The organism is Syntrophomonas erecta subsp. sporosyntropha (genome assembly GCF_055395365.1).
In genome coordinates this window covers 1152924-1210594 of sequence record NZ_AP042459.1, presented here as the reverse complement: position 1 = coordinate 1210594, position 57671 = coordinate 1152924, and the positions used below count along the sequence as shown (strand labels likewise).

Genomic DNA, 57671 nt, shown 5'->3' with positions numbered 1-57671 from the left:
TCGACCCTGCTCTAGCGGGTTGCAGGCTACAGGGCACCGCTAATTCCCCGTCTAGCACGGCAAATCAATAAACTTAAGCAAAACCCTAAGCTTTACGCACGTATATGCTAGTATATTGTACCTTCTTTCCCGGCCAAATGCAAGAGAAAGACTCCTGCCTCTCTTTCCCATAACCAGCATATAAAACCGCTACCACGATATTTTTAAACTATTATTTATCCGGCCCTCTCTTATTACCCGACCACGCTTTATACGCTGCCCACTTTTGACGGTAAACATTATACGCCTCTATCCATTCGGGATGACTGCGAAAAAAATCTACCAGCAGCATAATTTGTTCCATGGTGGACTGGCTCACATTATGCTCTATTTTTTCAGTCTCTTCCAGTAAGCCTTCTTCAACCCCAATCAGGTATAGAAAATCCTGTATGGTTTCATGCCGCTTTAGTAAATAGGCTCCTAATTGGTATCCTTCTTCGGTCAGTTCTATCCGTCCATATTTTTCATATTTCAAATAAGGTGTTTCGGCTAGTTTTTGTACCATACTCGTTACTGAAGGAGGTTGTACGTTAAGAGCATTAGCCAGGTCTCCTACCCGAGTATATCCTTTTTCTTGGGAAAGGCGATAAGCCATTTCCAGATAATCTTCCATACTGGAAGTCAAATGATTGCCTTCTTTGCCAAGAAGTTCATATCCCCTTACTGTATAAAAAACTTCTTCCTTGCTCATATGCCACCTCCCCGTTTTATACCATGTTTATGCTAAAACTAGCGGAGGTATTATTTCATACTCTGGTTAATACTCGATTGTTATCCATATCCATTAGCATATGACCAGGTTTTTTAGCTGTTCCAGTACTTTTTGGTTTTCTCAGATACCATAACCCTCACCCGTGAAACCCTATTTTAACCTTCCTGGGTGGTTTCCCCAGCAGCAGCCAGGGTTCCCTTCTGATAAAGTACCGGCATTCTTTTTCTCATTAATGTTTTAAGACATATTTCAGACCTTTTGGCAGCATAAGTTATTATAAAAAAATAATAAATCCCGCACCGACCGCAATATGGGCTTTATCATAGGGATTTTAACCAAATATGGTTACTATTGGGATATAAGCCCTCTTTATTAACTACTATTCTTTTTCCCTGAAGACAATACCTTTTTCAGTTATCGCCTCCAAAATGGCCAGGGACTGTAGATCTACTCCTGACTGGCGTAGTAGTCTGCCTCCAGGCTGAAAACCTTTTTCGATTACTATACCTACACCTATCAGCTTTGCTCCAGCTTGATGAATTATATCAATCAGACCCATAACAGCTTTACCATTGGCAAGAAAATCATCAATAATAAGTACCCTATCATAGCTATCAAGATATTTTTTCGATACCTTCATTTGATAGGTGCTATTGCGGGTAAACGAGTATACTTCACTAACAAAGGTATCTTCATCTAAATTACGGGAGGCAGATTTTTTAGCGAATACTACCGGAACATCGAAATATTGAGCCGATATACAAGCTACTGCAATACCAGATGCCTCCACAGTCAATATTTTGGTAATCTGTTTCCCTTTAAATCGCTGGGTAAATTCCCGTCCTATTTCATTTAAAAATTTTACATCTACCTGATGGTTAAGAAAATGATCGACCTTAACTATGTCGCTTCCTACCACGGTTGCTTCATTACATATACGTTCTTTCAAATTCTTCATGGGATATCTCCTTCGGTAAGTACTGGATTAGTTTCGTAGAAAAGATTAGTTCCACTGCCAAAAGCCCAGGCTTCTAAACTCAATGACTTTTGGCAGTAGAACCAAGATTAAATCAATTATAATACAGCTGTCCAAGGGTTTGTAGGGCAAAAGTCGTTTATTCGAGAAAATTTGCCCAGATCAAGCTACCGACCTAGCACCCCCGACATGCAAGACTTAAATAGTTTATTCCCGTTGTATGAAATCGCCTTTTTACTATAAAATTAATACTATTTTATATCCTTAAATTAGTTTACCTATGTACTTTTATGGAAGGGTTTTTTGGTCAGTCATGCATAATTGGGCATACCTGTTGGTTATCGCTGGCCAGTATCTAGGGTATTATTGGTTTGTTTATTAGAAACCTTCCGGCCCAGGGCCTTTCCTCGGTGCAAATTACTATTCTGCGAGTTACCATAGGGGATGCCATGCCGTTACTTTTTTCCACTGGCATTCTGCTGATGCCTAAAATCACCATTGCCCAGTATTCTTTTATAAGGCCAACCATTTGCTTTTTGATAAATAATGGTATTTTGGAGGACTTTCATTTATTATCACAGAACTAATAGATAAAACTGAAATTGTCGAAACTTTCCGAGAATTTAAAGCTTGAAAGGAGAAATGCATTATGACAGGGAAAAAGAGATCAAGCCGCATCAGCTATAGTGTAAATTTTTTTATCCTGATCGTGGCAATCTTACTCCTTCCCTTAACAGTTATTGGATGCAGTAACAATGACCAGGTAAAAAAGGAACCGGTTAAAACCGAAGAACCTAAACGTTTCCCTATTATAACCGCTCAAAAAGTTGGCTTTATTGACGAAAAAGGTGATTTGATCATTAAACCACAATTTGATGATACTTTAGGTCTTTTTTCTGAAGGGTTATGTCCAGTAAAATCCGGGGACAAATGGGGCTTTATTGATCCTTCGAGAGAGTATGTTATTAACCCACAATTTGAACAGGTCGGTGATTTTAGCCAGGGTTTAGCCTTGATACGGTCCAAGGAAAAATACGGGTATATTGGTAAGAGTGGGAAAACTATTATATCTCCTCAGTTTGAACAAGCCTCTTCCTTTTCCCAGGATTTGGCCGCCGTAAAAGTAGGCGATAAGTATGGCTATATAGACAAAACCGGTAAAATTGTTATAAACCCCCAATTTGATAATGCCAGAGATTTTGCGGAAGGGATGGCCCCAGTTATGCTCGGTGATCGCTATGGTTTTATTAATACTGAGGGCCAATATGTTATTAATCCGCAATACTACGATGCAGACAGTTTTTCCGAAGGGCTAGCCATGGTCCAGAAAGGCTTTGATTCGGATATCGGATATATTGAAAAAACCGGTCAAGAGGTAATTACTCCTCAATTTGAATTAGCCAGCTATTTTTCAGAGGGTTTAGCCTGTATTGAGATCTCCGGGAACTGGGGATACATAAATAAGACGGGTAAAATCGTCATTAACCCTTCATTTGAAGATGCTTTCCCCTTTTCCGAAGAACTGGCCCGGGTTAAAAGTGGTGATAAATGGGGCTACATCGATAAAACCGGAAAATATGTGGTTAATCCTCAATATGATGAAGCTGAGGATTTCATAAATGGCCTGGCTTTAACAGCTACTTATAATACCGCTAATGAAACGGTAACTATGACTTATATTGATTCTTCCGGTAAAACGGTATGGTCCTTGGATCTCAAAGAATCTGATTTCTATGATGTTCCTGAAGAAGATGAATTATCACAATTAGAAAATACCCCAGAAGATGATTTGCTATCATCTCCCGCTTCCAGCATGCCAACCAATGAACCAGATTACCAGGAGGATTTCTACGAGGAGTGGGATCCTAACTGGGGAGCAAAAGCAGATGATTATTATGGGGAAGAAAAGTTCTACTAATCTAAATTTGCTATTGGCCACCCGGGTAGCCTATAACAATCTTAATTGTTCCTGAAAAGTTAAAAGGAATTTTGCTTTTAACGGTCCCCTGAATATCTTTATCTATCCCCTTTTAATAAATATCATCAGCTGCCTGATGAATGTTATACCCGCGTTTTTGCCCTTTAGATTTATAAACCATGTAGGTAAAATTTACTTTTGGTTTCCCTGCAGTATTTTAAAAGAAATCATAAATGGACAGCAAAATAGAAGTAGATATAATTTAAGGAGTTTGGCCTTGGCCAAACTCCTTATTTAAAGGTTAATATTTACATATTACGCGAGAAATCATGAATAAACGCCTGGGCCAGCTCTTCATCCCAGTTAGCTGAAGCCTGGCCGGCAGCTATTGGTTTAAGGCGACCAATGAAAAAGCGGAGCATTTTCGGTTCATTTTCCCATGCCAGACCGCCAATCATTTCGCGATGTTTATAAAGCCATGCTACCCGATCTACCACATATTCAATATGCGACATGGTAAATGCCCGGCGCGGCACCGCCAGACGTACCAGTTCCAATTCGGAGATTAGTTCTGTACCATCTACATCACGATCCATAGATACTGTACCACGTTCCATACCCCGAACACCGGAGCAAATGAAAATGGCTGCTGCCAGTGCCCCGGCTGGATATTGCTGGTGATCCAGGTGGGGCAGGAAACGCAGCGCATCAATATGAGCACCTACTCCGCCAGCCGGTTTAACCACCGGGATACCCTTATCTATTAGCCGGGATACAAAATACTCAATCAGTTCCACTGCACATCCAGCGCAGTTCTCTTCGGTCATCTCCCGAAGCCCCACTGCCATTGACTCAATTTCCCGGGTCGAAATACCGCCATAAGTCAAAAAACCCTCATAAACCGGTACTAATGGAGCCAACTGGTCATAGATCTTTTTTTCCCGCATGGTAATTAATCCCGCCCGTGATGTGGTACTTTTTCGTCCCGACATATAGATAATATCAGCTATCGAGCCAATTTCCTTAATTATTTCCGCTACACTACACTTTTCATAACCAGCTTCCCGGTGTTTTATCATATAAGCATTATCAGTAATAAGACTCGTATCAACTAGAAGAGGAATTTTATGTTTATCAGCAATAGCACGGACTTCTTTTAAGTTAGCCATAGAAAAAGGCTGACCACCTAGTAGATTAGCAGTAGATTCCATACGTATAAAGGGAATCTTATCAGCCCCATGCCGGGCAATTACTTGATTAAGTTTATCAATATCCATATTACCCTTAAAAAGGCACCCGCTGTCAGGATTATAGCCTTCATCGGTGCAAATTTCTTCCACGGTGGCCCCAGCCAAAACCAAATGAGCTTTGGTAGTCGTAAAATGCTGGTTCATGGGAATCACATCCCCGGGTTTCACCAGACCCTTGGCAATAAGATGTTCAGCCGCCCGCCCTTGATGGGCTGGTAATACATAGTTGTACCCAAAAACATCCTGTACTGCATCTACCATCTTAAAAAAGCTTTCTGAACCAGCATAGGCATCATCCGATTCCATTGAAGCTGCCAGCTGTGCGTCACTTTGGGCATTAGTCCCGGAGTCAGTGAGCATATCCAAAAACATATCCCGGGTCCGGAGCATAAAAGTATTAAAGCCCCCTTCCCGAATGGCTGCCAGCCGTTGTTCTATCAACGGAAAAGGCAACCTCTGCACAACCTTGACCTTGTGCATATCCAGCGGTAAATTCCTACCATCCGATAATTTAATCATTTAATTAACCCTCCATCCTACTTTACTACCCATTTATATTGACTTTTTTTAAAAGCCTCCAGGTTAAATTTATTTCCTACCTCACTACTGTACTACTCCTACTATACAAGTATACACGATTTCGCTTATGGATTTTATAGAAAAATGACCCAATGGGCTTTCTAATTATTTCAGAAATTAAAAAAGAGTCTAGTTTTCATCTGCTAAACCCTTAAAAATTCTTATTAATGGCGGAGAGGGCGGGATTCGAACCCGCGAACGCTTTTGACACGTTACTCGATTTCCAATCGAGCGCCTTCAGCCAAACTCAGCCACCTCTCCATCATAATCTATGCAATTTTTGATTTAATTAAATGGCGGAGAGAGTGAGATTCGAACTCACGAGGCGGGGTTTAGCCGCCTACTCGATTTCGAGTCGAGCGCCTTCGACCAACTCGGCCATCTCTCCTCAAATCTTTAAAAAATGTACTCAAAACTTGAGCACATTCTTCTTCCAGAACTCCCGCTTCAATCTCCACCTGATGATTAAATCCGGGGAATCTCACTATATCAAGAATTGATCCTGCTGCCCCGGCTTTTGGATCTTTAGCTCCATATACCAAGCGTCCTAAACGGACGTTTACCATGGCCCCTGCACACATAGCACATGGTTCCAAGGTACAGTATAAAGTACAATCGCTTAATCTCCATCGATCCAAATACAGGGCGGCTCTGCTCAAGGCTAACATTTCTGCATGAGCGGTAGCGTCATTACGTTTTTCTTTTTCATTAGACGCCCAACTGATAATTTCATCATTCTGAACTACTACTGCCCCAATAGGTATTTCGTTATCAAAGGCAGCTTTTTGAGCCAGGGCTAGAGCTATACGCATATATATTTCATCCCTCACCGGGACTCACCGCCATAATGGTGCGCCCGAAGGGACTCGAACCCCTGGCACACGGTTTAGGAAACCGTTGCTCTATCCTACTGAGCTACGGGCGCCCAGAAAATATATCTATCTAAAAAGATCCTTATTAACAAATGGCGCGCCCGGCAGGATTCGAACCTGCGACCTCCAGATTCGTAGTCTGTTACTCTATCCAGCTGAGCTACGGGCGCATAAATAATTTATTCAGTTGCAGCTATGCATCCATTTAATGGCGGAGAGAGAGGGATTCGAACCCTCGAGACAGCTATTAACCGTCTACTCGCTTAGCAGGCGAGCGCCTTCAGCCAACTCGGCCATCTCTCCACTTTATAAATCTGGCGGAGGAGGTGGGATTCGAACCCACGGAACCCGCAAAGGTTCAACGGTTTTCAAGACCGCCTCCTTCAACCGCTCGGACACCCCTCCACTGGGAGGATGCATGGTTGATCGTTGATCAATGCAAAAAAAAGTATAGCATAGCCCATCAGTGTTGTCAATAAACTCCCGGCCCTTATCTTATTACTATTTTTCTATAACTTCTTTACCGCCCATGTACGGCCGTAAAACCTCCGGGATTAATACTGACCCATCTTCCTGCTGGTAATTTTCTAGTATAGCTGCCACGGTTCTTCCTACTGCTACCCCGGAACCATTTAAAGTGTGTACATACTGGAGCTTTTCTTTAGGGGCCGGCCGATAACGAATATTAGCCCGTCTAGCCTGGAAATCTCCACAGTTAGAACAGGAGGAAATTTCTTTATAATCATTATAACTAGGCATCCATACCTCTATATCATAAGTTTTAGCAGCAGAAAATCCCATATCTCCAGTGCTAAGACATACTACCCGGTAAGGCAATCCCAGCAACTGGAGTACTTTTTCCGCATTAGCGGTAAGCTTTTCCAGTTCCTCATAGGAATTCTCCGGTGCTACGATTTTAACTAATTCCACCTTATTAAACTGGTGCTGGCGAATAATACCCCGGGTATCCCGGCCATGAGAACCAGCTTCTGCTCGGAAGCAGGGTGTATACGCAGTTATATATATAGGCAGATCAGAGGCCTCCAGTATTTCTTCCCGGTAAAGATTAGTCAAGGGTACTTCTGCGGTAGGGATCATATACATTTCCCGGCCTTCGATTTTAAACATATCCTCAGCAAATTTGGGTAACTGACCGGTTCCCAGCATGCAATCACCCGTCACCATAAAAGGAGGTAAAATCTCCCGGTAACCATGCTGACTAGTATGCAAATCCAGGTAAAAATTAATTACTGCCCGCTCCAACCTGGCTCCCAGACCTTTGTAAACAGTAAACCGGGCCCCGGATAGCTTAGCTGCCCTTTCAAAATCCAGTAAATCAAGATTAGGCCCTATATCCCAGTGGGCTAACGGTTCAAAATCAAACTGTCGAGGTTCACCCCAGCGGCGTACCTCGACATTACTACCCTCATCGGGTCCTACCGGAACCGATTCATGTGGTAAATTCGGTATTCGCAAGAGAATCTGTTCGATCTGTACTTCTACATCCCGTAGTTCATCGTCCAGAGTCTTAATATCCTGCCCCACCTGACGCACCTTTTCCATCAGTTCAGCTGCATCCTGTCCCTGTTTTTTCAGCCGGCCGATTTCCTGGGAAGAACTATTGCGAAAACTTTTAAGCTCCTCAACCCGGGCAATTATACTGCGTCTTTTTTCATCCAACTCCATGAAATTGTCCAGGGGACCTTCCAGATACCGCTTTTTTAGTTCCTCTTGAACTAGTTTCGGGTTAGCCCTAATCATTCGTGCATCTAGCATAAGCAGACCTCCATAAAACTTAAAGTGCTTAATCTTTTTAGTATCCTAATCAGCGGGCAATAACTGGTTTGGGCAGGTTAATCTACCCAAACCAGAGTTAATTCAAAATCTTAAGCCGGCTTATTTTAATAACCCAACCTTAAAAGTGCAGTAACCGAGGGGGATTCAAAATACCATCAATTGAACTTAAGCGTTTTAAAACCTCTTCTTCAACCTTATTGTCAACATTAACTAACATTACAGCCTTTTCCCCTCTATTCTGCCGGGCCACTTTCATGGAAGCAATATTTACCCCCTCATCACCCAACATGGTAGCAAAAGGACCAATAACTCTAGGCTTGTCAATATTCTCAGCCATAACCACATAACCTTCCAGGTTAGTTTCCGTTTCATAACCGTTTATCTCCACTAATAATGGATTACGGGCCCTGGACAAGGTTCCTGCTATATGCAAGTCATGCTCATGATTATAAATGCTAACTGCTATCACATTTTTATACCGCTTATTACTTTGAGCATGTTTACTCTCATAAACTTTAATGCCCCGGTCTTTAGCCATAAGACGAGCATTAACATAATTAACCTTTTCCGACATTACCGGTTGGAGCAGTCCTTTTAAAAAGGCTACGGTAAGCATTTCCGTTTCATTGCGGGTAATAGGACCACTATAGCTTATCTCTACCCGGGTAATAGGTGATTTTTCCAACTGATAATAGAAATTACCCATTTTTTCAGCTAGAGTAATATAAGGACGCAGATAATTAAGCTCTTCACTGAGCATAGTGGGTAAGTTAACTACATTAGGTACAATATCCCCTTTTAAGGCTTTAATAACCTGTTCGGCTATATTTTCACCCACCCTCTTCTGCGCTTCAAAAGTATCGGCGCCCAGGTGAGGAGTACATACGACATTATTGAACTGGAAAAGGGGATTGTTAATAGCCGGTTCTTTTTCATAAACATCCATTCCTGCACTAGCTATCTTCCCGGCCTTAAGTCCATTCAACAGGGCTTTTTCCTCAATTATGCCACCCCGGGCACAGTTCACTACCCTTACTCCATCCTTAGCAATTTTAAACATTTCTTCGTTAATCATATGCATGGTTTCTTCTGTTCGGGGAGTATGAACGGTTATAAAATCTGCTTCGCGTACTAATTCTTCCAAGGTATTCTTTTTCTCAGCACCGAAGCGTTCAAACCTCTCGTTTGCTATATAAGGATCATAAGCAATAACCTTCATATTAAAGGCCTTTAGGCGAGTAGCTACCATAGAACCAATTCTCCCCAGACCTACTATGCCGACGGTCTTTTCATATAGTTCCACTCCCCGGAAAGGCTTGCGATCCCATACTCCACCCTTTAAAACATTATTAGCCCAAGCGGTATTCCGCGAGGAAGCCAGGAGTAAAGCTATGGTCTGCTCAGCAGCAGATATAGTATTACTATCCGGAGTATTGGCAACAATAACCCCATAACGGGTGCACACATCTACATTAATATTATCAATACCATTACCAGCTCTACCTACTACTTTCAGACGGGTAGCCCGGCTAATTAGCTCTTCGTCAACTTTGGTAACACTGCGTACGATCAAGGCATCGTACTGGTCAATGATGCTGAGTAACTCTTCCCGGGATATTCCATCCCGGAAATCTACCTCCAGCTCACTACGCAGAAGTTCTAAACCTTCTTCAGCAATTCTTTCTGTTACAATTACTTTTTTCCTGTTCTCCACTCTTCATTCTCCTTTCTCAGCTATGCTAATCTCGATTTGATATAATTTCCTGAGCCTTTTTAATCCCTGCTCCCAGCTCTAGATGGTAACCCATTTTTACCAGGGTAATTTCTAAAGCTGCTAGAACGGCTACCAGGTCCAGTTCTCTTACATATCCTAGATGACCAATCCGGAAGATAATATTATCCAGTTTCTGCTGACCACCTGCCAGGACAATATTAAAATGCTCCAGCATATATTTACGAATCTTATTAGCACCAATTTCTTCAGGGGCTTTAACGGCTGTAAGGGCCATTGATGCCTGGTTATCTGGGGCGAGTAGCTGAAGACCCATCTCTTTAACTGCTTCCCGGACCATATCCCGGTAACCTTTATGGCGGGCCAGAATATTATCCAGACCTTCTTCCAGCATCATCCTTAAAGATTCGTCCAACCCGTAATACAAAGATATAGCTGGTGTATACGGATTTTGCCCTTTTTCTAAATATTTTAATCCCTGGGTAACATCCCAATAATAGCGGGGATTAGTATTTTCGTGATGAACTTTTAAGGCTTTCTCGTTAAAAGCTACCAAACTTAACCCCGGTGGTATCATGAAAGCCTTTTGAGATCCACTTACCACCACATCCAGATTCCAATCATCCATGTGTAAATCCACCGCTCCTAATCCACTAACGGCGTCTACCATAAAAAGAGCGGGATGATCTGCCATCTGTTCCCGAATAGTCTTTAAATCATTAAATACTCCGGTGGAAGTTTCATTATGGGTAACCAGCACAGCTTTTATTTCCCGATTTTTATCTTGCTCAATTCTCTTTTTTATCACTTCCGGGTCAGCCGGCTGCCCCCAGGGAAAATCAATTTTTTCTATCTGGGCTCCAAATTGTGCTGCAATCTTAGCAAAACGATCTCCAAAAACCCCTATGGATATAGCCAGTACTTTATCCCCGGGGGAAATAAAATTAACTACTGCTGCCTCCAGGGCTCCAGTACCGGAAGAAGGATATATTAAAACATGCTGCTTAGTACGATAGATTTTTTTAACACCGTCAGTGACATCCATGAGGAGTTTTTTAAATTCCGGACCCCGGTGGTTAACCATGGGCTTACTCATTGCCCGTACTACTCTCTCTGGTACCGGTGTTGGACCGGGAAGAAGCAAATACTGGTCTCCTCTCATCAAAGTACCTCCTTGAAATAATAATAATAAAACCCCTCATCCCCTGATAGGGACGAGAGGTTTTATTCCCGCGTTGCCACCCTGATTGGCGCATTACACACCCGCTTCATAGCTGTAACGGCGCCACCGGATCTGCTTATTTCGCAGCCTGCTACCGGGGTGGATTCAATACTATACTACCTGGTTTGCACCAACCACCAGTTCTCTGAATAGTACTTAAGTATTTACTGATCCCCTTCATCGCATTTTAATTCTTTTCAAGATTACCACAAATTATATTATATGACTTACCTATTTGCAAGGGTATTTTCTTTATGTTTTACCCCTTTTTCAATATGGATAGTTTATAACATATCAATAAATAAACGATGTATTTTTAGATCTTTGGTTAACTCCGGGTGAAAAGCCGTGGCCAGGAAATTATCCTGCTTAACCATGACAATTTTATCTTGGTACCGGGATAAAACCTGGGCTTTGCCCCATACCCGGGAAGCGTAAGGGGCCCTTATAAAAACTCCTCTAGTATTACCTATCCCCTCAACCTTAAGATCAGCTTCAAAACTATCAACCTGCCGCCCAAAAGCATTACGCTCCACCAGCATATCCATAAAACCTAAGCGAAGCTGGTCGGAAGATTCGATTTCCTTAGCCATTAAAATCATTCCTGCACAAGTTCCCCAAATCGGCATACCTTGAACTGCTTTCTCTTTTATAGCTTCATCTAAACCGAAAGTATTCATTAACTTGCCGATAGTAGTACTTTCCCCGCCGGGAATGATAAGACCATCAATTCGATCCAAGTCCTGAATAAATTTTACCTCTACCGGGTCAACTCCGCATTTCTTTAATGATTGTTCATGTTCTATAAAAGCACCTTGCATGGCTAAAACACCAATGGTTTTACCAGCCACGTTCTTGCATCCTTTCCTCAGGTTTAATGGTGCTAATATCTATACCTACCATAGCTTCACCCAAATCCCTGGATACTTCGGCTAAAACCTGTGCATCATTAAAATGGGTAGTAGCAGCCACTATTGCCCGGGCTCTTTTAACCGGATCCCCGGATTTAAATATCCCTGAACCGACAAAAATGCCATCACAACCCAGCTGCATCATCAGAGCTGCATCAGCAGGAGTAGCTATACCCCCAGCCGCAAAATTTACTACTGGTAGCCTTTTATTTTTGGCTACTTCCACAACTAACTCATAAGGAGCCTGTAATTCTTTAGCCGCTGCCATTAACTCTTCCTCAGGAAGGTTACTTACCCAGCGTATTTCATCATTGACCTGCCGGATATGGCGGACTGCTTCAACTACATTACCAGTACCTGGTTCACCCTTGGTACGGATCATGGCTGCCCCTTCACCAATCCTTCTTAAGGCTTCGCCCAGATTACGTGCTCCACAAACAAAAGGCACTTTAAAAGCCAGTTTATTCACATGGTATTTGTCATCAGCTGGAGTAAGTACTTCACTCTCATCGATATAATCTACTCCTAAAACCTCTAATATCTGGGCTTCAACAAAGTGACCTATCCGGCATTTAGCCATAACTGGTATAGTCACGGCCTCCATAATACGCTTTACAACGGTAGGATCAGCCATACGGGCTATTCCACCGGAGGCCCTAATATCGGCCGGTACCCTTTCCAGCGCCATAACCGCACAGGCTCCCGCTTCTTCAGCTATCTTAGCTTGCTCAGGGGTGGTAACGTCCATTATAACGCCGCCTTTTAACATCTGAGCAAGTCCTGCTTTAACACTAAATGTTCCTGTTTGTTCCATGCAGAACCCTCCTTGTATAAACCGGGTATTAAGCTTTAAGTTAAAATTCTATTACATTTACCTGGCTTTGTATAGAGCTTTATTCTTCTTTTTCAATTTTAAATCTGGCCAGACTAACAATCCGGTCATTATCGGGCAAGCGCATCAAAAGTACCCCCCGCGAATAACGTTTTTGTACAGATATATCCTCAACTTGAAGGCGGATAATTTGACCTTCACCAGTTAGAATAACCAATTCTTGTCCCTCAGATACAATATTAAAAGCTACTACATAACCATTTCTTTTATTAATATCAATGGTTTTTAAGCCTTTTCCACCACGATGCTGGGTTTTAAATTCACTAAGTGGGACTCGCTTCCCAAATCCATTTTCTGTAACAACTAATACATCAGCACCTTCCCGGTATTTATCGACTCCTACCACATAATTATCGGGATCCAGACTAATACCTTTGACTCCAGTAGCTGTACGCCCCATAGCTCGTACCTGGTTTTCATCAAACATAATAGACAGACCCTTAGCAGTAGAGAGCATAATTTTATCGCCTTTTTCTACCCGTATCACCCCTACCAGTTCGTCTTCAGGTAAAATATTTAAGGCAATAAGACCATTCCTTCTTATATTTCTAAAGGCAGATAAGCTTACTTTTTTAACAATTCCCTGGCGAGTGGCCATAACCAGGTGGCGTTTATGTTCAAAGCGACGGGCTGCTACCATAGTGGTCACCTTTTCATCTGGTCGTAACTCCAGGAAATTAATGAGGGGCAACCCTTTGGCCTGGCGGGATGCCTCCGGTAATTGGTAGGCCCGGTTGGAAAATACCCGCCCCTGATTGGTGAAAAATAAAACATTAGCTAGTACACTAGTTACAATTACGTTTATAGAGAAATCCTCCTGGCGTATACTGGTTGCGCTAATTCCTTTTCCACCACGTTTCTGGGATTTATATGTGTCTAAAGGTTGTCTTTTTATATAGCCTCGGTTAGAAAGGGTTATTACTACCTCATGATCTTCAATGAAATCTTCCACATTGTATTCACCCGTATCATGACTAATTTCAGTACGGCGTGGATCAGCATATTTCTTTTTGACCTCGTTTAAATCATTCTTGATCATAGCCAGTATTCTTTCCGGTTTAGCCAGAATATCCTCGTAATCGGCAATTTTAGCCAGTAGAGCGTGATATTCTTCCTCCAGTTTACTTCTTTCTAAACCGGTTAATTGGGCCAACCGCATATCCAAAATAGCATTAGCCTGAATCTCGGTAAGTCCAAAGCGTTCTATAAGTGCCTGACGGGCATTTTCCCGGTCCCGGCTATTACGAATCAGTTCCACTATTTCATCGAGATTATCCAGGGCTATTTTCAGACCTTCCACAATATGCAAGCGATCTTTGGCTACTTGTAAGTCATAGCGGGTACGCCGGGTTAATACTTCCTGACGGTGTTCAATATAATGCAGTAAAACCTGTTTAAGGCTTAATACCTGTGGTTCACCATTAACCAGAGCCAGCATTATTACACCAAAAGTATCTTCCATCTGGGTACGTTTTATCAGGTGGTTAGCAATAACATTAGGATTAGCATCGCGACGCACATCGATAACGATGCGTATCCCGCGCCGATCTGATTCATCTCTTAAGTCAGATATACCATCAATTTTTTTATCTCTGACTAATTCTGCTATTTTTTCTACCAGGCGGGATTTGTTGACCTGGTAAGGTATTTCCGTAATTACAATGGCATTTCTGCCGCCTTTACGTTCCTCAATCGTATAACGGGCCCGCATTTTAATACTTCCCCGACCGGTTTCATAGGCTTTTCTGATGCCCTTAGTACCCATTATCAAACCCGCAGTAGGAAAATCTGGACCAGGTAAAACTTCCATTAACTCATCCAGGGTAACCTCGGGATTATCGATAACCAGATTCAAGGCATCAACTACTTCACCTAGATTGTGAGGCGGGATATTAGTAGCCATACCAACTGCTATACCAGCCGACCCATTAATAAGCAGATTAGGTATACGAGCCGGTAATACTACCGGTTCTTCCCGGCTATCGTCATAATTGGCCCGCCAGTCTACGGTTTTCTTTTCAATATCAGCCAGCATTTCAGAAGCAATTTTTGCCATACGGCTCTCCGTATAACGCATAGCTGCTGCTGAATCGCCATCAATAGACCCAAAGTTACCATGACCATCAACTAGCGGATAGCGCATAGAAAAATCCTGGGCCATCTTGACCATAGTTTCGTATATGGCTGAGTCTCCGTGGGGATGATATTTACCCATGACTTCACCTACAATATTGGCCGACTTTTTATGCGGTTTATCATGAGTCATACCCATATCATAAAGAGCATAAAGAATCCTGCGGTGCACTGGTTTTAACCCATCCCGAACATCGGGAATAGCCCGGGAAACAATTACACTCATGGAGTACTCAAGAAATGATTTTTTAACTTCTTTTTCTATGTCTATTTGTACAATGTTTTCGAATAGATTTTGTTCTGACAAAAAATATCACGCTCCACTATATATCCAGGTTAGTTGCATACCTGGCATTAGCCTGGATAAACTCTCTCCTTGGCTCGACATTATCACCCATCAAATCAGAAAATATTTCATCTGCTCGGATGGCATCTTCGACTGTGACCTGTAATATACGGCGCTTTTCAGGATTCATAGTTGTTTCCCATAATTGCTCGGGATCCATTTCCCCCAAACCTTTATAGCGTTGGATAGTCCACTTTTTCCCAGACTCTTTAATAAATTCATTCATAACTTCTTCATTATGAAAATAGTGAATTAAATTGCCCCGCTTTAAACCATATAAAGGCGGTTGGGCGATATAAACATAACCTTCTTCAATGAGTGGCCGCATATAGCGATAAAAAAAGGTCAGCAACAGCACCCGAATATGTGATCCATCTACATCAGCATCAGTCATTATAAACAATTTGTGATAACGAGCTTTTTTAATATCAAAATCCTCATCAATCCCAGTTCCCATAGCTGTTATTAAGGCGCGAATTTCTTCATTGGAAAGCACCCTATCCAGACGGGCTTTTTCCACATTAAGGATTTTACCTCGCAAAGGAAGAATCGCCTGAAAATTGCGGTCCCTGCCCTGTTTAGCAGAGCCACCTGCTGAGTCTCCCTCTACTATAAATAACTCACTTTCACTGGGATTTTTATTACTGCAGTCCGCTAGCTTACCTGGTAATGCAGTAGATTCCAATGCCGATTTTCTGCGGGTCAGTTCCCGGGCTTTTTTAGCTGCCTCTCGGGCACGCCGGGCTGATACCGCTTTATCTAATATTTTTTTGGCTATAGGAGGATTCTCATTTAAATAATCCTCTATATTATCATAAATAGCGCTCTCTACGATACCACGAATATAAGTATTACCTAGTTTAGTTTTGGTTTGTCCTTCAAACTGAGGATCTTTTACTAGTACCGATACAATAGCAGCTACACCTTCGCGGATGTCCTCCCCTGACAGATTAGTATCATTTTCCTTTAAAATACCATTCTTTTTGGCATAATCGTTTATTACCCTAGTCAGGCCATTTTTAAACCCTACCTCATGAGTTCCACCTTCCTGGGTACGAATATTATTAGCAAAAGAGTATATATTTTCACTGTAGCCATTATTATACTGCAGGGCTATTTTAACTACGACATCATCTTTTTTATATTCAAATGCTAATGGTTCCTCATTAATAACTTCTTTGTTTTTATTAACATAGTTCACGAAAGATTTAAGTCCTTCTGTGTAGTGAAACTCTATTTTAAAAGGTTCTTCTTCACGTTCATCAACAAAAACTATCCGTAAACCCTCATTGAGAAACGATAGTTCTCTTAGTCTTTGGATAATAATGTCCCGTTCAAAAACAGTCTCCTCAAAAATACCCGCATCCGGTACAAAATTTATACTGGTACCGGTATGATCAGAATCACCAATAACCGATAATTGATTAACCGGTGAACCATACTCATAATCCTGTCGGTATATTTTACCATCTCTACGAATAGTCACCTGCATATGACTAGAAAGAGCATTAACTACCGACAAGCCTACACCATGCAGTCCTCCTGATATGTTATACCCACTACCGCCAAATTTGCCTCCCGAATGCAGGGTAGTTAATATAACCTCAATAGCTGGTATACCAGCTACCGGATGAATATCTACCGGTATACCCCTGCCATTATCACAAACAGTAACACTGTTATCCCGGTTCATAATGACTTTAATACAATTACAAAAACCGGCTACTGCCTCATCAATACTGTTATCTACAATTTCAAAAACCAGGTGATGTAATCCTCTAGGTCCAGTTGAGCCAATGTACATACCCGGTCTTTTACGAACTGCCTCCAGACCTTCTAAAACTTGAATATCGGAGGCATTATAGCCATTTTCGATTCCTCGCACCTATTTACCCCTCCTTTTTATAATTGAGTGATCTCTTATGCAGGGTGGTTGAGGAAATGGGAGATAAATAAACATAATCGTCACAAATAACCAACGCTTTTTGTTTATCTTTTTCGCTTATATTAATAATTTTTTTATCATTTTTAGCGATTTCTATTATATCTTTTATATCTTCGGAAACCGGAGGTTCGATATTGAGAATGGCGATTATATCATTAGAAGATATGATGTAATTGTTGCCTAAGTGAATATACATGAATTTACTCCTTTCCTGTAATTATACCATTTTCTACCACGTACACTACTGCATCAGCATGGTTTTTCCATGGTTGAGTAGAGGTAAGAAACGTCTGAAATGAAACTTCTTGCATATATTTAAAAAGAAAATTTTTCTTTTCTTCGTCTAATTCGGCTAGCACTTCATCTAATAATAATACCGGATAAAATCTGTTTATCTCATAAATGGTGTTTATTTCAGCCAATTTTAAGGTAACCACAACATTTCTTTGTTGGCCTTGAGAAGAATAAAGACGTGCCAAACGATTATTCTGATAAATATGCAGATCATCTAAATGAGGACCAACCAGACTTCTTCTGCGTATCTCTTCATTGCTTTTTTTTAATTCCATCTGCTTTTTTAAGGCCTGATGAATAACATCCAGATTAATTTTACCATTATCGATAGGAAATGAAAGTGCATATCTGAGCTTAAGCTCGCTTGGCGAACCAGATAGACCAGCATGAATACCGTTAATCATCCCGTCTAGCATAGTAACCAGATTAATACGGGCCATTATAACCCGGGCCGCATATTCCACAAAAATATCATTGATTACTTTAAGGGTATGGGGATCTTTATTTTCTTTTTTTAATAAATAATTTCGTTTTTTTAATATTTTAAAATAGTTATTTAAATAATAATCATAATCAACACTAATCTGTTTGAGAATAAAATCTAAAAAATTGCGCCGTCTAGAAGGGGACCCTTTAATCAAATACAGATCGTCTGGAGTAAACATAACCACTCGCAGGCGATCTGTATGACTACGGTTGGTTTTGCGCCCGTTGATCTTATAATTTTTTCCGCCTTTTTCTTGATAAGTTACTAAAGTATCAATCTGTCGTTCCTGATAAATATGACGGGATTTTAGCTGATAATTATCAGCTTCATAATTAACCAGAGGATTATCTCCCGGGGAACGGAATGAGCTACCAGTAGCAATTACATAAATAGCTTCCAATAGATTAGTTTTTCCCTGGGCATTATCCCCGATAATAACATTAAGAGCCGGGGATGGTTTTATTTCCAGGGCTTTTATGTTTCTAAAATTATAAACCTGGAGTAATTGTAGTTTCAATGGGCAATCAGCCGCTCCTTAGTAAAAGTTTATTTAATTACTAGTACGTAAAGGTACCAGTATATATAAGTAATTGTCTTTTTCTGGATTTTTTATAAGGGCTGGCCCCAGAGACCCGGATAATTTTATTTCAATAGAATCACATTCCCCGGAAAATATTTTAACTATATCTAAAAAATAATTGGTATTAAAGGCTATTTTTATATTATTATCCCCATTTACATTAATATTTTCCAGGAATTCCTCCATTTCACCCATAAGTTCTGAATAAGTATTTATTATCCCTTCATTATCGCTAATAGTGAACTGAACATGAGGAATTTTTAATTTGTCATCAGTGGGCATTATCCTGGCTCTTTCCAGAGTAGTGGCCAGCACTCCAGGATCAATAGTCAAAGTGGTATTAAAACTGGTTGGTATTACTTGTTCATAGTTGGGATACTGTCCTTCTAGTAGCCGGGATAGTAATATAAAATTCTCTTGTTGGAAGATAACTTGATTTTCGTTAAACCCGATGTTAATCATTTCATCACTATCTTCCAGTATACGCAGTAGTTCATTAACAGTACGGGTAGGAATAATAAAACGGAACGGTTCTAAATTTTCATCTTCCAGATTATACATGTAGTAGGCTAAGCGATGAGTATCTGATGCTACTACTTTCAAAATCGGTCCAGGCAATATATCAAAAAGAACACCGGTAAAAACTGGCCGGAAGTGAGTTATAGCGGCAGCAAAAGCAGTTTTTCGTAGTGCCTCTTTTAAAATAGACTGTGGTATAGCCAGGCGATGGTTAATAATTTCAAAGGGTAAATCTGGATATTCGTGGTTGCTATAAATGTTTAAAAAACTGCAAGATCGGCCATAGTTAACATTAAGACGAGAGGTTTCCTGGTTAAGTTGTAATATAACTGGTCCATCAGGTAAAAGTTTAATGAGATCAGCGAAATAGTGGGCATTTATTAATACACTGCCTTCCTGTTCTATGGTTATTTGATCGGTAGAAGCTTTTATGCCTATCTCCATGTCAGTGGCAATCATAGTTAAACCATTATCATTATCAACTTTCAGGAGTAAACCAGAAAGTGCTGGTATAGTATTTTTGTTGGAAGCTGCCCGGTAAACTAACATGGTAAGAGCGGACAACTCTTTTTTTTCAATACTAAATTTCACTGCTGTACCTCCATTCAACGAGCTTGGTGCGACGGCGGTTTTTGTTATTCTTTATTATTTATAAGTTATTAGTAGTAACCGTAGTAGTAGCCTTGAATATGTGGATAAGCTATTGTATTTCAGAAAACATGAGAAAGAGAGACCGTGGATAGTGTTGTTGATAAATTGTTTTCTGAAGTATTAAAAGTAACACCAATTGTGTATAAATTTTTAGTTGCTGCTGGCTGAATATTTTCTTTAACCTTTATAAATAAGCAGTAAGAATCCACCTCCCCAGCACCTCTAAAAGACTGGTTAGTTATTTTTATAATTGGGATTTATCTTCTTACACAAGGTTTCAATAGCCGTAGCCAGTTCAGTGTCAGTTTTAAGTTGCTTTTCTAGTTTTTCGTTAGCATGTATAACGGTAGTATGATCTCTTCCTCCAAATTGATCACCTATTTGGGGGTAAGAGGCATCAGTAAGTTGGCGACATAAGAACATAGCTATTTGACGTGGGTAAACTACTTGTTTGTTTCTTTTTTTTGATAATAATTCACTCATTTCCAGATTGTAAAACTGGCACACTTCTTTTTGTATCATTTCGATAGTAATCTTCCGGGGACGGGGAGGAGGAAGAATATCTTTTAAGGCTTCACTGGCGGTATTCATATTTAAAGGTTTACTTGTTATAGTAGCATAGGCTACCACTCTAACTAGTGCCCCCTCCAGCTCACGGATATTAGAGTCTATATAATTAGCTATATAATCCAAAATATCATAAGGTATATTTAAATTCTCCAGGTCAGCTTTTTTTCGTAAAATAGCAATTCGAGTTTCCAGATCGGGAGGTTGAATATCAGTAATAAGACCCCATTCAAATCGAGAGCGCAAGCGATCCTCTAGAGTAGGAATATTGCGTGGAGGTCGATCACTAGATATAACTAGTTGTTTATTCGCTTCATAAAGGGTATTAAATGTATGAAAAAACTCTTCCTGGGTGCGCTCTTTACCGGCTAAAAACTGAATATCATCTATTAAAAGAACATCAATATTGCGATACTTGTTTCTAAAACCGGAAGTATTATCATCTTTTATCGAGCTAATTAATTCGTTGGTAAACTGCTCAGAAGACACATACATGACAGAATTATTATTTCCTTTAGAAATAATTTGATGACCAATCGCCTGCATAAGATGGGTTTTACCTAGTCCTACCCCACCATATATAAATAAGGGATTATAAGCACGGGATGGAGATTCGGCTACGGCATAGCTGGCCGCATGGGCAAATCGGTTGCTGTTTCCTACTACAAATGTTTCAAAGGTATATTTTGAATTTAATTGGGGTAAACTACCTTCCTTTTCTTTTACCGGTTCAGTAGTTAAAACCAGGGATATATCCTGGTTAGTAAGGCTACGCAGTTTAGTTTGCATATTCTCTAAATACCTGGATTCAATCCATTCTCTAGTTAAAGAGTTTGGAACGGTAACAAATATTTTATTGTTACGAAAAGTACTATATTTAGCCATAGAAAACCAAATATCGAAACTGGTAGCTCCTATTTCTTTACGCAAAAGTTGTAAAACGTCACTCCATATGTTGGCATAATCATATTCATAGGACATTAGGAATCCTCCTGTTGATTTGTGGAAAGATTTTCTGTTGATAAGACTGCATTTGTGGAAAACCCGGTGAGTTTATATATTATAAGAAGTAAAGGCTAAAAACAAGAGTCGTCGACCTTAAACTTGTCCACATATAAATTAATCATAGCAGATAAAATCTGTTAATAGAAGTATTTACAATCCGGTCATTCTTGACATGGACCCGGATTGCTCCATATAATAATATGGTGTCGTATTTAATAAGGAGGCTTATAAAGAAAATGAAAAGAACCTTTCAACCTAAGAACAGACAGAGAAAAAAGGTCCATGGGTTTCGGGAAAGGATGTCTACTAGTGGAGGTAGAAAAGTTATAGCAAACCGCAGAAAAAAAGGCAGAAAAACCATTTCCGCATAAGGTCGTGGCAAACGACCTTTTATTTTACGTATTTCAAAGTAGGAAGGTTTTCTATGCTAAGCAGAGAATTTAGAATAAGCAGGAGTGAAGAATATAATAATATCTATAAAAAAGGGAAAAAAATAACTGGCAAGTATATAATAATGTATATTGCATCCAATAATAAAAATATTAATTGTTTTGGCATAGTAGCCAGTAAAAAAGTAGGCAATGCCGTAGTACGTAACCGTGCTAAGCGGCTAATAAGAGCGTGTGTCCAAAATAACATGGAAAATTTTAGGATAGGTAATGATATAATTGTAATTGCCCGTTATAATATAAATCAAGCATCTCAAGAGATGCTTGATAAAGATTTAAAGATTGGAATGAGGAAGGCTGGATTAATGTGAAAAAATTATTTATCTGGCTTATAAAACTTTACCAGAAGGTTACGGTTTTAAAACCGAGATCATGTCGTTTTTACCCTTCCTGTTCTAACTATTCTATTCAAGCTATGGAAAAATATGGGACTTTAAAAGGGGGATGGTTAACAATTAAAAGAATTTGTAAATGTCATCCTTTTCATGAGGGAGGATATGATCCGGTACCCTAATTATAAAAGGGTATATAGAGAAAATCTCTTTAATTAACAAGGAGGTGAATTCCTGCTATCGTTGCTCCCGATAGGCAGGGTTTAATTTGTGGCATTCATTCGTGCAATGGTTTGCTGATGTAATTCAGTTTATGTATGGTCTAACAGGAAGCATTGGTCTGCCGAATTATGGACTGGCGATTATAATCATGACTATAGTGATTAAATTAGTCCTTTTTCCGCTGACGCAAAAGCAAATGAAGTCCATGCGTGCAATGCAGGAAATACAACCGAAGATTAAGTACATACAAGATAAATATAAGGATGACTCTCAGACCATGCAGACTAAAGTAATGGAACTTTATAAGGAGCATGGTGTAAATCCGTTTGGGGGCTGCCTTCCACTGCTGATTCAAATGCCAATTTTTATTGCTTTTTACCAGTCCCTTTTTAATTTCAATTTTAAAGTAGCAGAACATGCCAGCTTCCTATGGATACCCAATATAGGTTCACCGGATCCCTATTATATTCTGGCCATATTAGCTGCAGCTACTACTTTTTTACAGCAAAAAGTATCTATGGTCAACACCAAAGACCAAACCCAGAAAACGATGTTATATTTTATGCCTGTATTTATGGCATGGATTGCAGCCACTATGCCGGCTGGGCTTCCTTTATATTGGGTAGTATTTAATATTCTGGGTATTGCACAACAGCTATACGTGAATGCCACAGGTAAGCGAGTAGCTTTAGAAACTGGGACAGGTGTAAGGGTAGAAACACAGGTTGAAAGTACAGTAATAGAGAAAGAAAAAGAGAGTAAAACCGATTTAAAAACCAAGGCTAAGACAGCAGGGAGGGAAAAAGGAGGAAAGAGTAGTAATGGAAGTAAAGACACTCGAAAAAAAGGGAAAAAGCGTAGATGAAGCTATAAAAGCTGCCCTTGACGAACTAGGGTGTGAGATTGATGATGTTATGATTGAAGTTATTGAGGAGCCCACCAAAGGATTATTAGGATTTGTAGGCAAAAAGCCGGCAGTAGTTAGAGTTACCATGAGAGAGAAACCAGAAGAGGAAGCTCGCCAGATAGTAGAAGATATATTAAATAGAATAAAAATAGATTATAAAATTAATCGGGTGGAGTATGAGAATGGGCGAATCCGCATTAATATAATCGGTAAAGATATGGGGCTTCTTATTGGACGCAAAGGTGAGACCTTAAACTCGCTGCAATTTATAGTAGGTCTTATAATGAATCGTAAACGGGATGAAAAAGTAAGAATAATTTTAGATGTGGAGGATTATCGTAAAAAAAGAGAACAATCCCTAGAAGCATTAGCTTTACGGTTATCAGATAAGGTGAAAAAAACCAGAAAAAACGTGGTGATGCGTCCCATGAGCTCCCAGGAAAGACGAATCGTGCATACTGCTTTACAGGGTGATCCTCAGGTTACTACTTATTCCATGGGAGATGAACCTAACCGGAAGGTAGTTATTTCATTAAAAAAGTAAAATTAACTGATGTATTATAAGGCCCCATAAGGGGGCCTTTTTTAATGATAACTTATGTGTAGATTAGCTTTAATTTTGATAAGATATGTATAGCAAAACTAAGCTGTAAGTATGGTCAGGAGTTGATCTAAAATGATAAATGATGATATAGCTGCTATTTCTACCCCACCTGGAGTAGGCGGAATAGCGATTGTAAGATTATCCGGACCGGGAGTAATAGATAAAGTGCACCAAATATTTAAGCCTTTTCGTAATCAGGTTAATCTGTGCCAGAGGCCGAGTTTTAGCCTAACGTTGGGATGGATAATGGATGAAACCGGAGAGGCTATTGATGAAGTGCTGGTAGGATTAATGCGTTCACCACGCAGCTATACGGGTGAAAATGTAGTAGAGATTAATTGTCATGGGGGTTTATTACCTGCCCGGGGAGTTTTAGAAAGGGTAATGGAAATGGAAGTTCGCCTGGCTGAACCTGGTGAATTTACCCGCCGAGCTTTTTTGAATGGTCGGATGGATGTAATGCAGGCAGAAGCGATTATTGATATTATAAGGGCCAAAAGTGATAAAAGTATGCGCCTGGCCATGAAGAGTCTCAGTGGAAGCAATAGCAGATTGATACTCCAATTAGAACATAATATTATCCATGTGAATGCACTGCTGGAAGCAAGTATAGATTTTCCCGATGAGGTAGGGGATCCTGATTATAGTGAAATAAGAAACCTTTTAAAAGGTATAGTAAAAGATATTGATAACCTTATCAGGGCTAGTGATAGAGCTGAAATATACCGGACTGGTATAAGTATAGCTATAACTGGTAAACCAAATGTAGGTAAATCCAGTTTGCTTAATGCCTTGTTGCGAAAGGAAAAGGCTATAGTGACAAATATCCCGGGTACTACCAGGGATTTAATTGAAGATTATATCCATATAAAAGGTATTCCGGTTAAGATTATTGATACAGCTGGAATCAGAATTACCGAGGATCTGATTGAAAAAATAGGAGTAGAACGGTCCCGGGAAGTAGTTAGGGAAGCAGACTTGGTTATGTTTTTACTTGATAATGAGTCCGGTATTACAGATGAGGATATGGATATTTACCAGTATATTCATAAGTCCAAAGCTATTGTTCTAGTTAATAAAGATGATCTGGCTGAAAAAAATATTACTGAAGAGCAAATAAAGGCTGTATTTCAATGTGTACCAATAATAAGAATTTCGGTTAAAGAAGATATCGGCTTGGATGAACTGGAAGATACTATAGAAAATATGGTAGTTTCAGGGGAAGTAGGCAGCGATGATTTAGAGATTATGCTTAATATGAGACATAAAAAAGCCTTAAAAACCGCCCGCAAACATACCAAAGATGCACTAGCAGTTCTTGAGGAGGTACCTCTGGATTGTCTGGGGGTAGATATACAAGGGGCCCTGGAGGCCCTGGGACAAATAACAGGTAAAAATTTAAAAGCAGAGGTTCTGGAACGTATTTTCCATGATTTTTGTATTGGAAAATAGGGAATTTCAGTTGGGAGGCAAGCCATGATTTATAAGGCAGGAAGGTATGATGTAGTAGTAATTGGTGCAGGACATGCCGGATGTGAAGCAGCCCTGGCATCGGCCCGCATGGGCTGTAAAACTTTGTTGGCCACGTTGAGTATGGATGGAGTGGCTATGATGCCCTGTAATCCCTCCATAGGTGGACCGGCTAAGGCGCAATTAGTTCGGGAAATTGACGCTTTAGGCGGTGAGATGGGGGTAAATATAGATAAAGCTAATATACAGGTGAGGTTGATAAATACCGGGAAAGGCCCGGCCGTTCAGGCCTTGCGGGCTCAGGCAGATAAGTATGAATATCATAAAGAAATGTTAAGAACTCTAATCAATCAACCTAATTTAGATATAATGATGGCTGAAGTGGAGAAAATTGAAACCCGGGGGGGAAAGGTAGAAGCAGTAGTGAGCAGGACCGGGGCACGTTTTTATTGCCAGGCGGTGGTTATTACTTCTGGTACCTATTTAAAAGGACGCATTATTATCGGAGAATTAGCTTTCGATGGCGGCCCGGGCAACCAGTTTCCTGCAATTAAGTTATCAGAGTGCCTTATGAATTTAGGTTTCAAAATGGGTCGGTTTAAAACCGGAACCCCGCCCCGTATCAGTAAAAAAACAGTTGATTTTTCCAAAATGGTTGAACAACCTGGTGATGAAAGATCTTTACGTTTTTCCTATATCACTTCTGGGATAGATAGACCACAACTATCTTGCTGGTTAACCCATAGTACACTTGAAACCCATCAAATTGTCAGGAATAATCTGGACCGGGCTCCTATGTTTACTGGGGTAATCAAAGGTAAAGGACCGCGGTATTGTCCTTCTTTTGAGGATAAAGTAGTCCGTTTTGCTAGTAAAGATGCTCACCAGTTATTTGTAGAACCTGAAGGGCGAGCTACAGACGAAATGTATATTCAGGGTATGAATACCAGTCTTCCTGAAGATGTACAGGTACAGGTCTTAAAAAGTATACCAGGACTGGAAAACGCACGTATTATACGTACCGGGTACGCTATTGAATATGATTATATAGATCCGGCACAGATTAAATTAAACCTGGAAACTAAATTGGTAGAAGGCCTATTTACTGCCGGTCAAATCAACGGGACATCAGGTTATGAGGAAGCTGCTGCACAAGGTCTTATAGCAGGAATTAATGCGGCCCTTAAGATTCAAGGTAAAGACCCCTTTATTTTAAAGCGTAGTGAGGCTTATATCGGGGTTATGATCGATGACCTAGTTACTAAGGAGATTGATGAACCTTATCGGTTATTAACCTCCCGGGCTGAATACCGCCTATTATTACGCCAGGATAATGCCGATATCCGCCTAACAGAAAAAGGAAGAAAAATTGGACTGGTAGATGATAATAGGTGGCAGATCTATCAAGAAAAAATCGCCTTAATGGAAAAAGAGAAGGCTTATTTAAATGAGCATAGTTTTACCCCAGGTGATCAGGAAATTAAGGATTTTCTAAACCATATAGGCAGCTCTCCTTTACGGGATAGAATAAGTTTATGGGATTTACTACGCCGACCAGAAATAACCATATATGATTTTGTAAATAATGGCTGGTTGCGGGAATTAGATCTGGATATACTTGAACAGCTTCAGATTCAGGCTAAATATGAGGGATATATTCATAAACAGGTGGATCAAGTAAAGCGTTTTGAAAAACTAGAAAATCGATTAATTCCTGAAGATATCGATTATGATGAAGTTTATAGTCTTTCTAATGAATCATTGCAAAAATTAAAAATAATTCGACCAGCTTCAATCGGACAAGCAACACGTATTTCCGGGGTTAGCCCAGCAGATATAAATGTGTTAATGATTTATTTAGAAAAAAAAAGAAGGAAATAAGAGGCCGACATGGAATATAATGTAAACGTGACCAACTTTAAAAACCTCCTTTTAGAGGAAAATAAAAAGCAAAATCTAGTAAGCCGGCGTTCTATTTATGCTGAATTGGATAAGCATATTGAAGATAGCCGCCAATTATTGGAGCATATGCCTATAGGTAGACAGAAAGTTATTGATATTGGTAGTGGAGCAGGTTTTCCAGGTATGATTTTAGCCCTGGATTGTCCCCAGGCTGAATTTACACTGGTTGAGTCGGATCTTAAAAAAAGCCGGTTTCTTAAAAGGGTAGTAGCTGAACTTAATCTAACTAATGTGGAGGTGATCAGAAATCGTGTGGAGGAGCTGGGAAGGGAGTTAGATTACCGGGAGCAATTCGATATTTGCACCTGCCGGGCAGTTGCTTCTATGAATGTTATTTTGGAATATGGATTTCCGCTGCTAAAAGTGGGCGGTAAGATGGTGCAGTGGAAGGGGATTAATTATCAACAGGAGATCGGAGAAGCACAGAATGCCCTACGACTTTTGAGAGCAGAGGTTAGTGGTGTGGTACGGTATACACTTATGGAAGATAGGGATCGTGCTCTAGTAGTTGTTAAAAAATTAACAACTACACCGGAGGAGTACCCCCGTCGGACCGGTATTCCCACTAAACGTCCCTTATAATAAGGAGGTGGGGCCTAAAAGTGAGAAAAAAACTGGAGAAGATATTAGGAGTAAGCAGTCAAGGAAAAGTAGTTAATATACCTTTAGATCGCATACAGAGCAGTCCGTACCAGCCCCGTCGTAATTTTGATGCACGCGGGCTGGAGGAATTAGCCCAATCAATAGAAGCCTATGGAGTTATCCAACCCATCATTGTTCGCCAAATAGATGGGGATCTTTACCAATTAGTAGCGGGAGAAAGGCGGCTTAGGGCTTGTAGTATTCTGGGAAGGGATGAAATCCCCGCCATCATTCAAGACATGAATGATGAGAAAGCGGCGGCAATATCATTAATTGAAAATTTACAACGACGTGAATTAAACTATTTTGAAGAAGCCAATGCCTACAGTGTACTTATAAATTCATTTGGAATGACCCAGGAGGAAGTGGCTAAAAAAATCGGGCGTAGCCAATCGGCTATCGCTAATAAAATGCGGTTACTAAAATTACCGGAAACAGTGCGCTGTCTTATAACACCTAGTACTATCAGCGAAAGACATGCCCGTGCCCTGCTTAAACTCAATTCTGCCGAAATGCAAATGGAAGTATTACGCCAAGTTTATGAAAAAGAGCTTACTGTAAAGGAAACCGAAAAACTGGTGGAAGAGTTAAGTAGGCATAATATACCACGTGAGGAAAAAAGAAAAGAAAATGGACAACAAAATGTATCCATGATTATAAGGGATGCCCGGATATTTATTAATACCATTAAGGAAACTGTTAAGCGGGCCCGGCAAACTGGAGTAGAAATATCCGTAGTTGAAAATGATAGTGAAGATACTTATAAAATGGTTATACATATAAACAAACAAAAACGAACTTTAGATAGGATTGCACAAGGATAGCAGTTGTCCTCAGGGTCAATTTTTTCAAATGAGGTTGATAAGGTTGGAAAAGTATCTCATAGCACTTTTAGTGGGATGGGATACTTTTTTAATGAATAGCTTCCTTTTTCCATCAGGTTTATAAACCTGATGCCATTGAAACAAGGCTAATACCTTTACCAGTGGTAAAGAAAGCCGAATAGGTATCACGGATGTAGTTGGGTCTTAAGAAGGCCTTTAAAACCGGATTTTTTAGTCAAGTCCAGTTAGTTTACTGGTAAACTAGTGTGTAGAATAAATCTTAGCACTGGTTTTTTGCTGGCGGATAGGTATCGGATTAATCAGGAAGTAGTTACTTTAACTAAGATTAGTAGAAAATGCCTATTTCCTGTTGATTTCTTAACTTTGCTTTTAAAAACAAGGTTAAATGTGTTGATATTAAGTATGTTTAAGGGCTTAAAATCATTTATCATTTATAAGTGAGATTAAATAAAAACGGCGAGGGGAAGGAATTGAAAATTTTTCGCAACCAGGGTCTAAACCGGGATGGTAAAAAGGTAACTAATGAAATGGGTAAAGTTATTGCCATAGCCAACCAAAAAGGGGGAGTGGGAAAAACCACTACGGCAATTAATTTGAGTGCTTGTATAGCTAACGAGGGCTACCAAGTACTGGTAATTGATTGCGATCCCCAAGGTAATGCCACCAGTGGTCTGGGAGTTAATCGAAAAAGATTAAAGACTTGTGTATATAATATGCTCATCGATGGGGTAGAGGCAGAGAAAGTTTTAACTACCACCCGGGTAGACCGGCTTAATCTTATTCCTGCTACCATCCAATTAGCTGGAGCGGAAGTTGAGCTAGCCGTGCGGGATCAGCGTGAATTTATCATGAAGAGAAGTATAGAGTCCATCCGGGAAGACTATGATTATATATTTATTGATTGTCCACCCTCGCTGGGGTTGTTAACTATTAATGCTCTGGTTGCCTGTGACTCGGTTATGATTCCTTTGCAGTGTGAATATTATGCATTAGAAGGCTTGAGCCAGTTGTTAGACACCATTAACCGGGTAAGCAAAGGTCTTAATCGATCTATCAAAATTGAAGGAATAATATTTACCATGTTTGATGGACGTACCAATTTGTCCATACAGGTGGTTGATGAAGTAAAGAAGCATTTTCGCAAAGAGATTTACCGGACTATAATTCCTCGTAATGTTCGCTTAAGTGAAGCGCCCAGCCACGGAAAGCCGATTATAGTTTATGATCCCAAATCCAAAGGGGCAGAAGTATATACAGATCTAGCCAGGGAGGTGCTAAAACGTGCCTAAGAAAGAAAGGGGTCTGGGCAGAGGATTAGATGCCTTGTTGGCTGATACATATGTAGATGAAGATAAAATCAGCCAACTGGAAATTGAATTAATTACTCCCCGTCCGGAACAACCCAGGATAACCTTTAATCAGGAATCACTGGAAGAACTAGCTCAATCACTCCGAGAACATGGCATGCTGCAACCAGTTTTAGTTAGGACGACAGAGGATGGTTATGAACTAATTGCTGGGGAGAGACGTTGGAGAGCTGCCCAGATGGCGGGAATGGAATCTATACCAGCGGTGATAAGGGATATTGATGACCGAGAAGCAGCTGAAATAGCATTAATCGAAAACTTGCAAAGAGACGATCTTAATGCCATCGAAGAAGCACGGGCTTACCGGACTATAATGGACAACTATAGTTATACCCAGGAAACTTTGGGGGTACGAGTAGGTAAAAGCCGGTCACACATAGCTAATACACTTAGGATACTAAACCTGCCGGATGAAATTATTACCATGATCGAAGGGGGAGAAATAGCAGCGGGACATGCCCGGCCGCTCTTAGCTATTAAAAATAAACAGGCGCAAATTGAAGCAGCCCAAAAAATAGCAGCAGGTAAATGGTCAGTTCGTCAGGTAGAAGCCAGCCTTAGTGGTAAGAATAAAACAAAACCCAAAAAAACTACAGCAACTAAAAGTGTTGAAATTGAAGAAATGGAAGAGCGACTGGAACAATTTTTTGCCACCAAAATACGTATTATCCCGAAGAATCGCGGTAAAGGCGGCAAAATAGAAATTAGTTACTATGATGAAGAAGACTTGGATAGAATACTAGAAGTTTTTGAAAATGCATAATATGTTTCATGTTTCACGTGAAACAAAGGGGACAGTGGGACAGGTTTACTGTCCCACTCCACGGAGGGACAAGAAGAAACAAAGGGCAAGTGGGACAGTAAACCTGTGAACTGCACCCCGCCAAGTAGACAGGTAAAAAAATAAAAATTACTAGAGATGGACTCCGTTTTGGTGTCCATCCTTTTTATGAGCTTGTTTGGATAAAAGATGGTCGTGATACTCACAAGGTACCATGCATCCAAGCTTGACTTGGACTTGTAGCCGATCATAGTTGTAAAAATGGATATAGTCTTCGATAGTAGATTCAAGTTCCTCAAAGGTCTTGAAATTGCCTAGATAATGTCCCCTTTGTATTTTTCCTAATTACCGGTGTGATGGGCACCTTTCCGGGCAGAAAATGAGGTACAATCGGGCATGGTGACAAATCCTAGCACACGGTAATCCAGGCCCAAACGTTTATAAGTCAAAATATTTACCAGAATGGAGCAGGCGGGATAACCTACAAACAATTTCCCATGTCCCGGGGTAAAAACCGTAACATATAAGGGGAATCGGCGTAAACAGGTTTGATTTGCTAATTCTGTGGGCCTGCTAGTTCAAGACCTTCACCGCTTTCGCAATGGTTTATCCCTAAGCATTTTTTGCAGAGACTCGATTTAAATATACGTCACACTATCAATTACCACTGTGGAAAACTAAATATCATCCTTCCAGGATAAGCAAAGATCATACAATTTGACTATCTTCAAGCCATGGTCTGTGAATCGCAATACAAATATATTGTCTCCTACGCTGCGAATAATATCAGATTCTACCAGTTCACTTTCACGATACTTATAATATTAAAGTTATGGTCCAGTAATAAAAAACTGTCCCGAATCCTTATCTTATCTCCAGGAAGCATTTCAACAGTCCTGGCCAGATATCTACCGCCTTCCATCAAGCCGTAAATTTGAGATCCGATTAGATTGGCACTTATTTCATGATTAGTATGCACCGCAAAACAACGTTTCTTTCCGCCATACTCAGCTACGGTAATTCTCATTCCGTTGATGTATTGCTGGCCATCCATAATATGTTCTACGTAGAAGAATTGCTGGTTTCCGATAAAATAACCCCGGATTGGTTCTTTTATAGATATGACATTACCGCCCGATAGGTCCAGTGTCAAAATATAGTAGCCAAAATCTGATTGATCTAAAGCTGATACAATCAAAACATCTTCTGAACTGGCATAAAAACTATTAATCAGGCCGGTATCGGATATCAATGATTCCTCACCAAAAGCTGAAATATTCAGTATCTCATTTTGATTGGTCTTTATTAGCAACTGCCGGTTGCCGTCGAGAAGATAAAAGTATCCTTGGTTATCAGCTGTCAACATATAGGGGGAAAGACCGTGCTCTTCCAGGCCATAATTATATATGCCCAGCAGTTCGCTCTGGGGAGAATACTCATATATACATTTCGAAAGCTCCAATAGTAATAGATTCCCTTCCGAGGTAACAGTAAAATCCCTTATTGCCGGTCGTCCATCGTGTTCAGAATAATTAAAATTAAGCACGGGATGGTCTTGCTTGGAAAGAGTAATACCCTAAAAAACCGTTTCCTTAATCAAATCGTCCTGCTCGCCCACCAAGTGGTTATTTTCCTCTCTATAGCAGGCGCTTACAGATAAGGGCAGTAGAAGTATCATTAAAACAAGGACCAGCTTTTTCATAGGCTTTACCACCTTCTGCCGGGTTTATAATCCATCAACCACACTTGTTGGCCGGATTACAGGACAGTGGCGGGACAGGATTTTGCTGTCCCGCCACTGTCCTGACGTTGATAATAATAATGCAGAATTAAGCCATGGTAATGCAGAAAATGAAAACGGTGACGAGACGTTCGGGAACAGCTCAGTTAAAGTACTGGAGTCAATCGATCATTAGGTTGCGAACCGTTTTATGTAAGCCAGCAGTTTTTCCCGATAGTTTCCTGACTTTTTATTAAAAATCCAGTTTCTTTTTGGGCGCTTTTTTCCATTAAGAAGCCTTATACTACACCACCATTAGCCTGAAAAGCCTCATTTCACACCTGATTTACACGATTGCAGTGTTCTTGACCTTAACCTGGATAATAAAATATGGTTGATGTCGGCCTGTGGGTACTGGGGGGACAGCAAACCTGTCCCCTTGTCCCTTCCTTGTCACGTTGGGGGGGCTATTTGTGAGTAGCTAAATATTCATAAGCCAGGTGATTAAGTGTTAGATATACATTAGGTAAAGGTATATTGTGCTGGCGAGCAATATTGGCACATACATCATATTCAGGCTTAAAACGCTGCTGCCCGTTGGGAAGTACTGCTACTTTAACCGGAACAGCACCCCAGGGAGAGGAGACAGAAATTGTTTCACGTGAAACAATTAAGCGCTCCTGGGAGGAAATTCTTACACCTAAGGAGGTTGTCTGCTCGATTATTAGTTCTGAAACCTCATGGATTTTTTCCTCATAGCAAAGAACTGACAATAAAAATCCGGGACGGTTTTTCTTCATAAAAACCGGTGTAGTAAAAAGGTCGATTACTCCCTTATTATGGATAAGCAAATCATATAGGTTAGAAAAAAACTCCGGGTTCATATCATCTAGTAAAGCTTCTACAGTGACTATAGAATCATGGTTTAGTTGGGGGGATTCTTCTTCAATTAAAACGGCACGAAGCAGGTTAGGAATTCCATCTGCACGGGACATACTGCCGGCGCCATAACCTATGGAAATGGGAGTACAGCGAGGAAGGGGACCATAATTATCTACCAAGGACCGGACTATAGCGGCACCGGTAGGTGTTACTAACTCCATTTCACAATTAGTTCCAAAACAGGGAACCCCGCAAAGTAAACGAGCCGTAGCGGGAGCCGGTAAAGGATAAACTCCATGGCTAATGGTAATCATGCCACGGGGCCAGGGCAAAGAAGAACTAACGACCTTGTTAACATTAAGTGATTTGAGACCATAATAGGTAGAAACTATGTCAACAATGGTGTCAACCGCCCCGATTTCATGAAAATGTATTTTATCAATACTAGTGTTATGTATATGGGCTTCCGCTTCGGCCAGGAGTGAAAAGGTTTTAATACAACCATTAAGAATATCGGGATCCGGGAGACGATTACTTAATAGATCTACTATGTTCTGATAGTGGCGCATAGGCTGGTTAGTTTTATCTACTACAATAAAACGAGTGGCTGAAATCCCATTTACCACAGTTTTTTGGGGTTCCAGGACTACGTCCAGCTTTAAACGGGCAATATAATCAGACAGGCCTTGAAAATCAAGTCCCAGATCCAACAAAGCAGCAGTGAACATATCGCCGGCGATACCAGAAAAACAGTCTAAATATAATGTTTTTGCCAAGGGGGTATTCACAAGCAGACCTCCTCCACATGTCAATCGATTTTACAAACGTCGAAAAAATTGTTATCATTGCAGAAAATAGTAAATAACCAAGTGTTGGATAAATAGTCAATATAATTATACACCGGTAGGGGAGACCATGAGAAAAAAACGACTTAAAAAGAATAAATCTGCACAGGATCCACTTACATTTATTATCCTGCCGGCGCCTGTAGCCCGTCCCATACGAATAAGTATATCGAAAAATACGCTAAAGATAGGTGCAGCTCTGGCAGCTTTATTTATAATATGTTCTGGGTTTATCTATTTTAAATATTTTACTAGTCAAGCGGATTATCGCCAGGTTAATCATATTAAAGAGCAGAATCAAGAAAAAGATAATACTATTACCCTTCTTACACAGGAAATAGAAGAATTGGAAAGCCAGCAGGAAAAGCTTTCCGCTAAGCAGAGAGAAATAAGGAAATTAATGGGAATAAAAAGTGAAGACCGGCCAATTGTTGAAACCTCCCGGGGAGGAAGGGGAGGCTACGATGCCATAAGACCTAATGATAACCATTCACAGGCTATGGTTAAAATCCACAACCTTAAAACCAAAGTAGATCGGGAAGAAAAGGAACTGGATGAGCTGATAGCCCGGGTGAATAATGATGCCAGTTATTTCCGGGCGTTACCTAATCAGTGGCCGGTGATAGGAGATATTAGTTCTCCTTATGGATGGAGAAAATCACCATTCGGTGGTCGTAGTGAGGGCTTTCATGATGGAATAGATATTGCAGCAGATGTAGGGACTCTGGTGATGGCTGCTGGTGATGGACAGGTTGTATATGCCGGCTGGAAACCTGTTTTTGGGAAAACTATTGTCATAGATCACGGCCGGGGTATGCAAACCCTTTATGGTCATAACTCTGAACTTCTGGTAAGCGAAGGTGATCAGGTTCACAAAGGAGACATGATTGCCAGAGTGGGAACTACTGGGAGAAGCACCGGGCCCCACTTGCATTTTTCAGTAATAAAAGGGGACAAATCTCAGGATCCTATGATTTATCTACCTGATCCGGAACAAGTAGAGTGATAGAAATGAGGAGAATTAAATTGCGCAGAAAAGAGCCAAATTACCAGAATATTGAAAGCTTAATCTCTCAAGGTATGGAAATCAAAGGAGATGTAATTTCCCAGGGGTCCTTACGTATAGATGGTAGTGTTGATGGTAAGCTAAACATAAAAGGTGACTTGATGGTTGGAGAAAAAGGGCGAATAAAGGGTGAGGTCCAGGTAAAGAACCTGATATTGGCAGGAAGAATTGAAGGTAATGTGCTGGTATCGGGTCGGTTGGAAATAACCGCTACAGGAGCACTGCATGGGGATGTAAGTTGTGATATTATGATCATAGAAGAAGGCGGACTATTAGATGGTACATCAAAAATGAAAAGACCTCAGGATGGCGCAGATAAAAACGTACCTGGCAAAAAGGTTAAGGAGTAAAGGTAGGAGAGGACGTTGTTTACTAATCGCATCGAGGCAGGATATAAACTAGCCCAGGCAATCGCTCAAAACGCTATCGAATTTGATATAGTATTAGGTATACCCCGCGGAGGAGTAGTTACTGCCGGGGTAATAGCCCGGCAGTTTGACTGTGATATGGATATCGTTGCATCTCGCAAAATAGGCTCTCCTAATCTTCCCGAATTTGCAGTGGGGGCGGTAAGCCCCGATGGTAAAATTTTCGTTCATCCCAGGTTGAAACAAAATAACAATTTTGATGATGAAATCGTGGCCCAGATCGCCCAAAGGGTACAGGGAGAAATAAATCGGCGTTGTCGTATGTTTAGGGGCAACCGGCCTCCGGTGCTATTAAAAGACCGTAAGGTATTACTAGTTGACGATGGAATAGCCACTGGTTTTACAGTTTTAGCATCAGTGGATTACATAAAGAGAAAAGGGGCTAGCAGTATTGCCATTGCTACCCCGGTTTGTCCACAGGTTGTCTTTGAGAATCTTAAAGAACAGGTAGATCAGATTATTGTATTACATACTGAGGAAACTTTTTATGCGGTCTCCCAGTATTATGATGATTTTTCCCCAGTAGAAGATGAAGAAGTAGTTACTATTTTAATGGGTCATCGCCCCTTTATGAATGAGCCCGGCTAGTTATAGGCCGCAGGTGGTTCTCATAACGGCACTGGGCTAAGTAAAGACCTTTAGCGATTGTATCAGCCATGCGGTAAACGGTATTTAAACGAGTATTTTGTAATACCATATGCTCTAGGAACCCCCCCACATTTACCACTCCGGAAATATGAAAGTCGCCAACCTCTGGAAGCACTTTCTTTAAAGCCGTTCCTGGTTTTAAACTCCCTCGTTGTATATTTATAAAACCGATACGATCAGATTTGCCCAGACAGGCATCTACAGCTATGATTAGTGGTTGATAAAAGCGTTGGTTAATATTGTCTAGAACCTGCTGCATGTTAGTAGCATGAGTAGGGTATTCCAGTGTGCCAAAAATATTAAAATGGTTATTGAACGCTTGCAGTCGTGTACCTACCAAAGGTCCTAAACAATCCCCCGTGGCCCGATCAGTTCCTATACACAGGTAAAGTATTTCCCGGGAATAATCAGGATTTTCCTCGCACATTAAAGAAAAGAGCGCATTTTCAATATGGGAGAGGGAGAAGGGATCCTGGTAGTGATATGATGAACATGGGCCTTTTTCCTTTATGGGCTGCAATCGATTACCTCCTTAAAAATAATACTTTAGTGTTCTGGTTTCGTAGCTGCCAAAGCCCCGGCCAAAAGAATTATTTTGGTTATTCCTTCCGCGGAGTTTAAAAATGATCATCATCAAAGCCCTGGCTAAGTGAGTTTTTTGGGTACCACTTATATCATTCTTGACCATTGGCAATATTTTTATGCTGTAAATGTGTCCCTGATTGAATAAATATTTTAATAAACCGTAAATCAGGGGGAAATATGATTGAAATCTTTTCAGGCTCGGCTGATGTTAATAATGGGCTACCTGGGGGCGGTAGTAGGAGCGGGATTTGCCTCGGGACAGGAAATAGTTCAATTCTTTGTAACTTATGGTGCCTTAGGGTGGCGGGGTACCATTCTGGCACTAGTTATGTTTATGGTGTGTGGGGGGTTGCTGCTTAATTTAGCTCATCGTGCTCAGGTATCAAACTATCAATCGTTGTTAACCTACATATTGGGTGAGAAACTCGGTATAGTAGTAGATTTTTTATTGGCCATATTCCTCTTTCTAGGGATAAGTACCATGCTATCAGCTAGTGGAGCAGTATTTTATGAACATCTATACTTACCCAAAACTATAGGTATTTTTTTAGCCTATTTATTAGTAGGCTTTTTTTTATTATCTGGGAAAAAGGGTATGATCTATTCATATAATTTTCTCGTACCAGTAAAGTTAATATTATTTCTATTAGTCTCCGGGTATGCTGCCTTGTTTTTTGACAGGACCTATCTTGAAATGAATACGGTAGTTATAAGTTCGCATAATATACGTTCATGGGGAATCGCTAGTTTATTATATGTAGCCTACAATTTTGCTTTAGCGATGGTAGTACTTATTGAATACCAGTCAGTAACTGCCCGGCGTGACGGGGTAATAGGGGCAGTCTGGGGAGGAATTATTTTAGGAATACTGGTCATGCTTAACTATACTGCTATGTTTAAATTCCTCCCGGCCGTACTGGAGTATGAGGTACCTATGCTTTATGTGGCAGGTAAAATATCCATCCCCGCGAAATTAGTCTACACTTTGATGCTATGGCTTGGAATTATCACGACTGCCATAGCTTATACTTACGGGTTTGCCCAGCGATTAAGCAACTTTACGGGCCTTAAGTATGGACTATGTTTGATTATGAGTATAACCCTGGCCCTACCCTTAGGCATGCAGGATTTTTCCATTTTGGTGGGACGAATTTATCCGGTTTTTGGAATATTAGGAGTGTTTATTTTAGCTGGACTTATAGGCAAGAGCGCTCAAGACATAGGTAAGGAGATATATTATAATATAGGGCAGTTATGGAATGCTCCAAGGAGGTAAACGGTGTGATTAATCTAAAAAAAATTCCCCCTATTGATGAGCTACTCGGACTGAAAGAAGTTAACTTACTGATTGATACTTACAACCGGGATTTTGTAGTAGGCATACTCCGGCATTCCGTGGATGAGGTTCGTAAGCAGTTAAGGAAAGTTAATAATGAGTTATCCCGGGAAGAAATTCAAAAGATCATTCTTACCCAAATAGGAGAAAGCATAACTAGGGTCACCTCCGGAACCTTACGAAAGGTTATTAACGGAACTGGGGTCGTTTTGCATACTAATCTGGGGAGGGCGCCCGTTTCCCCGGGAGCGCTTAACTATCTAAGCGAGATGGCGGTAAACTATAATAACCTGGAACTTGACCTGGTAGCCGGGCAACGGGGATCAAGGTATGTTCATATAGAGGAAATACTGTGCCGCCTGACTGGGGCCGAAGGAGCTCTGGTGGTGAATAATAATGCGGCAGCTGTACTACTAGGTTTAATGACTATGGCCCGGGGTAAAGAAGTGATTGTCTCACGGGGACAGTTAATAGAAATAGGCGGGGCTTTTCGGATTCCTGAGGTAATGAAACTGAGCGGAGCTACTTTAAAGGAAGTTGGGACGACTAACAAAACTTATCTGTCTGATTATGCGGAGGCGATTAATGAAGAAACTGCCCTGCTTTTTAGTGCCCATACCTCTAACTATAAAATCGTGGGTTTCACCCAGGAGGTGGATTTGGAACAATTGGTAAGCCTGGGACGACAAGTAGGTTTACCTGTAATGCAGGATTTGGGTAGTGGTATCCTGTTCGACTTATCGGCAGCTGGTTTAGCTGCCGAGCCTACCGTGCAGGATTCAGTTAAAGCTGGGGCAGATGTTATTACCTTTAGTGGTGATAAATTGCTGGGGGGGCCTCAGGCCGGTATTATTGTGGGCAAAAAAGAACCTATCGAGGCTATGAAAAAGAACCAGCTTACCCGAGCTCTGCGGGTGGATAAATTTATTATAGCTGCTTTGGAGGCTACTTTATTGGAATACCTATGTGGAAATCCCCAGGAGAATATACCGGTTGTCCAGATGCTTATGCAACCACCCCAAGAACTTTATGATAAGGCCCGGCTCCTTTGTAATAATCTACAAGCAGGACCAGGTAAATCGGGGCAGTTAACTGCCCGGGTGGTAGAAGTTGAAGATATGGTAGGAGGGGGAGCTTATCCTACCTATACGATAAGTGGTTATGGCGTAGAAATTGCGTTGGCAGGAATGGTGCTTGACCAGGTGGCCAGGAGGTTGCGTCTTATGCAGCCGGCTCTACTTACTCGTCTCCAGGATGATAAAATATTAATCAGTGTACGAACTCTGCTCCATAATGATCAAGACTTAATAGTTGATTTAATGCAAAGCATCCTCCGGGTCCCAGGCGCAGAAAGGAGCGACTTATGAAACGGTTCATTATAGGAACAGCAGGACATATTGATCACGGAAAAACTACTCTAGTAAGGGCCATGACCGGCATTGAAACTGATCGGCTCAAAGAGGAAAAAAAGAGGGGTATATCCATCGAGTTGGGTTTTGCTCCCTTTACTCTTCCTAGTGGGCAAAAGGCGGCTATTGTAGATATGCCTGGTCATGAGCGCTTTATTAGGCATATGTTGGCCGGGGCATTCGGGATTGATATAGTCTTACTTACCGTGGCAGCAGATGAAGGGGTCATGCCCCAGACCAGGGAACATATGGATATCATAGAACTACTAGGGGTTAAAAAAGGTATTGTAGTGATAACCAAAAAGGATATGGTAGATGAGGAATGGTTAATGCTGGTAGAAGATGATATCCATCAATACCTGGAGGGGACTATTCTTAAAGATGCTCCGGTGGTAGCGGTTTCAGCAGTTACCAGAGAAGGTGTTGACAAACTGATTAAAATTATAGAAAAGATGGCGGAAGAGGTAGAGGAAAGGCCTGCTTTTGGCTATGCCCGTTTACCTATTGACAGGGTCTTCACGATTGCCGGATTTGGTACAGTAGTAACTGGGACTCTTTGGTCCGGGCAGATTCAAGTTGGGGATAACCTGGAATTAATGCCGGTACAAAGGCCGGTTAAGGTACGTAGTTTACAGGTTCATAACGAGAAAGTTGATACTGCTTATGCCGGGCAAAGGGTGGCTATTAACCTGCAAGGTATAGAAGTAGCTGATGTACATAGGGGATTTCTTCTGGCTACACCCGGTTATTTAACCCCCAGTTACCGAGTAGATACCAAGCTTCACCTACTACAGTCAACTAACCGTAGTTTAAAAAATTGGAATCGGATTCGTTTTCACCTGGGTACAGATGAAGCTCTGGGACGAGTAGTATTACTTGACCGTGATGAACTCTTACCTGGGGAGGAGACTTTTGCGCAGATAGTGATGGAAAAACCAATAGTAGGGTATAAAGGAGACCCCTTTGTTATCAGATATTATTCACCAGTTACTACTATTGGTGGAGGTACTATTATAGATGCTAATGCTCCCAAACAAAAACGCTATAAAGAAGAAGTTCTTGATCAATTGGCGATGAAAGAGGAAGGCAGTTTATATGATGTTATACTTAATGAACTGCAGGCTCATCCCGAAGAGGTTTATACTATTCCTATGCTGGCCAAAAAATCAGGAGCTTCTGAAGAGCAGGTCAGAGATGAACTTCATCAATTGGTAGAGGATGAAAAGGTATACGAAATAAAGCAGCATGAGTATATGAGTACTTATGGGCTTGGTATTATAGAGGAAAAGATAAGAACTACCCTGTTAAAACACCACCAGTTATACCCCTTACGACCTGGTTATCCGAAAGAAGATATGCGTAGTCGCTACTTTTCATCTATTACTGGCAAGATGTTTAATCTGATAATTAAACAGTTAGAGGGGAACGGTTCTCTAGTCAGTAAAAACAATGTACTAATATTACCTGATCATAAGCCTAATCCTGGGCCAGAGGAACAAAAACAAATTAATAGCATCATGACCATAATGAATAAAAACCCTTTTGCGCCCCCGGGCATAGAGGAAGTGCGCAATCAGGTAAAACTGGAAGAATCAGCCTTTATGGAGATAATTTCTTACTTGATAAACTGTAATGAGATTGTTAAGGTAAACCAAGAAACCTACTTTACTGGAGCCGCCATCAAGCAGGGCAAGGAGATCCTGGAGCAGTACTTTTCCAAGGAAAAGGAACTTAGTCTGGCTACGGCCCGGGATCTTTTGAATACATCTCGCAAGTATGCACTGCCTCTGGTAGAATATTATGATAGGATTCGTTTCACACGCCGGGTAGGAGATATGAGAGTAAAGATGTAGCCGGAACGGGAGAGGATTTTGTAAGGTGTCTAAAATCGGAATTCCGCGCGCCCTCGCGTACTATTTGTACTTTCCATTCTGGAATGTTTTTTTTAGTGAACTGGGACATGAAGTAATTGTTTCTTCTCCTACCACCCGGGTGATTATGGACCGGGGAATAGAAGAAGCCGTTAATGATGCCTGTATTCCTATAAAAATATATCATGGACATGTTGTTGACCTGATGAATAAGGTGGATTATATTTTTTGTCCCCGTCTGGTAAGTATGCGCAAACATGGAGATTTTGGCACGGAAACCTTTTGTCCTAAATTTTTAGGTTTGCCTGATATGGTTCGGTTGGGCATAAAGTCACTCCCATCTATAATTGATACTCGCATTGATTTAAAAAAGGGTAAGGACGAACTGGCTAATATCTGTCAGGAGATAGCCCAACAACTTAATAATACAATAAACGAGGCCAGCCGGGCTTATCATCAGGCTGTGAAAACCGAGCAAAATTTTCAGAAGATTCTGGAAGCAGGTCATACTCCCTTGGAGGCAATGGACATAATGTCCGGGCAGGATCATAAAGTAGACCATGTGGAAAGATATGATGCTAAAATCGCGGTAGTAGGCTATCCATATGCCCTTTATGATGAGTATGTTAATGTAGGTCTATTAAAGCTTTTAAAAAAACAAAATGTTAAAGTATTTACCCAGGATATGCTTAGTGATCAGCTTATGAACCGCCAGGCCAGGACTTTACCTAAAAGTATGTTCTGGTATTTTTCCAACCGGGTAGTTTATGGTGGTTTACATTACCTAGCCAGGAAAGATATTGACGGACTTATTCATGTAACAGCATTTGCTTGTGGTCCGGATTCAATGGTGGACAGGTTGTTAGAGATCGAATCCCGTCGTCGGGGTCCCAAACCTTATCTTTCTATAGCTATTGATGAACATACCGGGGAGGCAGGTGTTCGCACCCGTATTGAGGCCTTTCTTGATATGCTGCGTTATCGGAGGGATAAACTATGAAGATTAGTTTTCCTCATATGGGCTATTCCTATATTGCATTTAAGTGGTTGGTTGAAAATATGGGTCATGAGTGTATTGTACCTCCTGAACCAAGCGGGCATACTCTGGATTTGGGGGTTCGTTATTCTCCTGAATTTGCCTGTATTCCCTTTAAAATTTTAATGGGTACTTATCTGGAAGTAGCAGACATGGGAGCCGAAGTAATTCTTACCTCGGGAGGCATGGGGCCTTGTAGGGCTGGCTATTATTGGGTAATGCATCAGTATTTACTGGATGGGCTCAATAAAGATATAAAGGTGGTGGCCTTTGAACCACCCTTATGTGATTTGAGGGATTTTTGGAAGAAACTTCGTAAAATCAGAGTTACTGGTGGATTATCAGTAAAAGAGTTTATCCAGGTGCTAAAGATAACCTGGGAAAAAATAAAGGCCATCGACGATGTGGAACTGCTTTCCCACGAAATAAGGCCTTATGAGGTGAAGCGGGGAGATACGACCCGAACAACCTGGAAGGCTCTGGATATGCTTGATGCTGCCAATACCCTGGGTGAAATTGAAGAGGCCCGCCGGGAAGGCTTAAAGATTCTGGAAAATATCCCCCGGGATCCCACCCGGAATCCTTTAAAAATAGGTATTATAGGTGAGATATATGTTGTTCTTGAGCCAGCTGCTAATCATTATATACAAATTATGCTGGGGGAAATGGGGGTTCAGACGGATCGATCCATCTATTTAAGTTCCTATACCAGAAATAACACTATTAAAAACCTGGAAGGCGATATCTTTGACGTGGCTAAACCTTATCTCAATGAAGCTCCCATCGGGGGACACGGGGTAAATAGTATAGGAGAAACTATTCTTTACGCCCGGCATGGATTTGACGGAGTAGTACAATTAGCACCTTTTGCTTGTATTCCAGAGATTGTAGCTAAAAGCATCCTTCCCAGTATTAGCCGGGATTTGGGGATACCGGTATTAACTTTATTCATTGATGAGCAGACCGGAAAAGCAGGGGTACAAACCCGCCTGGAGGCCTTTGTAGACTTACTGGAGCGGCGTAGGGAAACTAAGCATAAACAGAAAATGGAGAGGTTAGTCATATGAAAAAAGGTTACCTGGGCGCTGACGTAGGCTCAGTCAGCACTAATGTTGTTGCCATGGATGAACAAGGTGAGATATTAGCCTATAACTACCTGCGCACCAATGGTAAGCCAATTCAAGTTGTTCAGGAGGCCGTGCACCAGATAGGGCAGATGTTGGACAAGGATTTTGAGGTTTTAGGTGTGGGGACAACCGGGAGTGCCCGGTACCTGACTAGTATGATTATAGGAGCAGATATCGTTAAAAACGAAATTACTGCTCATGCGGTAGCTTCTTCTTCAGTAGTGCCTGAGGTCAAGACTATTATTGAAATAGGTGGGCAGGATTCGAAAATAATTATTTTACGGGATGGAGTAGTTACTGACTTTGCTATGAATACGGTTTGTGCAGCAGGAACCGGATCTTTTCTGGATCAGCAGGCCGCTCGCTTGTGTATACCTATTGAAGAGTTTGGTAATTACGCTTTAAGGGCTAAAAATCCGGTAAGAATAGCAGGACGTTGTGCTGTTTTTGCCGAATCAGACATGATACATAAACAACAATTAGGTTATAACACGGAAGATATTATTGCCGGTCTTTGTGAAGCATTGGTACGTAATTATATGAATAATGTGGGTAAAGGTAAAGAAATATTGGCACCGGTATGTTTTCAGGGTGGTGTGGCTGCTAATCAAGGCCTGGTGCAGGCTTTTAACCAGTATTTAGGCACCGAGGTTATCGTACCTAAATACCGGGGAGTAATGGGGGCTCTAGGGGCAGCCCTGCTGGCTAGAGATGTCCGGGCTAAAAAAGGTAGAACTGATTTTAAAGGATTTGAAATACAGAATATCACATTTAAGACTACTAGTTTTGAATGTCAGGGATGTTCCAATGCCTGCGAAGTAGTACAGTTTTTTGAAGATGGTGAACTTCTGGCACGATGGGGAGACCGTTGCGGCAAATGGGAGATGCAAGCAGGTTAGGCTGAAATGAGATTTCATAACCGGGTACGGCTATGATATATATAAAAAAGAGGAGGAAAATGGATGAAAATGAGCAGGAAGATGACGATGGTAGTACTGATGTTATTTATGCTCGCAATTGTTGCCGGTTGCGGCGGAAATAGTTCTACCCAGACCGGAGATACAATTAAGGTGGGCCTTAATGTTGAGCTTTCCGGCAGTGCAGCTACTTATGGTACCGATGCTAGAGATGGTGCATTGTTGGCTTTGGAAGAGATTAATGCTGCCGGTGGGGTGCTTGGCAAACAGCTTGAACCAGTAGTTAGAGACTGCAAATCTATTGCTGATGAAGCGATGAGTGTCAGTGCTGCCCTGGTAGGGGAAGGTATTGTTGCCCAGATTGGACCTTTAACTAGTGGAAATGTGGGCGGATCTACCCCGGTTATGATGGAAAATAAGATACCTTTGATTGCTCCTGCAGCAACTGCGGTTACAGTTACTGTAGATGAGAAGACCGGTAATTTGAAGGATTACATCTTCCGCACATGTTTTATAGATCCTTTCCAAGGTACTCTTATGGCACGATTTGCTCTGGATGACATGCAGGCTAAAACAGCGGCGATCTATAAGGATAGTTCCACTGATTATGCGAAAGGACTAGCTGAATATTTTAAGAAGACCTTTGAAGAAAATGGTGGTACTATAGTAGCCGCAGAAGGTTTTGTTAAAGACGACCGTGATTTTCGGGCTACTCTTACTAAGATAAGAAGCAAGAACCCTGATTTCATTTATGTACCTGGTTATTATCAGGAAGTTGCCCCATTAATTAAACAAGCGCGTGAACTTGGTATTACTGCGCCTATTGGCGGTGGAGACGGCTGGGTTTCTGAGGATATGGTTAAGGTGGCCGGTGCTGCTAATCTTAATAACACTTATCTGACCTGTGACTTTTCGGCTGCAGACCCTGATCCAGTAGTAGCTGAATTTATTAAAACGTTTAAAGCTAAGCATAACAAAACACCTAACTCGTTTAATGCTTTAGGATATGATGCTATGCAATTACTAGTTCAGGCTATAAAGGATGCCGGCGAACCGGATCCGGAAAAGATTAAGAGCGCCCTGGAAAACATTAGAGATTTTCAGGGGATTACTGGTAAAATGACCATAGATGAGAACCACAATCCTGTCAAAGTTGGAATTATACTAGAGTACAAGGATGGCGTGCAAAGTTTAAAAACTAAAGTTCAACCCTAATAGTAAACCTGGCAGAGGGAGATATAACTCTCCCTCTGCCACTAAGTAATGAAGGAAGTGGCTATCTTGCTTGAATTCATGCAACAATTAATAAACGGACTGTCGCTGGGGGCAATATATGCACTGATAGCACTAGGATATACCATGGTTTATGGAATCATCATGCTTATTAACTTTGCCCATGGGGATATCATGATGGTAGGTGCCTTTGTAGGCTTTTTTTCCATCTCTATATTAGGGGCAAATATTGTAGTAGCAATGTTATTTGCCATGGTGACCTGTGCCGTACTAGGGGTAGTTATAGAAAAAGTGGCTTATAAACCACTGCGTAATTCTACCCGTATAGCTGCCCTAATAACTGCCATAGGTATGTCACTATTTTTAGAGTATACCACCATTTTTTTATTAGGACCTTCCCAAAAGGTATTTCCTGCCAGTGCATTTCCGGCCAAAAACTATTACTTAATGGGGCTAAATATATCTAATAAAGATATATTTATATTTGTATCAGCAGTAGTGTTAATGATGATCTTGCAGTATATCATTAAAAGGACCAAAACCGGTAAAGCCATGCGGGCTGTTTCGCTGGACAAGGATGCGGCGGTATTAATGGGAATTAATGTTGATAAGACCATATCTATTACCTTTGCTATCGGTTCAGCCCTGGCTGCAGCGGCAGGGGTCATGGTAGGAGTATACTACAACACGGTTAATCCGCTTATGGGAATTATTCCCGGGTTGAAAGCCTTTGTGGCCGCAGTTCTAGGTGGAATTGGTATAGTTCCAGGAGCTATGGTAGGCGGATTTGTAATGGGTATATTGGAAACCATGGTCAGCGGTTATGGTAATAGTTTGTACCGTGACGCGGTGGCTTTTGGAGTGCTTATTTTGATACTGCTTATAAAGCCCACGGGGCTCTTCGGCAAGAATACCGGCGAAAAAGTGTAGGTGACTTAAGTTATGAAAAAGAAACAAACCAACTGGCTGAGATTTCTAGTCGAAGTAGGGATCCTGGCCCTAATATTCACTGTAGTCCAGTATGCTATCAGTATGGGAATGCTCAACCAGTATTATCAAATTAATCTTACCTCTATGTGTATCAACATTATACTGGCAGTAAGTCTTAGCCTTATAAACGGTTTTACTGGACAATTGTCTCTGGGCCATGCAGGCTTTATGGCAGTAGGGGCATATGCTTCGGTTATTATGACAAATTTTTTAGAAATGCCTTTCATAGTAGGAATTATTGTTGCCTGTCTGGCAGCTGCCCTGGCGGGGTTTATTATCGGTGTACCTACTCTAAGACTGCGGGGGGATTATCTGGCCATAGCTACCCTGGGATTCGGGGAGATCATCCGGGTTGTTTTGCAAAACATTGAATATGTCGGGGGACCTGCCGGAGTTCTAGGGATTCCTAAGTATACCTCCTGGCCGTGGCTGTTTGGAGCTACGCTTCTTACGATAGTAGTCATAGTAAACCTAATTAACTCCAGTTACGGCAGGGCCATTATATCAGTACGGGAGGACGAAATCGCCTCCGAGTTAATGGGGGTTAGTACTACTAGATATAAGGTACTAGCTTTTGTGATAGGCGCGTTATTTGCTGGTCTAGCAGGTTCTATGTATGCCCATTTCTTTTATATTATTAAACCGGAAACTTTCAACTTCTTAAAATCCTTTGACATACTAGTCATAGTGGTTTTAGGTGGATTGGGGAGTACCACCGGAGCAGTTATCGCCGCGATTTTTATAACGGCATTAACGGCCTTTCTACAAGCTTTTCCGGCGGTGCGTATGATTATATATGCACTAATTCTGATCATAGTAATGATTTACCGACCACAGGGGTTAATGGGCAATAAAGAACTAGGACGGCGAACTTTTGGCAAGATTTGGAGTGGAAGAAATGAGCTTACTAGAAATTAGCCATATGCATAAATCCTTTGGTGGCCTTAGTGCAGTCCTTAATTTTAATTTCCACCTTAAAGAGAGGGAATTAGTGGGACTAATCGGACCAAATGGTGCCGGCAAAACTACAGTTTTTAATCTTATTACCGGGGTCTATAAGCCGGATGAGGGGGAAATTATTTTTGAGGGACAAAACATTACCGGTTTGCCTCCTTATGTCATATGCAAAAAGGGTATTGCCCGCACCTTTCAAAATATTAGGTTATTTAACGACTTGACCGTACTGGATAATGTAAGAATTGCCCTGCATAAAAACGTGGATTACCATTTAATTACTGCCTTATTAAGGCTACCCGGCTACTTTAAAGGGGAAGAAACTATTCATGAACAGGCCATAAACTATTTGAAAATATTTGACCTGGATGCAAAGAAAGATGAAATAGCGGCCAGTCTTCCTTATGGGGAACAAAGACGTCTGGAAATAGCCCGGGCCATGGCAACTAATCCTAAGCTATTGATTCTGGATGAGCCGGCTGCCGGTATGAATCCTCAGGAGACCCTGGAACTTATGGAAATGATTCGCACTATTCGTGACCAGTTTAACTTGACTATACTTTTGATTGAACATGACATGTCCCTGGTCATGGGGGTATGTGAACGTATATATGTGCTGGATTACGGACAGGTAATTGCGGATGGAACCCCTAAGGATATTAGAAACAACAAGAGAGTTATAGAAGCCTATCTGGGAGAGGAGGTAGAGTAGTGCTAGAGGTTAAGGATATTGACGTTTATTATGGAGCCATTCATGCTTTAAAAAAGCTATCCATAACGGTCGAAAAAGGATCCATTGTCACTCTGATCGGAGCTAACGGAGCTGGTAAGACAACCACCTTAAAAACTATTTCCGGTCTACTGCGTCCCAGATCAGGTTCAATTATGTTTGATAATGTAGATATAACAAAAGTTCCGCCGGAAAAAATTGTCGGCAAAGGAATCTCGCAGGTTCCTGAAGGGCGAAGGGTATTTCCTTCTATGACGGTACTGGAAAATTTAGAGATGGGGGCCTATTTACGTAACGACAAAAAGGAAATCGAAGCTGATCTGGAGGGAGTGTTCTTTCGTTTTCCCCGTTTAAAAGAGCGAAAAAAACAAATGGCTGGGACCTTAAGTGGGGGAGAGCAGCAAATGCTGGCGATTGGCCGGGCACTAATGGCCCGACCAGAAATTCTATTAATGGATGAGCCTTCTATGGGTTTAGCGCCTTTGCTAGTAAAGGAAATATTTGAGATAATTAAAGATATAAATAGTAGAGGAACTACCATCCTATTAGTAGAGCAAAATGCTAATATGGCACTATCCATAGCAGATAAAGCCTATGTTATTGAAACCGGGGAAATTGTTTTAGAAGGATCTGCACAGGCATTGATGAATAGTGACGAAGTTAAAAAAGAGTACCTGGGCGGATAACAAGCCTTTTAAAAAAAGGGGGTATATCCATGAAAGTAAAAGAACGTATGACGACTAACGTCATAACCGTTACCTTGGCCACTAGTCTTACTGAAGCGTTTCGCTTGATGAAGGAAAATAGCATCCGCCGGCTTCCCGTTATGGACAAAGGAAACCTGGTGGGAATTGTGACCCTGTCAGACTTAAATCAGGCGTCGCCATCATCAGCGACCTCCCTTAGTATTCATGAATTAAATTATATATTGGCCAAAACCATCATAAAAGACATATTACCTAAAAAGCAATCGGTGGTGACCATCGGGCCCGATAATTACATCGAAACAGCCGCTAAGGTTATGCGTAAAAATACGGTTAGCGGTCTGCCGGTGATGAACAATAACGAGCTGGTGGGGATGATTACTGAAACTGATATATTTGATGCTTTTATTGATATTCTGGGAGTAAATAACCCCCACAGCCGTTTAGATGTTATTTTCCCTTCGGATCGTCCCGGAGCCCTGGGACAATTAACCGGGTTAATTGGTAAAATTGGTATCAACATTCTTAATGCGGTGGTCTACTATGACAAGAAAAAAGACAAGTACAAAGCTATTCTTCGTATAGAGACTTTGAAATGTGATCCTGTCCTGGAAGAACTCCGTAAAAATGGATATGAGATTGAATCGGTTATAGTTGCTCCCAATGTGGATAAATAGGTAGCCGTAACTAATTTGACAAATACACTGATGGATTATATACTCATTACGCATAGTTTGAGGAAGCGGATCGGTCCTGGTGGGCCGCCTGGACTTCAAATCCAGCCGAGCGGCAGCGATCCTGCCGTTGGTGAGTTCGATTCTCACACGCTTCCGCCAATTAATTAAGATTTAAAAAGCTCTCTTCCAAAATGGAAGAGAGCTTTTTAAACGAAAAAGTTTATTTCCCGGGAAATATCTACAAAGGAAAACTTTCCTCGCAAGAATAAGTCGTATTTTAGTGGCTGTGTTTAGTAAAATTAAACAACCGTCCCCGGGCATAGTAGCGGCCTACAACTAAAAGTATAAGGATTATACTCACTATAGCAAGACCCAGCTTAATATCCCTGGTTTGAAATAAAGCCAGGCCCAGCCCGGTATAAAGAAACGCTGTCGGGATCTTGCCGATGGCCGAGGAAAAAAAGAAATTCCAGAAGGAAACTCCTCCCAGGGCGGCGGCCACATTAATCAATGGGGTAGGGACTACGGGAACCACCCGGGCAATTAAAATACTCCAAAAAGCTAGACCCGAATTATTTTTCCCTACCTTATAGCCGAAATATCGTTCTATTTGTCGACTGGCCCACTCGGAGGCAACTAGTCTGGATATCCAGAAGGCTAAACAGGCACCTGCCAGAGCTCCTAGCCAGGACAATAAAAAACCCATCTTAAAGCCGAATAAGATACCTCCGGCCGCTGCTAAAATTACATAAGGAAATATAGGCAAAGCCGCTTGTACGACAAATAATACGAAAGCCACTAGTGGGGCTAAAATTCCAAATGTTTGAATATAGTTGGTAATCGAACGAATATTAGCCAAGGTAATTAAATTGGCAATTTCGTGGAGTTCCATAGTTTTCCCCTTCCTAATTTAGTCCGGTTAATAAACAAGATCGATTTAGAAATGAGGTTTTTATATTATTGTATAGGTTTACAATGGTTTCATTCAATTAATAAGTTGGTTTTTTAAAAGGAAACCGTGGGCAAAAATCCCAAAATAAATAACCTTAGTAGCTCTAAAGACTTTATGGAGCGGGAATAAGGTAATATTTCTGCTATTTTACTCTAGATAGTATAACAGGCAGGCAGCCTTAAGCCTTTATAGACATCCCAGGAGGGTACTGTTTTCCCGGATAAAATGGAGAGCCGTTTATACACTACCAGTTTTCCCGCCTATTTAATTACTGCATCTTTTATAAGGATAACAATAAAGTGCTGCAACTCGCAAGAACCTTCTCATAATAGATACCCATATAATACAAGATACTGGTCAGTTTTATATACCATATTTAAGACTTAAAAAGGACTAGAACCCCCCTTTTTAGTTAATTAATTGTCAAGTTTAAAATGTCTTTGTTAAAGGACGGATATGTTATAATTGGACATAATCAGAATAAATGGGTGATCAAGTGCAGCTTAATGCTCTAGATTATATAATAGCGGGTATTTTGGCCCTTAGTGCACTGGCGGGATTGCGTCAGGGATTAGTGCAAGCCCTGGGTGGTCTGGTAGGATTAATTTTGGCCATTGCTGTTGCGGTGATTTATAGTGATGATGTGGCCCTCTACCTGGATTATCGTCTGGGCCTAATCACCTGGCTGGAGGATTTTCTTATTGGCCGTATCCCTCTGACGGCTTCCTCTATACCATTTCATTTAAGTTTCCGGTATCCTATTAAGATAGAACAATTTTCCAGCCTGGCCGCATTATTGGCTTATTTATCAGTCGTACTGGGCTGTTTCCTATTTATAGTGACTATGGGAAGTAAGCTCCTGCAATTGGTCTTTAAAGGGTTTAATAATCTTTTGTCCTGGGGGATACTGGGGTGGCTGAATTCGGTACTGGGAATGATCCTGGTAGTAGCTAAAAATTTGTTAATCATAGCTATCCTATTAAGTTTGCTACAGGCTCCGGTGGAGCTGGCAGCCCGTATGGGTTTAAAAGCAGGGGTAGTGGGATGGGAATATCTGAATAGTTCTCTGGCAGTAGAAAAGTTTAGCGGGCTATTCTGGCTACTGAGAGATATTATGGGAGTAAGTGCATAGACATATTAGCCGGGGGAACCCTAAATGTATTAACCGGAGGCTTTTCAGTTAAAAAGGAGGTCGTTGATAGTTGGAAGATAAACAGGAAACTTTTCGTAGTGCCTGGTTTAAAATGAATGAGGATGAAATTCAGGCAGCGTATATATTGGCAGATAGTTATGTAGATTTCCTGAATAAGGCGAAGACGGAACGGGAAGCGGTGGATTATATAACTAACCTGGCTTATCAGCACGGATTTGTTGATTTTGGGCAAGTTATGACTATAGAACCTGGGCAAAAGCTGCTGTTTCAAACCCGGGGCAAGATTTGCGGATTGATGGTGGTAGGAGAAGAATCCTTGGAAAAAGGGTTAAATATGGTGGTTTCCCACCTGGATAGTCCTCGTTTAGATCTTAAACCGGTACCATTGTATCAATCAGAAGGTTTGGCTCTTTTTAAGACGCATTATTATGGAGGAATAAAAAAATATCAATGGCTGGCTATGCCCTTGGCTCTTCATGGGACGGTAGTTAAGCCGGATGGACAGATTATTCGAATTTGTATCGGGGAGGAAGAAGGAGATCCGGTCTTTACCATTGCAGATTTGTTACCCCATCTGGCCAAGGAGCAGATGGAGCAAAAGATGGGGGAGGCTATTAAAGGGGAAAGCCTTAATGCTTTGGTGGGAAGTCGTCCTGATACCCAGGTTGAAGGGGAGAGAGTTAAGAAGAATATATTGAGTATACTGGCCGGGAAGTATCATCTGGAGGAAGATGACTTTACCAGTGCGGAACTGCAGTTAGTTCCTGCCTTTAGGGCTCGTGAGGTAGGGCTGGATCATAGCTTGGTGGGCGGATACGGACAGGATGACCGTTCTAGTGCCTATACTTCCTTAAAAGCTATTCTGGAGGTTAGCAACCCGGTTAGGACCGCTCTGGCTTTGTTTGTGGACAAAGAGGAGATTGGCAGTAATGGGAATACTGGATTACAATCATTAATTATAGAAAATATGCTGGCCGGGGTTATGAGTAAAGCTGGTCATGGTGACTATTATTCCTTAAGACGCAGCTTATTTAGCAGTCATGCTTTGTCCGCCGATGTTAATGCAGCCGTTGATCCTAATTACCCGGATGTTTTTGAAAAAATGAATTGCAGCTTTCTTGGTAACGGGGTAGTTATGACCAAATATACCGGTTCCAGAGGAAAATACGATTCTAGCGATGCTAATCCTGAGTTTCTGGGCCCTATAAGAAAGTTGTTTACTGAAAACGGAGTAGTATGGCAGGTGGGAGAACTGGGGAAGGTCGATATAGGCGGTGGTGGAACGGTAGCCCATTACATGGCCCGTTATGGTATGGAAGTGGTTGATTGTGGAGTAGCCGTTCTAGGCATGCATTCGCCTTTTGAAGTAGTCAGTAAAGCAGATCTTTATATGGCTTATAAAGCTTATCGGGCTTTTTTACAGTCATTTTCTAATTAGGTTAAGGGAGGGGTGGCAAGTGAAGAAACAACGTCTGACTCAGATGGTACGTGCAGCCGGATGAGCTGCTAAAATGGGTCCGGGGACTCTAGAAAGTATACTTAAAGATTTTGATTTTCCTAAAGATGAAAATTTATTAGTAGGTACTGATACCAGGGACGATGCGGGAGTATATCGGTTGGATCCAGAAACTGCTCTGATTCAGACGCTGGATTTTTTCACGCCGATGGTGGATGATCCTTTTGTTTTTGGGCAGATTGCCGCCGCTAATGCTATTAATGATGTTTACGCCATGGGGGGGACGCCCCTATTAGTAATGAATATTGTTTGTTATCCACAGTGTGAGGATTTGACCGTGCTGCGTGATATTCTTAGCGGTGGATTAGATAAGATTAAAGAGGCGGGAGCCCTTCTTCTGGGTGGGCATACGGTAGATGACCAGGAACCTAAATATGGATTAGCCGTAACCGGTTTAGTTCACCCGCAGAAAATTACCAGTAATTGCGGAGCAGAACCGGGTGATATCATTTTTTTAACTAAACCCCTGGGAAATGGAGTAATTTCCACAGCTATTAAAGCGGATATGGCTTCACCGGAGGCGTACCGGGAAGCTACTATGTGGATGTCTACACTAAACCGGAAAGCAGCTGGGATTATGCAGGAAGTTGGAGCCCATGCGGCTACTGATGTGACCGGTTTCGGGTTTTTAGGTCATCTCTTTGAATTAGCTTCAGCCAGTGATGTTACTGTAGAAGTAGATGCCAGTAAGATCAGGTTTATGACTGGAACTATGGAATATGCTAATCTGGGATTAATTCCAGGAGGAGCTTACACTAATCGGGAATACCTGCTGGATAAGGTGACCTTTGCTGATGGAGTAGATTCTATGTTAAGGGATTTATTATTTTCCCCGGAAACAGCGGGAGGGCTGTTAATGGTGATAGATAAGGATAAAGCGGCCCAATTGCAACGGCTTATGCAGGACCGGCAGGTGCCCTGTTTCCAGGTAGGTACGGTTTTGGACCACGGTTTTGATAAGATTATAGTACAGAGGTAAAAAGTAAGGGGGAGACAGGATGGAGCGTAAGCAGTTTACGCTGGGAGACATTGTACGGTTGAAAAAACAACATCCCTGTGGCAGTTATAATTGGCAGGTTATTCGTATGGGAGCAGATATTAAGATAAGATGCCGGGGATGTGGACGGGTTGTTATGCTTCCTCGCCGGGATTTCGAAAAGCGTATAATACGTATTGAACCCCCTGAACTATAAATAACCTGACATTTCCCCCGGGTAGAGCATATTATATGGTAAACCTGTACCTTAAAGGGGGGAGCGCGATGAGGTTAAGATTAGTTTCTGATGCAGGTTTTATGAAGGGAGATTTGGTGTCGGTCAAAAGCATGCCGGGAAATGAACGTTTTTGCATTATTGGTTTTAAAACTAATGAGCGTAACGAACCGGTGGCAGTTTTAAAAGCCCTGTTTAACGACACCTATATAATAGAAAAACCAGTATCGGAATTGAGGACTTTGCTCATAAAAGGGCTTTTATGATAGATAGTTATTGCCTTAACAGGGCAAATAATGTTATAATCAAACGAAGTCCCTGCTCCGGTAACACCGGAGCCGGCCCGTTTTAGGGTTAGTCCATAGGGAGGAGGTGTAGTAAATGCGTGAATATGAGATTATGTTTATTCTCAAGCCGGACCTCGATGAAGAAACTGCTACTGAGGTAAAGAATCGCCTACAAAAAATCATTGCTGATTTTAAGGGAGAGTTTGTGAACGAGGTCAATGGCTGGGGCAAGAAACGCCTTGCTTATAGTATTGAAGACTATACGGAAGGCGTTTATTATGTCTGGAACTTTAAAGGTATGCCTGAAACTGTTGAGGAATTAGACAGGGTCATTAAGATATCTGATAAGTTCCTGCGTCATTTGATTGTTCGCCAGGACGAAAAATAAGGTCTTTTGGTAAGGTTAGGGGGAGGTAAAATGTTAAACCGTATTATCCTGATAGGCCGTTTGACCCGAGATCCGGAGCTTAAGTATACTACTAATGGTACAGCTATCTGTCGATTCACACTTGCCGTAAACCGACGTTACAACCGGGACGAGGCTGACTTTATTGATATTGTTGCCTGGAGGGGATTGGCGGAAAATTGTGCTAATTACCTGTCTAAAGGAAGACTGGCAGCAGTGGAAGGTCGATTGCAAATACGTTCCTATGAGACCCAGGAGGGGCAAAGGCGAAGAGTTGCTGAAGTAGTAGCTGATGAGGTACGCTTTCTGGATCGGGGCGGGACAAGCGGTGGTGAAGGAAATCTTCCCGGCCGTACCAGTAGTGCCAGTAAAGACGAATGGAATAATCTGGGGCGAGAAGTAAGCCTGGATGATATTGACATAGTAGATAACATCGAGGAAGATGATATACCGTTCTAAAGGAGGGAAGCCGCGTGATTAAGAGAGAGAGACGTAAGAAAAGGCGCCAGTGCAATTTCTGCGCTGATAAAGTTGAAGCTATAGATTATAAAGAACTACCGAAGTTGAGAAGATATATTACTGAAAGGGGTAAGATATTACCCCGCCGGATTACCGGAAATTGTGCTCACCACCAGCGGCAATTAACGGCAGCTGTAAAAAGAGCCCGGGTCATGGCTTTACTGCCCTACACATCTGAATAAGAATAAAATAAGCCCTCGTTTACGGGGGCTTATTTGCATATTCTTTTAGCCAATACTCCTGGGAGCAGGAAATTTTTTACGGGGCGAAGAAACTATGGTGGGAGGTGCTGGTTTTGACAGGGAGAGGAAGAGAGATCGATATAGCTAAAAACCTTAAGCTCATAGAGTGGTTAAAAGCAGAACTGATAGATGCCGTAGGAGCCCTATTTAAAGGCCTTTTAAGATCCGGTGCTGATGTAGTTGTTGATGCATTAGCTACCATTATTGTTGTAGCATATATTTTAGGGCACCGGGTGGGGATTAATTTTTATACAGTCGATGCCAAAATAAAGGAGAAACTAACCAAGGGTATCGACGAGTCCCATGAAGTAGAACAGTGGTATGGAGATCTTTCCCGGCTTGTTGACTACCTGGAAAATAAAAAGAGGTGATACCGTGTCGGTATTTATAGCGTTTGCAGCCATAACATCACTGTTGTGTTATTTCATGGTGATCCTTCCTTCGCTTACTTTTATCCTGGCTATTGCCTGGGGAAGTACCCTGATTATTAGTGCTTTTTATTTAACTAATTGGCAACTGATCTCAATCTTTACGGCTAATGTATTAATTTGGCTGGGATTAGCCGGTCCAACTAATCTACTTTTTTACCTGGGCATTTTTGGAGTAAGTGCCTTTGTTATGAGTTGTCTAGCACGCCATAAGCCTGACTATTATTATTTACAAAAAAAAGGATTTATTGCAGCGATAGTAGGTGTTTCTCTTTTTCTAATATTTTTATACTTAGGATCAGGCCAAATTGGGATCGGGGAACTAGAGACCCAGTTGCATACTTATATTGAAGAAAGCCTGCAGACCTATGATGAAGCTGGAATTTTCGATTTTTATCAAGAAAGGGGTATAAGTCGTGATGAGCTGGAAAATACCCTTTCTAAAGTTGTAAATGCATTAGCCTGGCATTTGCCTGCTTTTTACTATCTTCAGGCTATATTGGCAGTATTTTTCATGCTCTTTTTTGCTGCTTATGCGAGTCAAAAACGTCATAATGACCGTCTAAAGAAGAGACCTTATGATCAGGAAATTATGCCCTGGCAGATGGTATGGGTAATCATTTTGGGTCTAGGTTTGTGGTTATGGGGGCGAGATGAGTTTTCCTATATCTATTATGCCGGATCCAATCTTCTAGTTGTTTTAACACCCATAGCTGTTTATTTTGGGTTGGCAATCGCTATTTTCAAGTTAAAGCAATATCCCGCCAGACCCCGCAGGAATTTGACTATTG

The 57671-nt window shown here is 41.3% G+C and carries 57 protein-coding genes, 7 tRNA genes, 1 other RNA gene, 1 pseudogene and 1 other annotated feature (2 of these 67 cut by a window edge); of the genes and pseudogenes, 38 read left to right on the top strand and 28 right to left on the bottom strand.

The genetic code is table 11. The features are described 5' to 3' along the window. The 3 genes from ffs to ACZ5Q0_RS05920 form a co-directional block, all read right to left on the bottom strand. Positions 1-60: signal recognition particle sRNA large type (gene ffs, locus ACZ5Q0_RS05930), an RNA gene on the bottom strand; it reaches 206 nt to the left of the window's first position. 151 nt (positions 61-211) lie between these two features. After that, on the bottom strand, positions 212-730 hold the full coding sequence (gene mntR, locus ACZ5Q0_RS05925) for a transcriptional regulator MntR (RefSeq protein ID WP_446818940.1): 519 nt from the start codon (positions 728-730) through the stop codon (positions 212-214). Positions 731-1130: 400 nt separating this feature from the next. Then, positions 1131-1709 carry a xanthine phosphoribosyltransferase gene (locus ACZ5Q0_RS05920; RefSeq protein WP_446818941.1) on the bottom strand — a complete coding sequence of 193 codons (579 nt, stop codon included), beginning with the start codon at positions 1707-1709 and terminating at the stop codon, positions 1131-1133. A gap of 667 nt (positions 1710-2376) precedes the next feature. Here ACZ5Q0_RS05920 and ACZ5Q0_RS05915 point away from each other — a divergent pair. Further along, positions 2377-3645, top strand: coding sequence for a WG repeat-containing protein (locus ACZ5Q0_RS05915; protein WP_447182256.1), 1269 nt, complete (start codon positions 2377-2379; stop codon positions 3643-3645). Positions 3646-3953: 308 nt separating this feature from the next. Here ACZ5Q0_RS05915 and ACZ5Q0_RS05910 read toward each other — a convergent pair whose 3' ends face one another. From ACZ5Q0_RS05910 to dnaA, 19 genes and pseudogenes are all read right to left on the bottom strand, one after another. Next, complete coding sequence (locus ACZ5Q0_RS05910) at positions 3954-5414, bottom strand: tryptophanase (protein WP_446818943.1); 1461 nt, start codon at positions 5412-5414, stop codon at positions 3954-3956. Between the two features lie 228 nt (positions 5415-5642). Then, a tRNA-Ser gene (locus ACZ5Q0_RS05905) sits at positions 5643-5735 on the bottom strand. 33 nt (positions 5736-5768) lie between these two features. After that, positions 5769-5862 (bottom strand) — tRNA-Ser (locus tag ACZ5Q0_RS05900). Between the two features lie 37 nt (positions 5863-5899). Then, positions 5900-6286: pseudogene (gene tadA, locus ACZ5Q0_RS05895) on the bottom strand (tRNA adenosine(34) deaminase TadA); the annotation flags it as partial. Between the two features lie 36 nt (positions 6287-6322). Next, positions 6323-6399 (bottom strand) — tRNA-Arg (locus ACZ5Q0_RS05890). Between the two features lie 40 nt (positions 6400-6439). Further along, positions 6440-6516: transfer RNA gene (locus ACZ5Q0_RS05885), tRNA-Arg, on the bottom strand. Between the two features lie 39 nt (positions 6517-6555). Beyond that, a tRNA-Ser gene (locus tag ACZ5Q0_RS05880) sits at positions 6556-6649 on the bottom strand. Between the two features lie 12 nt (positions 6650-6661). Next, positions 6662-6751, bottom strand: a tRNA-Ser gene (locus ACZ5Q0_RS05875). A 96-nt stretch (positions 6752-6847) separates the two neighbouring features. Then, on the bottom strand, positions 6848-8122 hold the full coding sequence (gene serS, locus ACZ5Q0_RS05870) for a serine--tRNA ligase (protein ID WP_446818944.1): 1275 nt from the start codon (positions 8120-8122) through the stop codon (positions 6848-6850). A 139-nt stretch (positions 8123-8261) separates the two neighbouring features. Then, positions 8262-9857, bottom strand: a complete 1596-nt coding sequence (serA, locus tag ACZ5Q0_RS05865) for a phosphoglycerate dehydrogenase (RefSeq protein ID WP_446818945.1) — start codon at positions 9855-9857, stop codon at positions 8262-8264. 25 nt (positions 9858-9882) lie between these two features. Continuing rightward, positions 9883-11037, bottom strand: coding sequence for a pyridoxal-phosphate-dependent aminotransferase family protein (locus ACZ5Q0_RS05860; protein ID WP_446818946.1), 1155 nt, complete (start codon positions 11035-11037; stop codon positions 9883-9885). 45 nt (positions 11038-11082) lie between these two features. Then, positions 11083-11287 (bottom strand) — a binding site (T-box leader). 94 nt (positions 11288-11381) lie between these two features. Continuing rightward, on the bottom strand, positions 11382-11918 hold the full coding sequence (gene pdxT / locus ACZ5Q0_RS05855) for a pyridoxal 5'-phosphate synthase glutaminase subunit PdxT (protein ID WP_464827292.1): 537 nt from the start codon (positions 11916-11918) through the stop codon (positions 11382-11384). 19 nt (positions 11919-11937) lie between these two features. Continuing rightward, positions 11938-12822 (bottom strand): pyridoxal 5'-phosphate synthase lyase subunit PdxS, encoded by an 885-nt coding sequence (pdxS, locus tag ACZ5Q0_RS05850; RefSeq protein WP_446818948.1) that lies wholly within the window; start codon positions 12820-12822, stop codon positions 11938-11940. 79 nt (positions 12823-12901) lie between these two features. Further along, entirely contained in the window at positions 12902-15340 is a 2439-nt protein-coding gene (gene gyrA, locus ACZ5Q0_RS05845) for a DNA gyrase subunit A (RefSeq protein ID WP_446818949.1), read from the bottom strand. Positions 15341-15356: 16 nt separating this feature from the next. Then, positions 15357-17264 carry a DNA topoisomerase (ATP-hydrolyzing) subunit B gene (gene gyrB / locus ACZ5Q0_RS05840; protein WP_446818950.1) on the bottom strand — a complete coding sequence of 636 codons (1908 nt, stop codon included), beginning with the start codon at positions 17262-17264 and terminating at the stop codon, positions 15357-15359. A gap of 4 nt (positions 17265-17268) precedes the next feature. Next, the gene (remB, locus tag ACZ5Q0_RS05835; protein ID WP_446818951.1) at positions 17269-17520 is read right to left on the bottom strand and encodes an extracellular matrix regulator RemB; all 252 of its coding nucleotides are present in this window, start codon (positions 17518-17520) and stop codon (positions 17269-17271) included. A gap of 4 nt (positions 17521-17524) precedes the next feature. Next, entirely contained in the window at positions 17525-18622 is a 1098-nt protein-coding gene (gene recF, locus ACZ5Q0_RS05830; protein ID WP_446818952.1) for a DNA replication/repair protein RecF, read from the bottom strand. Between the two features lie 33 nt (positions 18623-18655). Beyond that, positions 18656-19795, bottom strand: a complete 1140-nt coding sequence (gene dnaN / locus ACZ5Q0_RS05825; protein ID WP_447182255.1) for a DNA polymerase III subunit beta — start codon at positions 19793-19795, stop codon at positions 18656-18658. Between the two features lie 294 nt (positions 19796-20089). After that, a complete protein-coding gene (dnaA, locus tag ACZ5Q0_RS05820; RefSeq protein ID WP_446818954.1) occupies positions 20090-21403 on the bottom strand; it encodes a chromosomal replication initiator protein DnaA in 1314 nt (437 codons plus the stop codon). A gap of 224 nt (positions 21404-21627) precedes the next feature. Between dnaA and rpmH the strand changes: the two genes are divergently transcribed. The 11 genes from rpmH to ACZ5Q0_RS05765 all read left to right on the top strand — a co-directional run bounded on the left by rpmH (position 21628) and on the right by ACZ5Q0_RS05765 (position 30990). After that, complete coding sequence (gene rpmH / locus ACZ5Q0_RS05815) at positions 21628-21798, top strand: 50S ribosomal protein L34 (protein ID WP_447182254.1); 171 nt, start codon at positions 21628-21630, stop codon at positions 21796-21798. Between the two features lie 53 nt (positions 21799-21851). Beyond that, on the top strand, positions 21852-22187 hold the full coding sequence (gene rnpA, locus ACZ5Q0_RS05810; protein WP_446818957.1) for a ribonuclease P protein component: 336 nt from the start codon (positions 21852-21854) through the stop codon (positions 22185-22187). Continuing rightward, on the top strand, positions 22184-22390 hold the full coding sequence (gene yidD, locus ACZ5Q0_RS05805) for a membrane protein insertion efficiency factor YidD (RefSeq protein ID WP_446818958.1): 207 nt from the start codon (positions 22184-22186) through the stop codon (positions 22388-22390). The genes rnpA and yidD overlap by 4 nt, the downstream gene beginning before the upstream one ends. Before the next feature lie 101 nt (positions 22391-22491). Beyond that, positions 22492-23295: a YidC/Oxa1 family membrane protein insertase gene (locus ACZ5Q0_RS05800; protein ID WP_447182253.1), complete on the top strand. Its 804-nt coding sequence runs from the start codon at positions 22492-22494 to the stop codon at positions 23293-23295. Beyond that, a complete protein-coding gene (gene jag, locus ACZ5Q0_RS05795; protein WP_446818960.1) occupies positions 23252-23881 on the top strand; it encodes an RNA-binding cell elongation regulator Jag/EloR in 630 nt (209 codons plus the stop codon). The genes ACZ5Q0_RS05800 and jag overlap by 44 nt, the downstream gene beginning before the upstream one ends. A 132-nt stretch (positions 23882-24013) precedes the next feature. After that, a complete protein-coding gene (gene mnmE / locus ACZ5Q0_RS05790; protein ID WP_446818961.1) occupies positions 24014-25393 on the top strand; it encodes a tRNA uridine-5-carboxymethylaminomethyl(34) synthesis GTPase MnmE in 1380 nt (459 codons plus the stop codon). A gap of 24 nt (positions 25394-25417) precedes the next feature. Then, positions 25418-27292 (top strand): tRNA uridine-5-carboxymethylaminomethyl(34) synthesis enzyme MnmG, encoded by a 1875-nt coding sequence (mnmG, locus tag ACZ5Q0_RS05785; protein ID WP_446818962.1) that lies wholly within the window; start codon positions 25418-25420, stop codon positions 27290-27292. Positions 27293-27301: 9 nt separating this feature from the next. Further along, a complete protein-coding gene (gene rsmG, locus ACZ5Q0_RS05780; RefSeq protein WP_446818963.1) occupies positions 27302-27955 on the top strand; it encodes a 16S rRNA (guanine(527)-N(7))-methyltransferase RsmG in 654 nt (217 codons plus the stop codon). A gap of 20 nt (positions 27956-27975) precedes the next feature. Then, a complete protein-coding gene (noc, locus tag ACZ5Q0_RS05775) occupies positions 27976-28839 on the top strand; it encodes a nucleoid occlusion protein (RefSeq protein WP_446818964.1) in 864 nt (287 codons plus the stop codon). A 548-nt stretch (positions 28840-29387) separates the two neighbouring features. After that, complete coding sequence (locus tag ACZ5Q0_RS05770) at positions 29388-30149, top strand: ParA family protein (protein ID WP_446820802.1); 762 nt, start codon at positions 29388-29390, stop codon at positions 30147-30149. Further along, on the top strand, positions 30142-30990 hold the full coding sequence (locus tag ACZ5Q0_RS05765; protein ID WP_447182252.1) for a ParB/RepB/Spo0J family partition protein: 849 nt from the start codon (positions 30142-30144) through the stop codon (positions 30988-30990). The genes ACZ5Q0_RS05770 and ACZ5Q0_RS05765 overlap by 8 nt, the downstream gene beginning before the upstream one ends. A gap of 150 nt (positions 30991-31140) precedes the next feature. On the opposite strand, the gene ACZ5Q0_RS05760 is transcribed toward ACZ5Q0_RS05765, so the two are convergent. From ACZ5Q0_RS05760 to larC, 4 genes are all read right to left on the bottom strand, one after another. Beyond that, on the bottom strand, positions 31141-31275 hold the full coding sequence (locus ACZ5Q0_RS05760) for a hypothetical protein (protein WP_464827291.1): 135 nt from the start codon (positions 31273-31275) through the stop codon (positions 31141-31143). Positions 31276-31801: 526 nt separating this feature from the next. Beyond that, positions 31802-32554, bottom strand: coding sequence for a hypothetical protein (locus ACZ5Q0_RS05755; protein ID WP_446818966.1), 753 nt, complete (start codon positions 32552-32554; stop codon positions 31802-31804). Positions 32555-32584: 30 nt separating this feature from the next. Beyond that, positions 32585-32710, bottom strand: a complete 126-nt coding sequence (locus ACZ5Q0_RS05750; protein ID WP_446818967.1) for a hypothetical protein — start codon at positions 32708-32710, stop codon at positions 32585-32587. A 485-nt stretch (positions 32711-33195) separates the two neighbouring features. After that, positions 33196-34398 (bottom strand): nickel pincer cofactor biosynthesis protein LarC, encoded by a 1203-nt coding sequence (gene larC / locus ACZ5Q0_RS05745; RefSeq protein ID WP_446818968.1) that lies wholly within the window; start codon positions 34396-34398, stop codon positions 33196-33198. Positions 34399-34525: 127 nt separating this feature from the next. Between larC and ACZ5Q0_RS05740 the strand changes: the two genes are divergently transcribed. From ACZ5Q0_RS05740 to ACZ5Q0_RS05730, 3 genes are read left to right on the top strand one after another with little or no spacing between them, the layout of a single operon-like run. After that, complete coding sequence (locus tag ACZ5Q0_RS05740; protein WP_446818969.1) at positions 34526-35461, top strand: peptidoglycan DD-metalloendopeptidase family protein; 936 nt, start codon at positions 34526-34528, stop codon at positions 35459-35461. A gap of 20 nt (positions 35462-35481) precedes the next feature. Then, positions 35482-35871: a bactofilin family protein gene (locus ACZ5Q0_RS05735; protein ID WP_446818970.1), complete on the top strand. Its 390-nt coding sequence runs from the start codon at positions 35482-35484 to the stop codon at positions 35869-35871. A 15-nt stretch (positions 35872-35886) separates the two neighbouring features. Next, positions 35887-36537 (top strand): phosphoribosyltransferase, encoded by a 651-nt coding sequence (locus tag ACZ5Q0_RS05730; RefSeq protein WP_446818971.1) that lies wholly within the window; start codon positions 35887-35889, stop codon positions 36535-36537. Here ACZ5Q0_RS05730 and yyaC read toward each other — a convergent pair. After that, positions 36518-37117, bottom strand: a complete 600-nt coding sequence (gene yyaC / locus ACZ5Q0_RS05725; RefSeq protein WP_446818972.1) for a spore protease YyaC — start codon at positions 37115-37117, stop codon at positions 36518-36520. The genes ACZ5Q0_RS05730 and yyaC overlap by 20 nt on opposite strands. A gap of 246 nt (positions 37118-37363) precedes the next feature. On the opposite strand from yyaC, the gene ACZ5Q0_RS05720 reads away from it, so the two are divergent. The 13 genes from ACZ5Q0_RS05720 to ACZ5Q0_RS05660 all read left to right on the top strand — a co-directional run bounded on the left by ACZ5Q0_RS05720 (position 37364) and on the right by ACZ5Q0_RS05660 (position 50325). Further along, on the top strand, positions 37364-38458 hold the full coding sequence (locus tag ACZ5Q0_RS05720; protein WP_464827270.1) for a YkvI family membrane protein: 1095 nt from the start codon (positions 37364-37366) through the stop codon (positions 38456-38458). Positions 38459-38463: 5 nt separating this feature from the next. Then, positions 38464-39885, top strand: a complete 1422-nt coding sequence (selA, locus tag ACZ5Q0_RS05715; RefSeq protein WP_447182249.1) for an L-seryl-tRNA(Sec) selenium transferase — start codon at positions 38464-38466, stop codon at positions 39883-39885. After that, positions 39882-41780 (top strand): selenocysteine-specific translation elongation factor, encoded by a 1899-nt coding sequence (gene selB, locus ACZ5Q0_RS05710; protein WP_447182248.1) that lies wholly within the window; start codon positions 39882-39884, stop codon positions 41778-41780. The genes selA and selB overlap by 4 nt, the downstream gene beginning before the upstream one ends. Before the next feature lie 25 nt (positions 41781-41805). Next, complete coding sequence (locus tag ACZ5Q0_RS05705) at positions 41806-42798, top strand: acyl-CoA dehydratase activase-related protein (RefSeq protein WP_446818976.1); 993 nt, start codon at positions 41806-41808, stop codon at positions 42796-42798. Next, the gene (locus ACZ5Q0_RS05700) at positions 42795-43901 is read left to right on the top strand and encodes an acyl-CoA dehydratase activase-related protein (protein WP_446818977.1); all 1107 of its coding nucleotides are present in this window, start codon (positions 42795-42797) and stop codon (positions 43899-43901) included. Before ACZ5Q0_RS05705 ends, ACZ5Q0_RS05700 begins: the two co-directional genes overlap by 4 nt. Further along, on the top strand, positions 43898-44860 hold the full coding sequence (locus tag ACZ5Q0_RS05695) for an acyl-CoA dehydratase activase (RefSeq protein ID WP_446818978.1): 963 nt from the start codon (positions 43898-43900) through the stop codon (positions 44858-44860). Before ACZ5Q0_RS05700 ends, ACZ5Q0_RS05695 begins: the two co-directional genes overlap by 4 nt. Before the next feature lie 63 nt (positions 44861-44923). Then, the gene (locus tag ACZ5Q0_RS05690; RefSeq protein ID WP_447182247.1) at positions 44924-46093 is read left to right on the top strand and encodes an ABC transporter substrate-binding protein; all 1170 of its coding nucleotides are present in this window, start codon (positions 44924-44926) and stop codon (positions 46091-46093) included. A gap of 48 nt (positions 46094-46141) precedes the next feature. Continuing rightward, positions 46142-47041, top strand: a complete 900-nt coding sequence (locus ACZ5Q0_RS05685) for a branched-chain amino acid ABC transporter permease (protein ID WP_446818980.1) — start codon at positions 46142-46144, stop codon at positions 47039-47041. A gap of 12 nt (positions 47042-47053) precedes the next feature. After that, on the top strand, positions 47054-48019 hold the full coding sequence (locus ACZ5Q0_RS05680; protein WP_446818981.1) for a branched-chain amino acid ABC transporter permease: 966 nt from the start codon (positions 47054-47056) through the stop codon (positions 48017-48019). After that, complete coding sequence (locus tag ACZ5Q0_RS05675) at positions 48000-48767, top strand: ABC transporter ATP-binding protein (protein ID WP_446818982.1); 768 nt, start codon at positions 48000-48002, stop codon at positions 48765-48767. The genes ACZ5Q0_RS05680 and ACZ5Q0_RS05675 overlap by 20 nt, the downstream gene beginning before the upstream one ends. Further along, positions 48767-49471: an ABC transporter ATP-binding protein gene (locus tag ACZ5Q0_RS05670; RefSeq protein WP_464827269.1), complete on the top strand. Its 705-nt coding sequence runs from the start codon at positions 48767-48769 to the stop codon at positions 49469-49471. Before ACZ5Q0_RS05675 ends, ACZ5Q0_RS05670 begins: the two co-directional genes overlap by 1 nt. 29 nt (positions 49472-49500) lie before the next feature. Then, positions 49501-50166 (top strand): CBS and ACT domain-containing protein, encoded by a 666-nt coding sequence (locus tag ACZ5Q0_RS05665; RefSeq protein ID WP_446818985.1) that lies wholly within the window; start codon positions 49501-49503, stop codon positions 50164-50166. A gap of 61 nt (positions 50167-50227) precedes the next feature. After that, positions 50228-50325, top strand: a tRNA-Sec gene (locus tag ACZ5Q0_RS05660). A gap of 118 nt (positions 50326-50443) precedes the next feature. Here ACZ5Q0_RS05660 and ACZ5Q0_RS05655 read toward each other — a convergent pair. After that, positions 50444-51058, bottom strand: a complete 615-nt coding sequence (locus ACZ5Q0_RS05655) for a TVP38/TMEM64 family protein (protein WP_446818986.1) — start codon at positions 51056-51058, stop codon at positions 50444-50446. A 544-nt stretch (positions 51059-51602) separates the two neighbouring features. Between ACZ5Q0_RS05655 and ACZ5Q0_RS05650 the strand changes: the two genes are divergently transcribed. The 10 genes from ACZ5Q0_RS05650 to ACZ5Q0_RS05605 form a co-directional block, all read left to right on the top strand. Further along, positions 51603-52250 (top strand): CvpA family protein, encoded by a 648-nt coding sequence (locus ACZ5Q0_RS05650; protein ID WP_446818987.1) that lies wholly within the window; start codon positions 51603-51605, stop codon positions 52248-52250. Between the two features lie 70 nt (positions 52251-52320). Then, positions 52321-53709 carry an aminopeptidase gene (locus ACZ5Q0_RS05645; RefSeq protein ID WP_446818988.1) on the top strand — a complete coding sequence of 463 codons (1389 nt, stop codon included), beginning with the start codon at positions 52321-52323 and terminating at the stop codon, positions 53707-53709. Between the two features lie 43 nt (positions 53710-53752). Continuing rightward, positions 53753-54766 carry a selenide, water dikinase SelD gene (selD, locus tag ACZ5Q0_RS05640; RefSeq protein ID WP_446820804.1) on the top strand — a complete coding sequence of 338 codons (1014 nt, stop codon included), beginning with the start codon at positions 53753-53755 and terminating at the stop codon, positions 54764-54766. Between the two features lie 19 nt (positions 54767-54785). Further along, complete coding sequence (locus tag ACZ5Q0_RS05635) at positions 54786-54980, top strand: DUF951 domain-containing protein (RefSeq protein ID WP_446818989.1); 195 nt, start codon at positions 54786-54788, stop codon at positions 54978-54980. 68 nt (positions 54981-55048) lie between these two features. Then, the gene (locus ACZ5Q0_RS05630; RefSeq protein ID WP_446818990.1) at positions 55049-55264 is read left to right on the top strand and encodes a hypothetical protein; all 216 of its coding nucleotides are present in this window, start codon (positions 55049-55051) and stop codon (positions 55262-55264) included. Between the two features lie 115 nt (positions 55265-55379). Next, positions 55380-55673: a 30S ribosomal protein S6 gene (rpsF, locus tag ACZ5Q0_RS05625; protein ID WP_446818991.1), complete on the top strand. Its 294-nt coding sequence runs from the start codon at positions 55380-55382 to the stop codon at positions 55671-55673. 30 nt (positions 55674-55703) lie between these two features. Continuing rightward, positions 55704-56150, top strand: coding sequence for a single-stranded DNA-binding protein (locus tag ACZ5Q0_RS05620; RefSeq protein ID WP_446818992.1), 447 nt, complete (start codon positions 55704-55706; stop codon positions 56148-56150). A gap of 17 nt (positions 56151-56167) precedes the next feature. After that, positions 56168-56392: a 30S ribosomal protein S18 gene (rpsR, locus tag ACZ5Q0_RS05615; RefSeq protein WP_446820805.1), complete on the top strand. Its 225-nt coding sequence runs from the start codon at positions 56168-56170 to the stop codon at positions 56390-56392. Positions 56393-56496: 104 nt separating this feature from the next. Continuing rightward, positions 56497-56823, top strand: a complete 327-nt coding sequence (locus tag ACZ5Q0_RS05610; RefSeq protein ID WP_447182849.1) for a MazG-like family protein — start codon at positions 56497-56499, stop codon at positions 56821-56823. Positions 56824-56827: 4 nt separating this feature from the next. Next, positions 56828-57671: the 5' portion of a DUF2232 domain-containing protein gene (locus tag ACZ5Q0_RS05605; RefSeq protein WP_447182848.1), read on the top strand. The gene runs 116 nt beyond the window's last position; only the first 844 of its 960 coding nucleotides appear in the window; it begins with the start codon at positions 56828-56830; the stop codon falls past the right edge of the window.

What these genes read in the sequence shown, in the direction of transcription:
- mntR (WP_446818940.1), bottom strand. Translation starts at nt 730, where the DNA reads ATGAGCAAGGAAGAAGTTTTTTATACAGTAAGGGGATATGAACTTCTT.
- ACZ5Q0_RS05920 (WP_446818941.1), bottom strand. Translation starts at nt 1,709, where the DNA reads ATGAAGAATTTGAAAGAACGTATATGTAATGAAGCAACCGTGGTAGGA.
- ACZ5Q0_RS05915 (WP_447182256.1), top strand. Translation starts at nt 2,377, where the DNA reads ATGACAGGGAAAAAGAGATCAAGCCGCATCAGCTATAGTGTAAATTTT.
- ACZ5Q0_RS05910 (WP_446818943.1), bottom strand. Translation starts at nt 5,414, where the DNA reads ATGATTAAATTATCGGATGGTAGGAATTTACCGCTGGATATGCACAAG.
- serS (WP_446818944.1), bottom strand. Translation starts at nt 8,122, where the DNA reads ATGCTAGATGCACGAATGATTAGGGCTAACCCGAAACTAGTTCAAGAG.
- ACZ5Q0_RS05860 (WP_446818946.1), bottom strand. Translation starts at nt 11,037, where the DNA reads ATGAGAGGAGACCAGTATTTGCTTCTTCCCGGTCCAACACCGGTACCA.
- pdxT (WP_464827292.1), bottom strand. Translation starts at nt 11,918, where the DNA reads ATGCAAGGTGCTTTTATAGAACATGAACAATCATTAAAGAAATGCGGA.
- pdxS (WP_446818948.1), bottom strand. Translation starts at nt 12,822, where the DNA reads ATGGAACAAACAGGAACATTTAGTGTTAAAGCAGGACTTGCTCAGATG.
- remB (WP_446818951.1), bottom strand. Translation starts at nt 17,520, where the DNA reads ATGTATATTCACTTAGGCAACAATTACATCATATCTTCTAATGATATA.
- dnaA (WP_446818954.1), bottom strand. Translation starts at nt 21,403, where the DNA reads ATGTCCTATGAATATGATTATGCCAACATATGGAGTGACGTTTTACAA.
- rpmH (WP_447182254.1), top strand. Translation starts at nt 21,628, where the DNA reads ATGGTGTCGTATTTAATAAGGAGGCTTATAAAGAAAATGAAAAGAACC.
- rnpA (WP_446818957.1), top strand. Translation starts at nt 21,852, where the DNA reads ATGCTAAGCAGAGAATTTAGAATAAGCAGGAGTGAAGAATATAATAAT.
- jag (WP_446818960.1), top strand. Translation starts at nt 23,252, where the DNA reads ATGGAAGTAAAGACACTCGAAAAAAAGGGAAAAAGCGTAGATGAAGCT.
- mnmE (WP_446818961.1), top strand. Translation starts at nt 24,014, where the DNA reads ATGATAAATGATGATATAGCTGCTATTTCTACCCCACCTGGAGTAGGC.
- mnmG (WP_446818962.1), top strand. Translation starts at nt 25,418, where the DNA reads ATGATTTATAAGGCAGGAAGGTATGATGTAGTAGTAATTGGTGCAGGA.
- rsmG (WP_446818963.1), top strand. Translation starts at nt 27,302, where the DNA reads ATGGAATATAATGTAAACGTGACCAACTTTAAAAACCTCCTTTTAGAG.
- ACZ5Q0_RS05770 (WP_446820802.1), top strand. Translation starts at nt 29,388, where the DNA reads ATGGGTAAAGTTATTGCCATAGCCAACCAAAAAGGGGGAGTGGGAAAA.
- ACZ5Q0_RS05750 (WP_446818967.1), bottom strand. Translation starts at nt 32,710, where the DNA reads ATGAAAAAGCTGGTCCTTGTTTTAATGATACTTCTACTGCCCTTATCT.
- ACZ5Q0_RS05740 (WP_446818969.1), top strand. Translation starts at nt 34,526, where the DNA reads ATGAGAAAAAAACGACTTAAAAAGAATAAATCTGCACAGGATCCACTT.
- selB (WP_447182248.1), top strand. Translation starts at nt 39,882, where the DNA reads ATGAAACGGTTCATTATAGGAACAGCAGGACATATTGATCACGGAAAA.
- ACZ5Q0_RS05700 (WP_446818977.1), top strand. Translation starts at nt 42,795, where the DNA reads ATGAAGATTAGTTTTCCTCATATGGGCTATTCCTATATTGCATTTAAG.
- ACZ5Q0_RS05695 (WP_446818978.1), top strand. Translation starts at nt 43,898, where the DNA reads ATGAAAAAAGGTTACCTGGGCGCTGACGTAGGCTCAGTCAGCACTAAT.
- ACZ5Q0_RS05690 (WP_447182247.1), top strand. Translation starts at nt 44,924, where the DNA reads ATGAAAATGAGCAGGAAGATGACGATGGTAGTACTGATGTTATTTATG.
- ACZ5Q0_RS05685 (WP_446818980.1), top strand. Translation starts at nt 46,142, where the DNA reads ATGAAGGAAGTGGCTATCTTGCTTGAATTCATGCAACAATTAATAAAC.
- ACZ5Q0_RS05680 (WP_446818981.1), top strand. Translation starts at nt 47,054, where the DNA reads ATGAAAAAGAAACAAACCAACTGGCTGAGATTTCTAGTCGAAGTAGGG.
- ACZ5Q0_RS05675 (WP_446818982.1), top strand. Translation starts at nt 48,000, where the DNA reads ATGAGCTTACTAGAAATTAGCCATATGCATAAATCCTTTGGTGGCCTT.
- ACZ5Q0_RS05665 (WP_446818985.1), top strand. Translation starts at nt 49,501, where the DNA reads ATGAAAGTAAAAGAACGTATGACGACTAACGTCATAACCGTTACCTTG.
- ACZ5Q0_RS05655 (WP_446818986.1), bottom strand. Translation starts at nt 51,058, where the DNA reads ATGGAACTCCACGAAATTGCCAATTTAATTACCTTGGCTAATATTCGT.
- ACZ5Q0_RS05650 (WP_446818987.1), top strand. Translation starts at nt 51,603, where the DNA reads ATGGGTGATCAAGTGCAGCTTAATGCTCTAGATTATATAATAGCGGGT.
- ACZ5Q0_RS05635 (WP_446818989.1), top strand. Translation starts at nt 54,786, where the DNA reads ATGGAGCGTAAGCAGTTTACGCTGGGAGACATTGTACGGTTGAAAAAA.
- ACZ5Q0_RS05630 (WP_446818990.1), top strand. Translation starts at nt 55,049, where the DNA reads ATGAGGTTAAGATTAGTTTCTGATGCAGGTTTTATGAAGGGAGATTTG.
- rpsF (WP_446818991.1), top strand. Translation starts at nt 55,380, where the DNA reads ATGCGTGAATATGAGATTATGTTTATTCTCAAGCCGGACCTCGATGAA.
- ACZ5Q0_RS05620 (WP_446818992.1), top strand. Translation starts at nt 55,704, where the DNA reads ATGTTAAACCGTATTATCCTGATAGGCCGTTTGACCCGAGATCCGGAG.